The organism is Rhizobium sp. Leaf453 (assembly GCF_001425605.1).
Lineage (GTDB): Bacteria > Pseudomonadota > Alphaproteobacteria > Rhizobiales > Rhizobiaceae > Pararhizobium.
The window spans coordinates 114471-162067 of record NZ_LMRG01000008.1 but is presented as its reverse complement, the minus strand read 5'-3'; the positions used below and the strand labels follow the sequence as shown (position 1 = coordinate 162067).

41 protein-coding genes (1 of these 41 only partly in view) are annotated in these 47597 nt (G+C 61.0%); 25 read left to right on the top strand and 16 right to left on the bottom strand.

Going from position 1 to position 47597, the window contains the following annotated elements:
• Window positions 1-360 (top strand): TOBE domain-containing protein (locus tag ASG68_RS11810; protein ID WP_156384865.1); only part of this gene is annotated, 360 nt, incomplete at its 5' end.
• A 27-nt stretch (window positions 361-387) separates the two neighbouring features.
• Here ASG68_RS11810 and ASG68_RS11805 read toward each other — a convergent pair.
• Window positions 388-1278, bottom strand: coding sequence for a LysR family transcriptional regulator (locus tag ASG68_RS11805; RefSeq protein ID WP_062578312.1), 891 nt, complete (start codon window positions 1276-1278; stop codon window positions 388-390).
• A 105-nt stretch (window positions 1279-1383) separates the two neighbouring features.
• Between ASG68_RS11805 and ASG68_RS11800 the strand changes: the two genes are divergently transcribed.
• A complete protein-coding gene (locus ASG68_RS11800; RefSeq protein ID WP_062578310.1) occupies window positions 1384-2253 on the top strand; it encodes an SDR family oxidoreductase in 870 nt (289 codons plus the stop codon).
• Window positions 2254-2294: 41 nt separating this feature from the next.
• Complete coding sequence (locus tag ASG68_RS11795; protein ID WP_062578308.1) at window positions 2295-2768, top strand: AtaL-like protein; 474 nt, start codon at window positions 2295-2297, stop codon at window positions 2766-2768.
• A gap of 14 nt (window positions 2769-2782) precedes the next feature.
• Here ASG68_RS11795 and ASG68_RS11790 read toward each other — a convergent pair whose 3' ends face one another.
• The 5 genes from ASG68_RS11790 to ASG68_RS11770 form a co-directional block, all read right to left on the bottom strand.
• The gene (locus ASG68_RS11790; RefSeq protein ID WP_062578306.1) at window positions 2783-3577 is read right to left on the bottom strand and encodes a DeoR/GlpR family DNA-binding transcription regulator; all 795 of its coding nucleotides are present in this window, start codon (window positions 3575-3577) and stop codon (window positions 2783-2785) included.
• 92 nt (window positions 3578-3669) lie between these two features.
• Window positions 3670-4614, bottom strand: coding sequence for a sugar-binding transcriptional regulator (locus ASG68_RS11785; RefSeq protein ID WP_062578344.1), 945 nt, complete (start codon window positions 4612-4614; stop codon window positions 3670-3672).
• Window positions 4615-4720: 106 nt separating this feature from the next.
• Entirely contained in the window at window positions 4721-5656 is a 936-nt protein-coding gene (locus ASG68_RS11780) for a TIM barrel protein (RefSeq protein ID WP_062578304.1), read from the bottom strand.
• A 7-nt stretch (window positions 5657-5663) separates the two neighbouring features.
• A complete protein-coding gene (locus ASG68_RS11775; RefSeq protein WP_062578341.1) occupies window positions 5664-7175 on the bottom strand; it encodes a glycerol-3-phosphate dehydrogenase in 1512 nt (503 codons plus the stop codon).
• A 65-nt stretch (window positions 7176-7240) separates the two neighbouring features.
• Window positions 7241-8791 carry an FGGY-family carbohydrate kinase gene (locus tag ASG68_RS11770; RefSeq protein WP_062578302.1) on the bottom strand — a complete coding sequence of 517 codons (1551 nt, stop codon included), beginning with the start codon at window positions 8789-8791 and terminating at the stop codon, window positions 7241-7243.
• Between the two features lie 823 nt (window positions 8792-9614).
• On the opposite strand from ASG68_RS11770, the gene ASG68_RS11765 reads away from it, so the two are divergent.
• The 7 genes from ASG68_RS11765 to ASG68_RS11735 all read left to right on the top strand — a co-directional run bounded on the left by ASG68_RS11765 (window position 9615) and on the right by ASG68_RS11735 (window position 18208).
• Entirely contained in the window at window positions 9615-10256 is a 642-nt protein-coding gene (locus ASG68_RS11765) for a DUF2291 family protein (protein WP_413814009.1), read from the top strand.
• A complete protein-coding gene (locus ASG68_RS11760) occupies window positions 10253-11791 on the top strand; it encodes a sugar ABC transporter ATP-binding protein (protein ID WP_062578298.1) in 1539 nt (512 codons plus the stop codon). Before ASG68_RS11765 ends, ASG68_RS11760 begins: the two co-directional genes overlap by 4 nt.
• Before the next feature lie 10 nt (window positions 11792-11801).
• Window positions 11802-12842 carry an ABC transporter permease gene (locus tag ASG68_RS11755; RefSeq protein WP_062578296.1) on the top strand — a complete coding sequence of 347 codons (1041 nt, stop codon included), beginning with the start codon at window positions 11802-11804 and terminating at the stop codon, window positions 12840-12842.
• A 121-nt stretch (window positions 12843-12963) separates the two neighbouring features.
• Window positions 12964-13911, top strand: a complete 948-nt coding sequence (locus ASG68_RS11750; RefSeq protein WP_062578292.1) for a D-ribose ABC transporter substrate-binding protein — start codon at window positions 12964-12966, stop codon at window positions 13909-13911.
• Between the two features lie 151 nt (window positions 13912-14062).
• Entirely contained in the window at window positions 14063-14896 is an 834-nt protein-coding gene (locus ASG68_RS11745; protein WP_062578339.1) for a DeoR/GlpR family DNA-binding transcription regulator, read from the top strand.
• Between the two features lie 76 nt (window positions 14897-14972).
• Window positions 14973-16496, top strand: coding sequence for an FGGY-family carbohydrate kinase (locus ASG68_RS11740; RefSeq protein ID WP_062603992.1), 1524 nt, complete (start codon window positions 14973-14975; stop codon window positions 16494-16496).
• Between the two features lie 14 nt (window positions 16497-16510).
• Entirely contained in the window at window positions 16511-18208 is a 1698-nt protein-coding gene (locus ASG68_RS11735; protein WP_062578337.1) for a glycerol-3-phosphate dehydrogenase/oxidase, read from the top strand.
• Between the two features lie 147 nt (window positions 18209-18355).
• Here the strand turns inward: ASG68_RS11735 and fba are convergent, their stop codons facing one another.
• Together fba and ASG68_RS11725 are read right to left on the bottom strand one after the other, a co-directional pair.
• Entirely contained in the window at window positions 18356-19420 is a 1065-nt protein-coding gene (gene fba / locus ASG68_RS11730) for a class II fructose-bisphosphate aldolase (RefSeq protein WP_062578288.1), read from the bottom strand.
• 12 nt (window positions 19421-19432) lie between these two features.
• Complete coding sequence (locus ASG68_RS11725; RefSeq protein ID WP_062578287.1) at window positions 19433-20455, bottom strand: class 1 fructose-bisphosphatase; 1023 nt, start codon at window positions 20453-20455, stop codon at window positions 19433-19435.
• 486 nt (window positions 20456-20941) lie between these two features.
• On the opposite strand from ASG68_RS11725, the gene ASG68_RS11720 reads away from it, so the two are divergent.
• Entirely contained in the window at window positions 20942-23065 is a 2124-nt protein-coding gene (locus tag ASG68_RS11720) for a putative bifunctional diguanylate cyclase/phosphodiesterase (RefSeq protein WP_062578285.1), read from the top strand.
• Between the two features lie 49 nt (window positions 23066-23114).
• Here the strand turns inward: ASG68_RS11720 and ASG68_RS11715 are convergent, their stop codons facing one another.
• Window positions 23115-24317, bottom strand: coding sequence for an MFS transporter (locus ASG68_RS11715; RefSeq protein ID WP_062578283.1), 1203 nt, complete (start codon window positions 24315-24317; stop codon window positions 23115-23117).
• Between the two features lie 108 nt (window positions 24318-24425).
• Here ASG68_RS11715 and ASG68_RS11710 point away from each other — a divergent pair, with 108 nt between their 5' ends.
• Window positions 24426-25364 carry an AraC family transcriptional regulator gene (locus ASG68_RS11710; RefSeq protein WP_062578281.1) on the top strand — a complete coding sequence of 313 codons (939 nt, stop codon included), beginning with the start codon at window positions 24426-24428 and terminating at the stop codon, window positions 25362-25364.
• Here the strand turns inward: ASG68_RS11710 and ASG68_RS11705 are convergent.
• From ASG68_RS11705 to ASG68_RS11690, 4 genes are all read right to left on the bottom strand, one after another.
• The gene (locus ASG68_RS11705; RefSeq protein ID WP_062578279.1) at window positions 25342-26229 is read right to left on the bottom strand and encodes an aldose 1-epimerase; all 888 of its coding nucleotides are present in this window, start codon (window positions 26227-26229) and stop codon (window positions 25342-25344) included. The genes ASG68_RS11710 and ASG68_RS11705 overlap by 23 nt on opposite strands.
• A gap of 4 nt (window positions 26230-26233) precedes the next feature.
• Complete coding sequence (gene araH, locus ASG68_RS11700) at window positions 26234-27184, bottom strand: L-arabinose ABC transporter permease AraH (RefSeq protein ID WP_062578277.1); 951 nt, start codon at window positions 27182-27184, stop codon at window positions 26234-26236.
• A complete protein-coding gene (gene araG, locus ASG68_RS11695; RefSeq protein WP_062578275.1) occupies window positions 27181-28713 on the bottom strand; it encodes an L-arabinose ABC transporter ATP-binding protein AraG in 1533 nt (510 codons plus the stop codon). The genes araH and araG overlap by 4 nt, the downstream gene beginning before the upstream one ends.
• A 166-nt stretch (window positions 28714-28879) precedes the next feature.
• Window positions 28880-29863 (bottom strand): arabinose ABC transporter substrate-binding protein, encoded by a 984-nt coding sequence (locus ASG68_RS11690; protein ID WP_062578273.1) that lies wholly within the window; start codon window positions 29861-29863, stop codon window positions 28880-28882.
• A gap of 196 nt (window positions 29864-30059) precedes the next feature.
• On the opposite strand from ASG68_RS11690, the gene ASG68_RS11685 reads away from it, so the two are divergent.
• From ASG68_RS11685 to ASG68_RS11675, 3 genes are read left to right on the top strand one after another with little or no spacing between them, the layout of a single operon-like run.
• On the top strand, window positions 30060-30824 hold the full coding sequence (locus tag ASG68_RS11685) for a FadR/GntR family transcriptional regulator (protein WP_062578271.1): 765 nt from the start codon (window positions 30060-30062) through the stop codon (window positions 30822-30824).
• Window positions 30825-30869: 45 nt separating this feature from the next.
• Window positions 30870-32018: a galactonate dehydratase gene (gene dgoD, locus ASG68_RS11680; protein ID WP_062578268.1), complete on the top strand. Its 1149-nt coding sequence runs from the start codon at window positions 30870-30872 to the stop codon at window positions 32016-32018.
• Between the two features lie 11 nt (window positions 32019-32029).
• On the top strand, window positions 32030-32806 hold the full coding sequence (locus tag ASG68_RS11675) for an SDR family oxidoreductase (protein ID WP_062578267.1): 777 nt from the start codon (window positions 32030-32032) through the stop codon (window positions 32804-32806).
• Window positions 32807-32814: 8 nt separating this feature from the next.
• Here ASG68_RS11675 and ASG68_RS11670 read toward each other — a convergent pair whose 3' ends face one another.
• Entirely contained in the window at window positions 32815-33771 is a 957-nt protein-coding gene (locus ASG68_RS11670; RefSeq protein ID WP_162243613.1) for a LysR family transcriptional regulator, read from the bottom strand.
• Between the two features lie 241 nt (window positions 33772-34012).
• Here ASG68_RS11670 and ASG68_RS11665 point away from each other — a divergent pair, with 241 nt between their 5' ends.
• The 9 genes from ASG68_RS11665 (at window position 34013) to ASG68_RS11625 (ending at window position 45424) form a co-directional block, all read left to right on the top strand.
• A complete protein-coding gene (locus ASG68_RS11665) occupies window positions 34013-34999 on the top strand; it encodes a tripartite tricarboxylate transporter substrate binding protein (protein ID WP_062578262.1) in 987 nt (328 codons plus the stop codon).
• Window positions 35000-35096: 97 nt separating this feature from the next.
• A complete protein-coding gene (locus ASG68_RS11660; protein WP_062578259.1) occupies window positions 35097-35543 on the top strand; it encodes a tripartite tricarboxylate transporter TctB family protein in 447 nt (148 codons plus the stop codon).
• Between the two features lie 38 nt (window positions 35544-35581).
• Complete coding sequence (locus ASG68_RS11655; RefSeq protein ID WP_062578257.1) at window positions 35582-37099, top strand: tripartite tricarboxylate transporter permease; 1518 nt, start codon at window positions 35582-35584, stop codon at window positions 37097-37099.
• Between the two features lie 163 nt (window positions 37100-37262).
• Window positions 37263-38678, top strand: coding sequence for an NAD(P)H-dependent oxidoreductase (locus tag ASG68_RS11650; RefSeq protein WP_062578255.1), 1416 nt, complete (start codon window positions 37263-37265; stop codon window positions 38676-38678).
• A gap of 11 nt (window positions 38679-38689) precedes the next feature.
• Window positions 38690-39367 (top strand): aspartate/glutamate racemase family protein, encoded by a 678-nt coding sequence (locus ASG68_RS11645; protein WP_062578253.1) that lies wholly within the window; start codon window positions 38690-38692, stop codon window positions 39365-39367.
• Window positions 39358-40626 (top strand): 3-oxo-tetronate kinase, encoded by a 1269-nt coding sequence (gene otnK, locus ASG68_RS11640; protein ID WP_062578251.1) that lies wholly within the window; start codon window positions 39358-39360, stop codon window positions 40624-40626. Before ASG68_RS11645 ends, otnK begins: the two co-directional genes overlap by 10 nt.
• Window positions 40623-41267, top strand: a complete 645-nt coding sequence (gene otnC / locus ASG68_RS11635; protein WP_062578249.1) for a 3-oxo-tetronate 4-phosphate decarboxylase — start codon at window positions 40623-40625, stop codon at window positions 41265-41267. The genes otnK and otnC overlap by 4 nt, the downstream gene beginning before the upstream one ends.
• 322 nt (window positions 41268-41589) lie before the next feature.
• Window positions 41590-44934 carry a M10 family metallopeptidase C-terminal domain-containing protein gene (locus ASG68_RS11630; RefSeq protein ID WP_062578247.1) on the top strand — a complete coding sequence of 1115 codons (3345 nt, stop codon included), beginning with the start codon at window positions 41590-41592 and terminating at the stop codon, window positions 44932-44934.
• 94 nt (window positions 44935-45028) lie between these two features.
• Complete coding sequence (locus tag ASG68_RS11625; RefSeq protein ID WP_062578245.1) at window positions 45029-45424, top strand: hypothetical protein; 396 nt, start codon at window positions 45029-45031, stop codon at window positions 45422-45424.
• 1 nt (window position 45425) lies between these two features.
• On the opposite strand, the gene ASG68_RS11620 is transcribed toward ASG68_RS11625, so the two are convergent.
• Window positions 45426-45872 carry a MarR family winged helix-turn-helix transcriptional regulator gene (locus ASG68_RS11620; RefSeq protein WP_062578243.1) on the bottom strand — a complete coding sequence of 149 codons (447 nt, stop codon included), beginning with the start codon at window positions 45870-45872 and terminating at the stop codon, window positions 45426-45428.
• A 155-nt stretch (window positions 45873-46027) separates the two neighbouring features.
• Here ASG68_RS11620 and ASG68_RS11615 point away from each other — a divergent pair, with 155 nt between their 5' ends.
• The gene (locus tag ASG68_RS11615; RefSeq protein ID WP_062578242.1) at window positions 46028-46795 is read left to right on the top strand and encodes an alpha/beta fold hydrolase; all 768 of its coding nucleotides are present in this window, start codon (window positions 46028-46030) and stop codon (window positions 46793-46795) included.
• 107 nt (window positions 46796-46902) lie between these two features.
• On the opposite strand, the gene ASG68_RS11610 is transcribed toward ASG68_RS11615, so the two are convergent.
• Window positions 46903-47597, bottom strand: partial view of an IlvD/Edd family dehydratase gene (locus tag ASG68_RS11610; protein ID WP_062578240.1) — the end only. Its footprint extends 1090 nt past the window's final position; the window shows 695 of its 1785 coding nt (coding positions 1091-1785); its start codon lies off the right edge, out of view — the gene reads right to left on this strand; its stop codon occupies window positions 46903-46905.

Genomic DNA, 47597 nt, shown 5'->3' with positions numbered 1-47597 from the left:
GTCGGCTCGCCGCTCGATCTCTACCACCGGCCCGACAATATCTTCGTCGCCGGCTTCATCGGCTCGCCGCGCATGAACTTCGCCACCGGCGCCTTTGCCCAGCCCTACAATGCCCACACGATCGGCATTCGCCCCGAACACCTGAAACTGTCGACCACATCAGGCACCTGGAAGGGTGTCGTCGGCGTTGCCGAACATCTCGGCTCCGACACCTTCCTCCACATCCATGTCGACGGCATCGGCCTCGTCACCACCCGGACCGGCGGCGACTTCGCCGTCAACCACGGCGACACCGTCTTCCTCACCCCAGACGAAGGCAGAGTCCACAGGTTCGATCAGGCAGGTAAGGCAATCAGATGATGAGGCTCGCCCCCGGCACGGGCTTTTTCATCCGGTGATATAGGCGGCGAGTTCATCCGGCGTTCCCTGCGGGAAAGCCTCCTTGAGATAATCGAGGAAGGCCGAGACCCGGGCGCTCAGCAGGCGGCGAGACGGGTAAAGCGCCCATAGGCTGATCTCGGAGCCGGCGATGTCACCCCACGCGACCAGAGAACCATTGGCGAGGTCATGGCTGACCAGGGATACAGGCAGGCATCCCGCACCGACACCGGCGCGCACCGCATCGCGCACGGCGACCAGCGATGACAGGGCGAGAACAGGCTCGACGCGGATCGCGGACATGCCATCAGCCGCCGTCACCCGCCACGTTGGCGCACTGCTTGCGCCACGCACGACGCCGGGCGCAACCCTTCCTCCGTCAGGGCGAGCCAGGTCCGGGCTTGCCACGACGACCAAGCGATCGCGCAGAAAGGCGCGTCCGATCAGGGCTTCGTCCGGATCGGGATTGACGCGGATCACCAGGTCATAACCCTCCTCAATCATGTCGACGGCGCGGTCCTCGGTCGTAACCTCCAACCTGACCTCCGGATAGCGCAAAGCGAACCCGGCGGCGATCCGCCCCATGGCTGTCTGGGAAAAGAGCAGCGGCGCGCTGATGCGAAGCCGCCCCTTCGGTTTGTGGCCGCCCGAAGCGATGGCTGCGGCCGTCTCGTCGAGTTCGGACAGGAGCATTGCCGTCCGTTCGAACAGGGCGCGCCCCTCCTGCGTCAGCCGGATGGTCCGCGTTCCGCGTTCGAACAGGCGCAGGTCGAGACTGGCTTCAAGGTCCGCCACGCGGCGTGACAGGGTCGCCTTCGGACGGCCGGATACCCGCGCGGCTTTGCCGAAACCGCCATGCCGGGCAACGAGGTTGAAATCCGCAAGGGCGAGAAGATCCATGGGCGTTCCATCCACGAGACGATCTGTCCAAATTCATCGTCTATCGATGCAGGAGTGAACCACACATATTCGGGGTGTCAAGCAACCCAACCCGGAGAAAACACCATGACAATCCTCGTTACAGGCGCCACCGGTCGCGTCGGCCGCCATGTCGTCGATCAACTCGTCAAGCGCGATGCCGCCGTGCGCGTCCTTGTCCGCGATCCCTCAAAGACTGGGTTTCCGGCTGGTGTGGAGATCGTACAAGGCGAACTGCTGGATATCGATGTGCTGCGCAGAGCATTTGCCGGCGTCAAGACGCTTTTCCTGCTCAACGCAGTGGCCGGCGACGAATTCACCCAAGCGCTGATCACCCTGAACATCGCACGGGAACAGGGCGTCGATCGCGTCGTCTATCTGTCGGTGATCCACAGCGACCGCTTCGTCAACGTCCCGCATTTCGCGGTGAAGCTCGGCGCCGAACGGATGATCGAACAGATGGGCTTCAGTGCCACGATCCTGCGCCCGGCCTATTTCATCGACAACGAATTAATGATCAAGGACGTCATCCTCAACCACGATGTCTACCCCATGCCGATCGGCGGCAGGGGCATAGCGATGGTCGATGCCCGCGATATTGCCGAAGTCGCAGCCATCGAGCTGATCCGCCGGGACGGGGCGCCCGGCAAGCTGCCGATCGACATCATCAACCTCGTCGGTCCCGATACGCTGACCGGTTCGGATGTCGCGACGATCTGGTCCGATATTCTGGGACGTCCGGTTGCCTACGGCGGCGATGACCCGACCGGTTTCGAACAGAACCTCGCAACCGTCATGCCAAAATGGATGGCCTATGAGATGCGGCTGATGGCCGAACGTTTTGTCAGCGACGGCATGCTTCCGGAACCCGGAGACGTCGAACGCCTGACAGCGCTGCTGGGACGTTCGCTGCGCACCTACAGCAGCTTCGCAGCCGCAATTGCCGCCTCTGCCTGATGGCAGGGGCACCACTCCATCCGAATGAAGGGACCAAGACAATGATCTATTCAACAGCGACAGTTCCGGTCAATCCGGCCGGCGAAACCCCGCTCACTCGCGCACAGGCATGGGCGGGCCTGGAACTGAAGGCGCGGGACGCCCGCCAGTTTCTTCCGCCGGGTCTTTGCACGCGCTGCGATGTCGTCGAGGAAAGCCCGACGCATTTCGTGAGGGAAGCCACGATTGCCGGCGCGGGTCTGCGGGAGATCATCACCCTCGAACCCGAAAGAAAGGTCAGCTTCTTCCAGGCCAGCGGTCCACGGGAGGGCGCCATCATCAACGAACTGTTCGAGGATGAGGCCGGCGCGCTTCAGCTTCGCTTCTACTGCTATATCGGTCTTCGCGGAAAGCAGCCGGGCGGACCGGAAGAGCAGGCCGAACAGGCACAATTCGACGGCGAAAATGGGTATCGGGCAGCCCTGCTGTCGACACTCAAGCGCACCCGCGAACTGGTGGCACACGGAAAGCTCTGACTGCGGACGGTCGGTCAGTCCTGAGGAAGTGCTTGTCCATGAGAATCGGCGGCGGCAACCCGCACAACGGTCTTGCCATCGCCGAGTTCGACTGATGTTTCCTGCGGCAAGGGCTGATCGGAGATCACCGTGTCGAATTCGCAGAGATCGGCGAAGACGTGCAGGGCGGTATGGCCGAAGCGGCGGCTGTTGACGAGAAGACAACTCTGCCGGGACGAGGCAATCATCGCCCGCTTGGTGCGAACCACGGCCTCGTCCATATGATAGGCGAGCCGGCCGGAGACGGCCGGTGTCGAAACGAAGGCAATGTCGGCGCGCAGCCGCGACAGGGCTTCCTCTGTCACCATACCGACGAAAGCATTGAATTTCGGGGAATAGACCCCGCCGAGACCGATCAGCGTGACGCCGTTTTCGCCCTTGTTGCGCTCCATGATCGCGGCATTGTTGGTGATGATGGTGATCGGTCTTTTCCGGGCCAGGATATTTCCGAGCACCGCCGCCATCGAGCCGTCATTGATCATCACGGTCATGCCGGGCTCGACCAGTTCGGCGGCGGCTTCGGCGATCGAACGCTTGACGTCGCCTTCCTGCAGTTCACGGAAGCGGAAGTCGCTCTCGAACTGGGTGCCAGCGTCGATCGTCGCGCCACCCCGCACTTTTCGAAGCACGCCGGCCTGTTCGAGATCGTCGAGATCGCGATGGATCGTCATCTTCGACACTGCGAAACGCTGGGCGAGATCATCCAGATCGACCGCGCGGCTCTCGACCAGGAGATTGATGATGGCTTGTCTGCGTTCGTCCCGCTTCACCGCGATTCTCCGGGCCGATGATCGGCCGTGGGGAAGCTATAGCGTCAATTGCGGGAAATTATAACGTATCCGCTGTGATTTTGTGATTTCGGTCAGGAATCGTGTTGCAGCAGTTCACGTGCGGTCCGTTCGTCAGTGATCAGCCCGTGGAGCTTGTGGCTGTGAAGAACGGCGCGGATCGCCTCGGTCTTCATCGGTCCGCCGGCAATCGCGACGATCCGATCTGGCCCTTTGTCCGAGAAGGACGCTGCGAGTGTTCTGGCCGTAACAGATGTTTGCAGGATACGGCCCTTGCGGTCGAAGAAATGACCGAGCAGTTCGCCGACGCCACCAAGTGCCGCGATTTCTTCCAGTTCGCCGGGCTCCAGCATGCCCGACTGAACGAGATGTGCCTGGCTGTCGACGGTACCGATACCGACGAGCTTCAGGTCCGCACGCGTCGCAAGCTCGAAGATCTCGCTGACGCCGCGCTGCGACAGAAGCACCTCGCGGTCTTCCTCGGTATTGGCGAAGAACGGCACCGGCATCACATAGGCTTGGGTGCCGGTCTTCTCGGCCAGCCGGTGGATGACGTCATAGGGGTTGGCGGCATAGTTGCGTGTTAGTCCGCCGAGCAGCGAAACGAAACGGGTGCCGCTGGCATTGATGCGCGGCAATTGCCGGACGGCGGCCGCAAGTGTGCGGCCATGGCCGATCCCGACGACGCGGACATCGTCACGCTCGACCTCGCGGCGCAGGAAATCGGCGCCGGCATGGCCGAGCGTCGTCAGCGCCAGCCCGTCATCATCGACATCGGGCGCCACCTCGCAATAGTGCAGGCCATAGCGGGTGGCGAGCTCGACTTCGAATTTGGCGCAGTCGGCGATCTCGCCGTCGATCGTCACCTTCACCACACCATCGGCGACTGCCCGGGAAATCAGCCGGTGTGCCTTCACCGAAGGAATGCCGAGCCGTTTTGCCACGGCCGACTGGGTAAATCCGCCGATATAGTGCAGCCAGGCCGCCCGGATGGCGAGGGATTCTTCATTGTCGCTCATCGACGCCATCCTGTTGGGTTATCGGAATGCAATCGATAGCCGTCATCGCGGCATTTGTACAAGCCTTGGATTGCTGCGGGGCGTGCCGATGTCGGACTTCAGCCGATCAACCGATCTTGAGATCGGCCGCACCGGTATCGATATGCGGCGCCCAGAAGGCAACACTTTCGGCGATTTGCGGAATGACCTGCCGGTCGTTCGGCTCGCGTTCCTTGAAGGACAATTCCAGGCAAATCTCGTTATCAACAGCGCCGCCCTCGGCAAAGGCGTTGAGCAGCGGCTCGGGATGGATGCGGCCCTTGGCGTTGAACTCCGCGGTAAACGGGCGATGTCCGCCCTTGTCCATCAGGCTTTGCTTGATGTGGATGATTGGCGAGACCTTCGGCACGGCGCGCGCCCAGGCATAGGGCTCGAAATCATCGGGATTGCTGGAGGTCACGTCGCCATGATCGATATCGGCCATCATCCACATCGGCACGGCCATGTTCGCCGCGGTGAGGCGATCTTGGAGCTTGATGCATTCCCCAATGGTCTCGCCGAATTCGCGGCCGATGCTCATCGGCTCCCAGAAGACATAGTTGAGGCCGGCCTGCTTTGCATGCTCGGCCACTTCCGCCCAGCAGTCGATGGCAATCTTGATCAGTTCCTCACGTCGAGCCGGATCGTCGTAATCCTTGTAGGTGAAGATCGCGAACTGGGTGCCGACGGAGGTGCCGCCGAGATCGCTGATAATGTCGGCAAAGGTCTTGAACCAGTCGATATAATAACGCCGGACATCGGCGTCAGGATGGCCGAAATGGTTGAGGCGACCATAGGGGCCGGTCATGCCCGAGGTGACGCGCACGCCGGTCCGCTGCAGGGCGGCATCCATCTGGCGGGTCAGGCGGCGAATGGTCGGCGCGTTCCAGCTTGGATTGATGAATTCATGGGTCAGCTGCAGGTCGCGCAGCCTCAGATCGCGGGCGACGGTTTCGATCAGGTCATCCGGATCGGCGAAGCGGTTGACCAGCGGATTGGTGTTGAGCGAGAGCGTGAGCGGCATGGGATCCTCAGGCGGCTGCAAGGCGGGCGGTGTTGAACCAATCGGCAAAGGCCGCGCGTTCGGCTTCCGTCAGGTGAATATAGTGCTTGGTGCGGCGATAGAGAATATCCTCGGCTCTTTGTGCCCATTCCCCGGTGATGAGGTAACGTGCTTCCGCCTCGTAGAACTGGCCACCGAAATGCAGGCCCAGGCCTTCGAGGCTCGTGGCATTGCCGATGACGGTCTTCGTGCGGGTGCCATAGAGGCGGCCATAATGCTGCACCAGCTTGCGCGGCATCCACGGATAGGCGTCGCGTAGGCTGTTGGCGAAGGTTTCGTAGTCGGCATTCGGCATGTCGCCGCCCGGCAGCGGGGCCTTTTCCGTCCAGTCGCCGCCCATGTTCGGGAAGATGTGCTTGAGCCGATGCATGCCGCGCTCGGCAAGCTCGCGGAAGGTGGTGATCTTGCCGCCGAACACATTGAGCAGCGGCGCGCCGCCGGTCTCGTCGAGATCGAAGACATAGTCGCGCGTGACGGCGGAGGGGTTGCCCTTGCCGTCGTCGAACAGTGGCCGCACGCCGGAGAAGGAATGCAGCACGTCCTCGCGGCGCAGTTTTTCCTTGAAGTAGCGGTTCACCGCCTTCAGCAGGTAATCGATTTCCGTCTCATCGGCCGACACGTCCTCGGCGCGGCCCTCATAGCCGATATCCGTGGTGCCGATCAGCGCCTTGTCTCCCTCATAGGGGTTGATGAAGACGACGCGCTTGTCGTGGTTTTGGACGAGATAGGCATTCGAGCCCGCCCAGAATTTGGGCACGATGATGTGGCTGCCCTTGACGAGGCGCACGTTGCGCGAGGAATTCGCGCCGGCGACGCGGTTGATGACGTCGGAAACCCAAGGCCCGGCGCAGTTGACGAGACATTTTGGACGGAAATTGCGGGTCTCTCCGGTCGCGGTGTTCTTCGTCGTCACCAACCAACCGCCGTTTTCCCGCCGTGCCGAGATGGCGGGAGACCGGGTTAGGACCACCGCGCCTTTCTCGGCAGCGCCGATGGCGTTCAGCGTTACAAGGCGCGCGTCATCCACCCAGCAATCGGAATATTCGAAGCCACGAGTGTACTGGTCGAGGATCGGCGTGCCCTCGGGGTCGCGTTTCAGGTCCAGCGTGCGCGTGCCGGGCAGCTTCTTGCGACCGCCGAGATGATCGTAGAGGAAAAGGCCGAGGCGGACGAGCCAGGCGGGACGATCTTGCGGGCTGTGCGGCAGAACGAAACGCATCGGCCAGATGATATGGGGAGCGGCGTTGAGCAGTACTTCGCGCTCGATCAGCGCTTCACGCACCAGGCGAAACTCGTAATATTCGAGGTAGCGCAGGCCGCCGTGCACGAGCTTGCCGGAGCGCGAGGACGTACCCTCGGCCAGATCGTCCTTTTCACACAGCACGACCTTCAGGCCACGACCGGCCGCGTCGCGGGCAATGCCGGCGCCGTTTATGCCGCCGCCGATGACGAAGAGGTCACAGGTCTCGGATTCGCTCATGTCTTGCTCCTTCCATGCGCCGTCGATCACCATCTTAGACAGTGGCGGCGCGCTATCGCGTGAATTCAACGGGCCGCGAGAATGTCCCAGGCAGGCGTAATGCCGGCAAGGACATCGCGGTAAGCGGCGTAGAGGCGTGTCATGCGTTCGGTATTGTTGGCCTGCGGCTGTTCGGCCGGGCCGAGATGGGGAGTGACCCAATCTTCGATGCAATCATCCATGTTGCGATAGGCGCCGATCGCCACAGCCGCCATCATTGATGCACCGGCGGCGCCCGCTTCCTCGCGCATGCTCACACGAACCGATGCGCCGACAGCGGCTCCCAGGGTTTCGCGCAGAGCGGCGGAGCGGGCAGCCCCGCCACTGACGCGCAGTTCCGTCGGCAATGCGCCCATCGCGGAGTAACAATCGCGTGCGGCCATGCCGAGGCCTTCGACAACCGCACGAACGAGATCGGGATAGCGGTGGCGACTCGACAGGCCGGTGAAATTTGCCCGCGCCCGCGCGTTCACGAAGGGGCCGCGTTCGCCGGCTTCGGAGATATAGGGGTGGTAGAGAACATTGCCCGGTCTGCTGTTGGCAAACCAGCCGTCTACCCGGCCGATCATTTCGTTCAGCCCGACGGTTTCTCCGAATTCACCGAGCAAATCGGCGCCGAGCTGCAGCAACCAGTCGAGGTTGATCGTCGCGCCCATATTGGTCTGGACCTGAGTGACGATGCCGGGGAAGGGCAGGGTGATGACATAGCCGGTGCGCTCGGCATTGAGGATGACATCGGATACCGGTTTGGCCTGCATATGAACACCGGTGGAACCGATCGTCGAACAGGCGGCGTTGCGGCCTTCGCTTCGGACTCCGGCGCCAAGCGCCGTCATGATCATGTCGACATAACCGAGGCACACCGGTGTGCCCGCCCTGAGGCCACAGGCCTGCGCGGCTTCCGAAGTCAGGGGATGAGTGGTCTCGGTACCTTCGACGACATCCGGCAGCAGCGAGCGGCGATGCGAAAGACCGAGTGCTGCGAGAACCTCGTCGTCATAGCGCCGGGTGCGGAAATTGCCGAAGGTGAAGCTCACCTCCGACGGATCTGTCGCGCGCACGCCGGTGAGGTTTAGATAGAGCCAATCCTTGCAATGCATGGCGGTTTCGGCGCGATCGAGCAGGTCCGGGAAATGACGGTCCATATGGGCAAGCTGCGCGCCCTGCTGACAGGTGTTGAGGCCGGTGCCGGTGGCTTCGAAACGCGCCCGATCGGATTGCGAGCCGGACAGTTGCTCCACGGTGGGCGCCGCGCGGGCGTCGAGCCAGAGCCAGGCATCGGAGGTCGCCTGATTGCCGCTGCCAACAAGCCAGGTGCCGTCGCCTTGGGCTGTCACGGCGATCGCAGCAGTGCGGTCAGCCAGATGCTCGATCTTGTCGGAAAGGCCACGCAACGCGCGGGTACAGTCGAGCCAGGTCTGCGGCAGCGACTGAGTCACCGCGCCGTCGTCGCCCGTGTGATAGCTATTGCGTACCGAGGCGCTGGCGATTTGCCGGCCGGAAAGGGTAAACGCCACGGCTTTCATCACTGAAGTGCCTGCATCGATGCCGATGATCAGGTCAGCGCGCTCAGCCATGCCGAGACCTCGCGGCTGTCTCTACCGTTTCGATCAGATCGAAACCACCCATGCACTCCTCCCGAAACCTCTCCAGAGCCTGGTCTTTGTTCACGAGGCGCATGATGCCTTCGAATGAACTTAACACAATCCTCTCATGTCCTCAGGATAAACATATCATAAAGATACCATATGTCTCGCAAAATTTTACTGATACAGAATTTTTTTTCAGGTAATATCGATCTTGAAAATGAGTGCCTGGCTGTCGCGTTCATCGCCGCACGCTTGACGGCTGCATATCAACGAATGGCCGGACGTGGCTGAGTCGAGGCACGTAAAGGCGGATAAAAATTTCCATTTATTCTTTTAATTTCAGATATTTGTTGATTGTCATGTGGTGTCAACTTCGCGCGTCTCTGCGGGCGCCCCAGGGTTTTTCTGACCATCTTGCGCGTGTCAAGCAGGTGTGAAGTCATCGCCTTTGATTGTTTAGTTGCCATCATCCAAGTCATCGGAGTGAGAAAATAGTCAGCAAGATGCAGTTGACACTCTGTGATAATCTAACATATATAATGCGACATATAACACATAAATATCGCAACTGCGATGCGTGTGTTGCACTGCAGCGCTCGAGGATGAGGAGATCCTTCCGGCGCCGCTCCTGGGGAGGATGTCATGAAGCTTTTCGGATCAAGGGCTGCGCCACATCGTGTTGGCGCCTTTTCGCCTGTGCCTCATCTCCTGAAGCGGAGCGGATCTTTGTCCGCATCCCAACCTTGCCAGGCATGCGCCAGGCCCCTCCCAAAAAATCTGACCGCCACAGCCAGGGTCGCCTGATATGACTATGAACGCGAAATCGAAATCTCAGCCTGTGTGGAAATCCCGTTGGGCGGGCATTGCCGCCGTGGTCGTGTTGCTCGGCGCAATGGCGCTGGACACCAAAGTGGTGGGCATCGGCTCGGAGCATGATGTCCAGGAGCAGAAGTTCTCACCGGTCGCATTCGGTGCCGAACAGTTCCCGATCATCAAGCAGGATGTCGAGAAACGCGCCGTCGATGGCGTCGAGCTCTCCAAGGCGATCGCTGCCGACAAGAAAGCCGCTGGCGAAAAATACGGCGTCGCGACCTCGACTGGTCCGGTCATTCCAGTGTCCTTCACCGGCGTCGTCGGCGAGCGCAAGTCCAACTATAACATCGTCGCGGTCGAAGGACTGCCGCCGGAATTGACCGTCCGTGTCCAGACCGGACCGGCGCTCAACGGCACCGACCTGCGCGACGCCACCGGCAAGATCGAGTTTGGCCAGTTCACCAACCAGATCGAATACCAGGATGCCGGCTCGGCCATCAACAACGAGGTCAAAAAGGCCGTGCTCGGCGGCATCGACCCGAATGCGCTGAGCGGCAAGACAATCTCCGTCACCGGTGTCTTCAAGCTGGTCAATCCGAAGAGCTGGATCGTCATTCCCGTGAGGCTCGACGTCAAATGAGCGAATTCGGCACTGGTCATAAGGGCGAAGTCGTCCTTGCCGCCCGCAACGTGGCGAAATCGTATGGCAACGTCCATGCCCTGAAGGGCGTGAACTTCGATATTCATCGTGGTCAGGTGACGACGCTGTTCGGCGAGAACGGTGCTGGCAAGTCGACCCTGATGAAAATCCTGTCCGGTGTAATCCAGCCGACATCGGGCGAAATCATTCTTGATGGGCAGCCGATCTCTTTCGCGTCATCCTCCCAAGCACGCGACCACGGCATCTCCATCATCCATCAGGAGCTCAGTCTCGCGCCGAACATGAATGTCCGCGACAATATCTTCATGGGTCGCGAAATCATGACGGCGACAGGCGTCGACTTTGCCGAGGAAGAACGGCAGACGCGCCTGCTGATGCAAGATCTCGAGGAAGACATCGATCCGCTGACCCCGGTCGAGGAGCTTCGTCTCGGCCAACAGCAGATCGTCGAAATTGCTCGCGCCCTGTCGGTCAATTCGCGCATCCTGATCATGGACGAGCCGACCTCGGCGCTGTCGGCTTCGGAAGTCGAAGTCCTGTTCAAGGTTATCCGCGACCTCAACAGCCGTGGCGTCTCGATCGTCTATATCTCGCATCACCTGGAAGAAGCCCTGCAGATCACCAATCATGCGGTGGTCCTGCGCGACGGCGCAATGACCGCCTATGCCGAGCGCAAGGAAATCGACCTTGAATGGATCGTCCGTCACATGGTGGGCGACAATTTCGATCTCGGCTCGCCGCCGACCGGTTACGACAAGGGCGCTGTGGCCCTTTCGATCGAAGGTATCACCGTGCCGGATGCGGCCGGCGCGGGATACTTGGTCGTCGATGGACTGTCGCTCTCGGTGCGGGAAGGCGAAATCGTCTGCATCTATGGACTGATGGGTGCCGGGCGCACCGAGCTTCTGGAATCTGTCGCTGGCCGGCTACGCTCGACCGCCGGCAGAGTGATGCTGAAGGGCAGGGACGTGACCGGCCAGTCGATCGCCCAATGCATTCGCGATGGCTTGGTCCTGGTGCCGGAAGACCGGCAGCGTGACGGCCTCGTCCAAACCATGACGGTCGGCAGGAACCTGTCCCTGGCGAGCCTCGGAGCTTTCACTCGTGGGCTGTTCACATCGTTTTCCCGCGAGGCCGGTCTCGTCACTGAATCCATTCGCAAGGTCCACATCAAGACCGATGGCGGTGGTGCGGCGATCGGTTCATTGTCCGGCGGCAATCAGCAAAAGGTCGTGATCGGCAAGATGCTGGCGACGGAACCTGACGTGATCCTGCTCGACGAACCGAGCCGCGGCATCGACATCGGCGCCAAGGCAGAGGTGTTCAAGCTTCTTGCCGAGCGTGCCAAACAGGGTCTCGCGGTGATCTACACCACGTCGGAAGTCGGCGAATGTCTCAGCATTGCCCATCGCATCATCGTCATGCGGCGCGGTCGCATTTCGGCGGAATTCGGTCCCGACGTGACCAAAGAACAGATTATGGCCGCCTCTGGCGAGGCTGTGGTTGCCCACTAGGAGCACGAACATGTCAGTCACAACTACCATTGACAACAAGTCCGCTGCCAGTGCGGGCAAGCGCAAGAAAAGCATTATCGAACTTCTGTTCGAAGGGCGCGCCTTCTTCGCATTGATCGCGATCATCGTCGTCTTCTCGCTGATGTCGCCCAACTATTTCACCGTCAGCAACTTTCTGATCATGGCCTCGCATGTCGCCATCTACGGGCTGCTGGCGATCGGCATGCTGCTGGTCATTCTCAATGGCGGCATCGACCTTTCTGTCGGTTCGATCCTGGCGCTGGCCGGGTGCGTGGCCGGCTTCATGATGAAGGGCGTGACGCTCAATTACTTCGGCGTGATCGTCTATCCCCCGGTCTGGGCAGTCGCGGTCCTGACCTGCGTGTTGGGTGGCGTTGTCGGCGCGGTCAACGGCGTTCTGATCGCCTATCTTCGTGTCCCGGCCTTCGTCGCGACGCTCGGCGTGCTCTATGTCGCCCGCGGCATCGCCCTTTTGATGACCAACGGTCTGACCTACAACAATCTCGGCGGCCGCCCGGAACTCGGCAATACCGGTTTCGACTGGCTGGGTTTCAACCGTCTGGCCGGCGTGCCGATCGGTGTCCTGGTCCTGCTCGCCTTCGCCGTCGTCTCCCATATCCTGCTGTCGCGCACCGCCTTTGGTCGCTGGCTTTATTCGTCCGGTGGCAATGAGCGTGCCGCTGAGCTTTCGGGGGTTCCGGTCAAGCGCGTCAAGATTACGGTCTATGTGCTCTCCGGCATCTGTGCTGCCGTCGCCGGGCTGGTGCTCTCCTCGCAGCTGACCTCAGCAGGCCCGACCGCCGGCACCACCTATGAACTGACGGCAATTGCAGCCGTCGTCATCGGCGGCGCGGCTCTGACGGGCGGCCGGGGTACGGTGATCGGCACCATGCTGGGCGCCTTCGTCATCGGCTTCCTTTCGGATGGCCTCGTCATCATCGGCGTGTCTGCCTACTGGCAGACGGTTTTCACCGGCGCCGTCATCGTTACCGCGGTTCTTCTGAACAGCGTCAAATACGGTCGCCGCTGAGAACAGCGACGACTGACCACCCACTGACCGTTGCCGGGAGAGGCGGACCACCCGAGTGGCCCGACAACGGAAAGTATTGCCGAAAATCGGCGTAACCGGACTCAACAAAGGGAGTGAGACCATGTTTAAAAAAGGTATGCGTGTACTCTTTGCAGCAACTGCGGTCATGCCGCTGCTGTTCAGCTCTGCCTGGGCCGATGGCCTGATCACCGTCATCGTCAACGATCCGTCAAACCCCTACTGGTTCACGGAAGGCGAAGTCGCCAAGAAGACAGCCGAAGGCCTTGGCTACACCGCCAATGTCGGCGCACACAAGGGTGATACCAACACCGAAAGCAACCTGATCGACACCGCGATCACCAACAAGTCGGTCGCGATCATCCTTGACCCGGCCAATGCTGACGGTTCGGTCGGCGCGGTGAAGAAGGCCGTTGCCGCCGGGATCCCGGTCATCCTGGTCAATGCTGAAATCAACCAGGAAGGCCTTGCCAAAGCGCAGCTCGTTTCGAACAACGCCCAGGGCGCTGCCATCGGTGCGCAGCAGTGGGTCGAAGCTGTCGGCGACAAGGGCAAGTATGTCGAACTCTTCGGCGCTCCCTCCGACAACAATGCCGCGACGCGTTCGAACGGCTACGAAACCGTGCTGACGCAGTATCCGGACTTGGAAAAGTCCGCCAAGGAAGTGGCTGACTGGGATCGTACCAAGGGTCACGACAAGATGCAATCGATGCTGCAGGCAAATCCTGACATCATCGGCGTCATCAGCGGCAACGATGAAATGGCTCTCGGCGCCATCGCTGCCCTGAAGGAAGCCGGCAAGCTCGAGCAGGTCAAGGTCGGCGGCTTCGACGGTTCGCCGGACGCTGTCGCCGCCATCAAGGCCGGCGAACTGCAGTACACCGTCCTCCAGCCGGTTGCCGTGTTCTCCGAAGCTGCCGTCAAGCAGGCTGACAACGTGATCAAGAACGGCTCCACCGGTGTCGCCACCGAAAAGCAGCTGTTCGATTGCCTGCTGATCACCAAGGACAATGTCGACAAGTACACTGCTCCGTTTGTCCTGAGCGAATAAGGGTGGTATCGGGAGGCGCTCGCAAGGGCGCTTCCCTTTCCGATTCCGGCCTCGCGCCTATCGCGGGGAATTTCTGACCGCGCTTGGCATTTTCCTTGCCGCCCGATACGAGATACGAACCTCTATCCTCGAAGTCATGGCAGGGCTCCCCGTGAACAAGAAAGTCGACGTCAAGGATTTGCTTTCGGAAGAGTTGCCGAGTGACTCGAGGCATGCCCGCCAACTGGTCAGACGTCAGTTGATCGCGGAGGCCGTGATCGCCGAAGGCTCGCTCCGCATCGAGGACCTGACGGAACGCTTTGGCATCAGCCTGATGACCGCGCATCGCGATGTCGATGAACTCGTCAGCCGTGGCCTGTTTCGCAAGACGCGCGGTATCGTGTCCGCCGCGCCGACAAGCCTGATCGAATCCAGCGATGCCTATCGCGCCACACGCCAAGCCAGCGAAAAGAAGGCGATTGCTCGCACCGCGATGAACTTCGTCGAGCCGGGGCAGGCGATCTTTCTCGATGACGCGACCACCGTCCATGAAATGGCCTCGCTGCTGCCGGCCAAGGTGCCGCTGACGGTGATCACCAATTCGCTCGTGCTGATCAACGAGCTCAAGGATATCAGCGATCTCAACCTGATCGGTCTCGGCGGCCAGTTCTACCACTGGTGCAACGCCTTCATGGGGCACATCACGGTGAGCGAGATCCGCAAGTTGCGGGCCGACACCGTCTTCATGTCGCTGTCGGCGATCGTCGATGACGTCGTATTCCACCAGTCGCCGGAAACAGTGGAGACTAAGCGGGCCATGTTCGAAAGTGCCGCCAAGCGCGTGCTACTGGCCGACCACACGAAATTCGAGCGGCGCGCGCTGCATCACTTCGCAACGCTCAACGAGTTCGACGTCGTCATCGTCGATGAAGATACGCCGATTTCCCATCTGTCGCGCATGCGATCGAAGGGCATCAATGTCGTGGTGGCGGACGCGGAACGGTAAGGGCGGGCCAGTCCCTTCGCGGACTTTTCCCGGCTGCCCATGCGTTTCGCCACTCGAATGGAGAATGGAGAAACGCATGCCCTGCATCATGGGGATAGACAGCGGCCTGACTGTCACGAAGGCCGTGATTTTCGATGAGACCGGAACGGCGCTTGCCATTGCGCGCCGGCGCGTTCCGCAACTGATTCCCGAGCCGCAGCATGTCGAGCGCGATATGGACGGGCTGTGGGCGGCAACGGCGGACGCGATCCGCGAAGCCGTGGCCGCTTGCGGCCGCCCGGCGTCAGACATTGTTGCTATCGCCGCGACGGCACATGGTGACGGCATCTACCTGCTCGATGATGACAGGCGTCCGCTTGGCCCTGCGATCGTGTCGCTCGATACCCGGGCGGCGGAACTGGCCGACGACTGGAACCGGGGCGAGGTGGGAGACCGCGCGCTGGACCTGACCGGCCAGAAGCCACACGCCTCCGCACCATCGGCTCTTCTTGCCTGGATCCGCGACCACCAGCCGGAACGTTACGCCCGGATCGCCCATTTCATCGCCGCCAAGGATTGGCTGCGCTTCTGTCTCTGCGGCACTATCGGCACCGACCGCACCGAGGCCAGCACCTCTTTCACCGATGTGCAGACACAGGATTATTCCAGCGACGCCTTCGCGCTGTTTGGCCTGCAGGCACTGTCCGGCAGGCAACCGCCCATGGCCGGCTCGACCGAGATCGTCGGTGGCGTGACGGCGGAGACCGCGCGGCTGACCGGTCTTGTCCAGGGAACGCCCGTCGTCGCCGGCCTGCATGATGTCACGGCATCCGCGCTCGGTATGGGCGGCTATGGCGAAGGTGTGATCGCCGTCATCGCCGGCACCTATTCGATCAACGAGACGGTATCGCATGTGCCGAAGGTGGATGCGCGCTGGTTCTGCCGCAACGGTATCCTGCCTGGCGAGTGGAACAACATGTCGATCTCTCCGGCTTCCACCGCCAATTACGACTGGTTCATCGACCAGTTCTGCGCCGCCGACGCGGCAAAGGCGGAAGCCGCTGGCGAGAGTATCCATGCCATCCTCGGCAAGGAATTCGAGGCGGCGCGCAACCGTCCATCCAGCGTCTTCTTCCATCCCTATCTGTTCGGTTCGCCCTTTGGCGGTGCTTCGAGCGCAGGCTTTTCGGGTATGAATGCCTGGCACGATCGCGGTGATCTGGTGCGGGCGGTGCTGGAGGGCATCGCCTTCAACCACCGCATCCATATCGATGCCTTGCGCGATGGATTTGCACCGAAGACGGCTCGGCTAACGGGCGGAATTTCCCGCAATCCGGCCATGGCCGGCCTGTTCGCCGATATCCTCGGCATGCCGGTCACGGCGACCCGGACCGAAGAGGCCGCCGCTTGGGGTGCTGCACTTTGCGCCGGGGCCTGCGTCGGTCTGTTTTCGTCTCCGACCGCCGACCCGCGCGATCTCGCCTTAATCGAGACGCTCTATCAGCCGGATGCCGAGCGCAGCCATGCCTATGAAGAGAAATACCAACTGTTCCTCGACCTTGCCGAAGCGATGAAGCCACTTTGGCCGAGGCTGCGACGCCTTGGTGGTTCGGGACAGTGAACAGGATGCATGCCATGACTGATGCGAATGAAAACCAGATGCGAGCCGGCGCGGGCACTGTCGAAAAATTCGACGTGATCATCCTCGGCGCCGGGATCAACGGGGCGGGGCTGTTTCGCGATCTCTGCCTGCAGGATGTCAAATGCCTGATCGTCGATAAGGCCGATTTCGGGTCCGGCACCAGCGCCGCGCCTTCGCGACTGATCCACGGTGGGATCAAGTATCTCGAAACCGGCGAGCTTGGCCTCGTCGCCCAGTCGACGCTGGAGCGCAATCTGCTGCTGCGCAACGCGCCGCATTGCGTCGAGCCGCTGCCAACCTTCATTCCGTCCTTCTCGCTGATGAAGGGTGCATTCGCCGCAATCCGTACATTGTTCGGCTCGACCACCGCGCCACGCAGCCGGGGCGCGATCCTGATCAAGATCGGCCTCGCGCTGTACGATCTCTACGGCGCCCGTCACCGGGTGATGCCGAAGCACCAGTTCATGTTCCGCAAAAGGGCTCTTGCCGAAATGCCCGAGGTGACGCCGCGCATTGTCGCCGGCGGCATCTACTATGATGCCAAGATCAGTCGGCCGGAGCGGCTCGTCTGGGAACTGGTCAGGGACGGCCTAGACGCCAGCCCGGGTTCCCGCGCGGCCAATTTCACATCTTTGCTCGGCCAGCAGGACGGTGTTCTGACCTTCCGCGATCCACAGGGTGCGGAATGGCAAGCGAGCGGTGGCGTAGCTGTCAATGCAGCCGGCCCATGGATCGATCACGTCAATGCGACGCTTGGTGCAGAAAGCAAGCTGATCGGCGGCACCAAGGGCTCGCATATCCTGCTCAGCCATCCCGAACTCGTGAAGAGCCTCAAGGGGCGAATGATCTACTTCGAGGCCGATGATGGCCGCATCTGCCTTGTCTACGAATATCTGGGCCTGGCACTGGTGGGCTCGACCGACATCAAGGCGGCCGATCCGGAAAATGTGCGCTGCGAGGATGACGAGATCGATTATTTCATCGCCAGCCTGCGTTCACTGCTTCCGCGGCTGCGTTTCGACCGCGATCAGATCGTCTATGCCTATAGCGGTATCCGGCCGCTTCCGGCGTCCGATGCCAGCCAGCCGGGCCTGATCAGCCGCGACCATTCCGCCCCGGTCATCGAGCCGGTGGAGAGCCGGCCGTTCGCGATCATTTCTCTCGTCGGCGGCAAGTGGACGACATTTCGCGGTTTCGCCGAGGAGGTCGCCGACACGATCCTGGCCCGGATCGGCAAGGCGCGGGCCAAGAGCACCCAGATGTTGGCGATCGGCGGCGGGCGCGATTTCCCGATCGATGACGCAACCCGCAAGACCTGGATTGCCGGCCGCGCCACAAGCACCGGTCTTGCTCCACAACGCATCGCCGTGCTGCTCGCTCGCTACGGCACGACGGCTGATCCGGTTATGAATCATATTTGCGATGGGGCAGGGGATGCCGAACTCACACATGTGCCTGGCTACAGTGTTGCCGAGATCGACTGGATCGCCCGAACGGAAATGGTCGAGCATCTGGCCGATATCGTCATGCGCCGCACGACGCTGGCAATCGAGGGACGGCTGAGCGCCGAGGCGCTGGACGAAATTTCACGCGTGGCAGCGGCGGAATTGGGATGGAGCGAGGAGAAGAGGACGGAGGAGGTCGCTGCAGTGTCAGCGCACCTGCAGCGCTTCAACCGCGTTCATTTGTAAATGCTGGCACCACACACTCCGTCATCCTCGGGCTCGACCCGGGGTCTGCTGGACTATTGGTAAGCCTCTGAAAAATAGAAGAAAATTAAACCGGATGAGATCCTCGGGTCGAGCCCGAGGATGACGGAGTGTGGGGTATTCGGCGTTTTATGCAGCCACCGGATCAAGCGCTCCGGACTTGTATCGCGCAGCCATCTGCGACAGCGTGAGTGGCACAATCGCATCCGCATACCCCGCCGTGCCGAACTGCTCGAAGCGCTCACGGCAGAGCTTGCTCAGAGCCGTCATAGCGGGCTTCATGTATTTGCGGACGTCGAACTCCGCAGGATCCTCGGTCAACACGCGGCGAACTTGGCCGGTCATCGCCATACGGCAGTCCGTGTCGATGTTGATCTTGCGCACGCCATGCTTGATGCCACGCTGGATTTCCTCGACCGGAACGCCCCAGGTCGGCTTGATTGCGCCGCCATGCCTGTTGATGATCTCCTGCAGTTCCTCCGGCACGGAGGATGAGCCGTGCATGACGAGATGGGTGTTCGGCAGCTTCCGGTGAATGGCCTCGATAACATTCATCGCCAGCACGTCGCCATCCGGCTTGCGGGTGAATTTGTAGGCGCCATGGCTTGTGCCCATGGCGACAGCGAGCGCATCGACCCTGGTTTCGCGAACGAATTTTACGGCTTCCTCGGGATCAGTCAGCAACTGGTCGTGGCTGAGTTGCCCCTCAGCGCCATGACCGTCTTCCGCTTCGCCCATGCCGGTTTCGAGCGAGCCAAGTACGCCGAGTTCGCCCTCCACGGAAATGCCGCCGAAATGGGCCATGGTGGTGACCTGCCGGGTGACGCCGACATTGTATTCCCAGTCGGCCGGCGTCTTGCCGTCGGCCTTGAGTGAGCCGTCCATCATCACCGAGGTAAAGCCGGCCTGGATCGCCGTCATGCAATTGGCTGGCTCGTTGCCGTGGTCGAGATGAACGCAGACGGGAATATGCGGATAGATTTCCACCACCGCGTCCATCATGTGGCGCAGCATGATGTCATGGGCATAGCTGCGCGCGCCGCGCGAGGCTTGCATGATCACCGGCGACCGGGTCTGGTCCGCCGCCTCCATGATGGCTAATGCCTGTTCCATGTTGCTGATGTTGAAGGCCGGCACGCCGTAGCCGTGTTCGGCAGCATGGTCGAGCAGTTGCCGGAGTGTGATTCTTGCCATGTGATTATCCCCTCAGTTGGTGTTCTGGATGTAGCTGGCGATCATCTCGACCTCAGTGGATGAACCGAAGACGAGCGGGATGCGTCCATGGTGGCTGGACGGCCGTTGATCGAGGATCGGCAGGATGCCATCCGTCGCCTTGCCGCCGGCGGCCGCGCAGAGAAAGGCGATGGGATTGGCCTCGTAGACATGGCGAAGCCGCCCGAATTCGTATCCCGGTCGCTTGTCGCCGACATAGAAGAACAGCCCGCCGTGCTGCATGATCCGATGCAGTTCACCGACGGCGGCGCCAAGCCAGCGCATGTTGAAGTTCCGTGATCTCGGCCCATCCCTGCCCTGCAGACAATCATCAACATAGCGCCGCATTCCCGGTTTCAGATGTCGGTATACAGAAGCGTTGAAGGCGAGATCGGATGTCTCCGCCGGCAGCGACACATTTTCCCGCAAGATCAGGAATCGGCCGGTTTCCGGATCCATCGTCGCCAGCACGAAGCCTTCGCCGACCGAAAAACCGAGATCGACGGAATTGCCGTAGGAGACATAGCCGGCTGCCGCCTGTGCCTTGCCGGGTTGCAGGAACGTATCGCCATCGTTTGCGACCGGCAGAATGGAAAACAGCGTGCCAAGCGGTGCGCCAAGACCGACATTGCCGGACCCGTCGAGCGGATCGATCGCCACGGCAAAGGGTCCGCCATTGTCGTTCGTTTCCGGCTTGTCTGCCTCCTCGGAGAGAATCTCGGCCGCACCGGCCTCCAAAAGGAGATCGACAAACAGACGGTGCGAGCCGACATCGATAGATTTTTGCCGGTCTCCATCCGTGTTGGCGCCGACAAGCCTGCCGGGATCGCCCGGAAGCCTGCCGGCCGCGATGCGTGCGGCGAGAATGGCTGAACCCTCAAGGATGGAACGTATCAGCGCGGTGATCGACAGGAGGCCATCATCGCGACCTGCCCAGGCAGCGAGATAATCTTCGACACTCTGTTGCGAGAGGGTGGGTGCGTCGCCCTCGAGAACCAGGGAAGCTGCGGGGCTCATGTCACGCACCTCTTCTGGACAGCACTGCGTTCGAAATGCAAGCCGCCGTCTTTGATGTGAAGTTTTCCAGAGATTTGCGATGGCGTGCGCCGGCTTGGAACTTTCGGTCTGCGGAATCGTGTTCCCGACTGGCATTGGCTCGCGGTGCGTCGATATCACTGACGTGTTGGTGCAATCCCCATTTTCCAAATTGCATTTCGTCCTCCCTTTGTTATGAGAGGCTAATTAACATAATCACATTATTATCACAACAAAAAATGTTATAATAACAAAACGCCCTGAATAACCGAACTTTTGGGTGCTGTGGAAGCTGTGATCACAGGTTGATCCGAGACCACGTTCTGAAGTCCAGGAAGTTGGTTCGTCCAGACGTTTCAGCCAGCAATGATCCTGAGGCAGCACCCGCTTCATTCTGCATCTCGTGTGCAGCGCTTTTTAACGATCGCTTGATAATGTGATGCTGTAACGGGATTTTTCGGCCTCTCCATGTTTGCTTCATTATCGATCCAGCAGCGTCTCTCAGCCTTCGCGGCATCGTTCACGCTCATTGTTTTCGCGCTTTCGGTCGCGACGATCAGCGGCTTGCATGCGATCGACGAAAATCTCGAAACACTTGAGGGACGCCTGTTGCGATCCTCTCAGATCCTCGCGCAAATCGCCCATCACACTGCGGATTTCCGACTTGCCGAGATCGACCTGGCCTTGGCATCGGATGATGGAGAGCGAGCGCTGGCAGCATCTGCCGTCCAGAAAAATCGGTCCGAGATCGCTGCACTGGGGGCCGATTTCATCGCGGTCGAAGGTCAGGATGAGGCGGCTCTTGCGCCCTTCCAATCGGCTTGGCGTATGCTTTTGTTGAGGCACGATGACTGGGTCAGGCAACTCGGCAAGCCGAGACACGATTCCACGATCGAGCTGCCCGACGATATGAAGGCGCTTCATATCCGGGTGGATGATGAAATCGAGACCCTATACGGCGCCACATTCCAGCAGGTTCATGGGCATGCCGAAGGGGTCGATGCACTCATTCACAAGACGATTGACTGGACAACGGGCCTTTCGATCGGTGGAATACTGCTCGCCGGTCTCCTGATCTATCGGGCGCGAGTGATGATCACACGCCCGTTGAGGGCCATGACGCAGACCCTGACGAAATTGTCGCGGGGAGACCGCGAGGTCGTTTTACCGGCGCTCAACCGCGACGACGAGATCGGCGACATGGCGAAAGCCTTCGAGGTCTTCCGCGCGAATGCACTGGCACTGGAGGCGGCCCATGCCGCGACACGTCTGGCCCAGGAGGAGGCGCAGATGCTCGCGCGCCACGACGCCCTGACGGGCCTGCCCAACCGCCGGGTGTTTACAAATGCATTGGAAGACGCCGTCGCGCGAACACAGGCAGGATCACAGCCCTGCTCCGTCCTGATGATCGATCTCGATCGGTTCAAGCCGATCAATGACACGCTTGGACATGCGGTCGGTGACCTCGTGCTCTGCGAGGTTGCGACACGCCTCAAGAGCGTGCTCGGCCGCGGCGATCTCGCCGCCCGTCTCGGGGGAGACGAATTTGCCGTTATTCTGAAAGATGACCAGCAGGACCATGACGCCTATGCGCAAGATGTGGCACAGAAGGCCTTGGCATTGCTGGAGCAACCGATTTCCGTCAACGGCACCTCCGTCGAGATTTCCGCGACGATCGGTATCGCCTCCTGTCCGTCCGCCGCCGCCGAGCCCGAAGCTCTGTTACGCGCAGCCGATCTTGCTCTCTATCAGGGAAAGCGGGATGGTCGGAGCAGACTCTGCTGGTTCGAGCCGCAGATGGAGGAGATCTTGCGCCTCTCCGCCGATCTGGAGAAGGATCTGCGAGCGGCCATCGAGAACGAAGAGATCAAGCCATTCTACCAGCCGCTCGTCAGCATGAAGGACGGCCATATCTATGGCTTCGAAATGCTGGCACGCTGGCACGACAAGCTTCGCGGCGATATCTCGCCTGAGATATTCGTCCCCCTGGCGGAACAGATGGGGCTGATCTCGGCAATGACTTGGCCGCTCCTTCGGCAGGCGTGCCGGGATGCACGGGACTGGCCGACGCATATGACCTTGTCGATCAACCTTTCAGCCGTTCAACTGAAGGACGCCGATCTACCCGTACAGATACTGGCTGTACTGTCCGGTGAAGGTTTTTCTCCCCGCCGTCTGGAGGTGGAGATCACGGAGACCGCACTGGTCGCCGACTTTGAGATGGCTCGGGGCATTCTGGAGGCGCTGCGTGCGGCGGGCGTCAAGACGGCGCTCGATGATTTCGGCGCGGGATATTCCAACCTCTACATGCTGCGGGAATTGAATTTCGACAAGATCAAGATCAAGATCGATCGTTCTTTCGTCATGGCGATGCAACGGGATCGGGAAAGCGAAGGCATCGTCTCGGCGGTCATCTCGCTGGCGCGAAACCTCGGCTTGCCGGCCGTCGCGGAGGGCGTGGAGACCAAGGAGATCGTCAAGATGCTCGCCGATCTCGGCTGCGAACTGGGGCAGGGTTACCTTTATGGAAAGCCGACACCCGCCGCGTTGGCGAAGGCTTTGGCAATCGCGAATATCCAGAAGGCAATCTGAGGCAGGCCTGTTAGGCCTGCCCCGGACCAAGGCAAAGAGCCTGGGTGTTTCAGGCTTCCGCCGGGTCCGCGAGCCGCGTGCGACCAGCAAAGCCGATCAGGGCTGCGCCAAGGAGGGCAGACAATCCGGCAAAGGCGAGAACGCCAGCCGGACCGTGAGGGCCGACGATCAGGCCGCCGAACACCGCGCCGCTTGAGATGGCGACCTGGAAGGTGGTGAGCGTCAACGCGCCTGCGCTCTCGGGCTCGTCAGATGCGGCCTGGGTCACGAAGCTTTGGACGCTGACCGGAAGAGCGCCGAACGCGAAGCCCCAGAAAGTGGTCGCTACGGTGGCGATCACCGGCGAGGCGCCTGCGAAGCTCAGGACAAAGGCAGCGATGGCGATGCCGGCGGCAGCAAGCGTGATCGACAAGGCCGTGTTGCGCTCGGAAACGAAGCCGCCGAAGAAGTTTCCGAAGAAGCCGCCGATCCCGAAAGCCAGCAGTGTGCCCGATACGCCTTCCACGCCGAAATGCGGCACATCCTCAAGGAACGGCCGGATGAAGGTAAAGCCAGCGAAATGCCCGGCCACGACAAGCAGGATCGTCAAGAGCCCGATGCGGATGACCGGCCGGCGAAGCACGGTCGCCATCGTGCCGAGGTTGGAACTGCCGGTAGACGGCATGGCTGGAAGCGTCAGGGCCTGGGCAAGAAGGGCCACAACGCCGAGAACCCCGGTGATGACAAAGGCCGATCGCCAGCCCATCAATTCACCCACCCAGGCACCGACCGGTGCCGCGCAGACAGTCGCTGCCGAAACACCGCCCATGATGATGGCCATCGCGCGAGGCATCAGTCGTTCAGGCACCAGTCGCATGGCCAATGCAAGCGACATGGCCCAGAAACCACCAAGACCGATGCCGAGCAGGGCGCGCGACAAAAGCAACATGGACATTCCACTGGACAGCGCAGCGAGTGCGCTCGACAGGATCAGAAGCGCGGTCAACCCCAGAAGCGTATAGCGCCGGTCGAAGCGGCTGGTCGCGACCACCACGGCAGGGCCGGCAATGGCACCGACGACTGCGGTCATGGTGACGGATTGTCCGGCCGCGCCGATGCTGACGCCAAGGTCGTGCGACATCGGCGTCAGCAGGCTTGCCGGCAGAAATTCTGCCGTGACCAGTCCGAAGACTCCGAGAGAAAGAGAAATCACGCCGGCCCAGAACGGCCGTGCGTCATCGTCGAGAAAGCCGGTTGGTTGTTTGTCATTCATCTGCTGACTCCATCATTTTGGATAGAAAGGCTAGACGGAGCGCCCTGGTGTTTCTATGCTGAAAAATCCATAAGACATGACGATTCGTCCAAATGATCGGATTTCCAGATGAACGATCCACTGACCGAGATGTTGCGCGGCTTGAGGCTGGACGGTGTCGAATATGGTCGCTGTCAGCCGTCTGCACCATGGGCGACATCCTATCCGGCGCAGGCCGAGGCGCGGTTTCATTTTCTGGCGGCCGGACATGCCTTCCTGCAATCGCCTTCCGGTGAGTGGATGGAAATGCATCCCGGCGACGCCGTCCTCCTGCCGCGCGGCGATGCGCATGTCCTGGCCAGCCAGCCGGGTGTTCCGCCAATCTCCGTGGACTGCATGACCCGCAAGCGCCTCTGCGATGGCATCATCGATCTGCAATGTCCCTGCCCGGACAGCAGAAACCTGCTATTCTTCGCCGTGATGCGTTTCAACGTCGACAAACGGCATCCGCTGCTGGAATTGATGCCGGATGTCATGCGGACGGGCGATTTGGCGGGGAGCGAGCCGACGATCCCGCTTCTGCTCGATGCGATGACGCGGGAGGCAGAGATGAACCGCGTCGGGGCTGGCGGCATCCTTTCACGCCTCGCCGATGTTCTCACCGCAACGATCATAAGGACCTGGGTCGAACATGGCTGCGGCGATTCAACGGGCTGGCTGGCCGCCGTGCGCAATCCTGATGTTGGCCGCGTGCTTGCCGCCATTCATCTCGATCCTGCCTATGACTGGAGTGTCGGCGAACTCGCGCGCCACATGGGAGCGTCCCGGTCCGCCTTCGCTGAGAGGTTCGCCACAGTGGTCGGCGAGACGCCGGCCCGCTATGTCGCCAAAATGCGCATGCACCAAGCCCATCAGTGGCTTCGGGAGGGGCAGCGGGTGGCCACGATTGCCGAGCGTCTCGGCTACGAATCCGAGGCATCTTTCAGCCGGGCCTTCAAGCGTGTCATCGGCGCATCGCCCAGCCGTTCTCGCGACAGCCGGACGGTCAACGGGAGTGGGCTGGCTTAACAAGGCGCAACGTCATCCGGCCGCCTAGTTGTTGACCCGGATCGAGCGTGACAAGCCCTTCGAAACGCTCCATTGCGTGGGCATTCGGGAGGTGGCTCATCGGCTCGAGGCAGAAAAACTCGCCGTCTTCCGATGGCGAATAAAGAACGAAATGGCCGAAAATTGCGTCGGCCTCCAGCGACAAAGCCATCCCGATTTCCGGCCATTCGATCCGTGCCTTTCCGTCCCAGCCGGCGAAGGCGTTGTTCAGCCACCGCCCGGGCAGTGTCGTGCCGTTGGGGAAGTCGAGATCGGTCGGCAGTGGACCGGCTTCTCCCGGAAGGTGGTTTTCGCGCTCGGACCAATAGCGTTTCACATTGGCAAACAGCCGTGTCGCCGGGGTCCGCGGAAAGTAGGGGTGGAAGCCGAGCCCATAGGGCAGTCGCCGTGTCGCCTTGTTGGTGATCGTCAGCGACAGGCTCAAGCTGTCGTTGCAAATATCGATGGCCTGGATGGCCTCATAGGCAAAAGGGGAACCTTCGTTCAGGTCGTGGACGTAGCGGAAGACAATTCCGTCCGGCGCCTGTTTCAGGATTTCCCATCCCTGCAGCCATCCGTCCCCATGCAGAACAAGCGGATCGGCGGTGTTTGGCTGCAGGACATGGTCCTGCCCCTCGAAATGAAACCGGTTGTTTTCGATGCGATTGCCGAAGGGAATGAGCGGAAAGCAGGCTTCCGCGCCAAACACCTGCGATGCGAGACCCGGCGATGCCACCGGTTTCAGGAAGGGCATGCCATGCCAGTTCGCGGACAGGATGGATCCGCCGAGCGGGCTCACATCGATCACGAGCCCGCCTTTTTCGAGGCGGATGACATCTCCTGTCATGACGTCAGCTACGCCGGCCGGCCGCCGCCGAGCGCAGGTTGTCGAGCAGCACGGCAAGCAACAGGATCAGGCCGCGCACGACATACTGGTAAAAGGCCTGGATATTCAGCAGGTTCATGACGTTTTCTGCGATGCCCATGATCAGCACGCCGACGATGACGCCCGTCATGGCGGCCCGACCGCCGGCCAGCGATACGCCACCCAGAACGCAGGCCGAGATGACCGAGAGTTCAAGTCCCGTAGCGGCATTCGGCTGACCCGAGGTGATGCGCGAGGCAAGCAGCACACCGGCGACGGCACAGACGAGACCCTGCAGCGCGAAGATCCAGATACGCATGTTGGAGACGTTGACGCCGGCAAGGCGAGAGGCCTCCGGATTGCCGCCGATCGCCAGCGTGTTCTTGCCGAAGACGGTGCGGTTCAAGACGAAGCCGAAGATGATGAAGAAGATGGCCATCACCCAGATCGGCGTCGGGATGCCGAGGAATTTCGACAGGGCAAGCTGGTAGAAGCCGGGGTCGTTGATGCCGACAGCGCGGCCATCCGAGGCGATCAGCGCAAGGCCGCGCACGATCTGCATGGTGGCGAGCGTGGTGATCAGTGCATTGATGCGGAAGCGGGCGATGACCACGCCGTTGACGAGGCCGACGCCACCGCCGCAGAGAAGGGCTGCGATCAGACCGACGATGATCGAGCCCGAGGCATTCGAAGTCATGACCGCGACCATGCCGGAAAAGGCAACCGTCGAGCCGACCGAAAGGTCGAAATCGCGTGATGCAAGGCAGAACATCATCGTGCAGGCAACGATGCCGATGGTGACGACGGACTGCAACAGGCCCAGCATGTTACGCTCGGTCAGGAAGTTCGGAACCGTCAGCGCCACGATGGCAAAGGCGATGGCGAATATCACGACGAGGCCTTGCTCGCCGAGGAGGAGTTTTTTGAGAGACGTCATCGCGACTGGACCTGTTGGTTGGGAAGTTCGCCTGCGGAGGAAACATCGGGAAGGGCGGCGGCGAGGATACGGCGTTCGTCGAAATCGGCGCGCTGGATATCGGCGGCCACCCGTCCCTGGCACATGACCATGATGCGGTCGGTGATGCCCATCACCTCCGGCAGTTCGCTGGAAATGACGACGATCGCCATGCCCTGACCGGCGAGTTCATAGAGGATTTCATAGATTTCCGACTTGGCGCCGACATCGATGCCACGGGTCGGCTCGTCGATGATCAGGACCTTCACGCCCTGTTCGGAAAGCCAGCGGCCGAGAATGACCTTCTGCTGGTTGCCGCCGGAGAGATTGACGATTTCCTGCTTGCGGGACGGGGTGCGCACGCGCAGCTTGGCAATGAAGCGATCGGCAAGCTCGGCTTCCTTCTTCGGCTGCAGAATGCCGAAGGGCGAGAAATGGCGGCGCGAGGAGATCGCCATGTTCTCCTCGATATTGCGGCCCTGAATGATGCCATCGAATTTTCGGTCTTCCGGGCAGAGCACGATGCCGGCGCGAATGGCATGCGGCGGGCTGTCGGCAGCGACTGTCTGGCCATCGACACTGACGTTGCCCTGTGAGCGGCTGTCCGCGCCATAAACGAGGCGGGTCATCTCGCTGCGGCCGGCGCCGATGAGGCCGAAGAAACCGAGAATTTCGCCCTGCCGCACGGAAAAACTGATCGGACTCGGCAGCTTGCGACCGGCCAGGTCCTTGACCTCAAGCCGCACTGCAGCCTGTTCGCGCGGGCGAAAACCCCAGATATTGGCGATTTCACGACCGACCATTTCGGCGATGATCTGCTCGCGGGTGGTCTTGGCGATTTCCGGATGGTGCGCGGCAAGCTTGCCGTCACGCAGCACGGTCAGGCTGTCGCAGAGCCGGAAAATTTCGTCGAGGCGGTGAGAAACGTACAGGATGACCTTGCCCTGCGCCCGCAGCCGGTCGATCAGTGCAAACAGGATTTCGCTTTCGCGCGAAGAGAGCGATGAGGTCGGTTCGTCGAGCGCGATAACGCGAGCATCAGCCATGACGGCTTTGGCGATCTCGACCATTTGACGCTCGCCGATGGAAAGGGAGGCGACCTTGGCGGCGGGATCGATATCAATGCCGATCTCGGCCAGCTTTTCTTTCACCACGCGGATGAGCTGGCCACGATCGATGACACCGGCCTTGCCGGGAAAGCGGCCAAGCCAAAGGTTTTCGGCGACGGTCAGTTCGGGAACGAGCTGGAGCTCCTGGTGGATAACGATGACACCTGCGTCGAAGGCATCCCGCACCGATCGGTAATGCTGCGCCTTGCCATCGATCAGGATGTCGCCGGCATCGGCGGACTGGTCACCGGAAAGCACGCGGATGAGCGTCGATTTGCCCGCACCGTTTTCGCCCATGAGGCCGTGGACGGTACCCTTCCTCACCGAGAAGGAAACATCGGCAAGCGCCTGCACGCCGGGATATCCCTTGGATATCGCTTTGAATTCGAGAAAGTCCTGCATAGCTCCACCCCGCAAGGGAACCCGGCGACTGGAGTCTGTCAGGTTCATATTGAACCAGACAGACTCCAGATTTCTTTGTTTTCGTTTGTCTTTTCGGGAAAACCGGTTTCCACTTTTCCCTGACAAACTCTAGTGCCGCCAGGCGAATTGATCCCCGGAAGGATGATTATTCGATACCGAGGTCCTTGCGAACCGTCTCATAGTTGTCGCGCAGGGCGACCTGACCGGCGGTCAGTATCAGCTTTTCCGGCTCCTTGCCGTTGGCAACCCAGTCATACATGTTGAGCGCGGTTTCATAACCATGGCGCTTCGGCGAGATGATCACGGTGCCGAAGAAGCCGGTGGCAGCTGGCTTCTTGAACTCGTTAATGGCCGAATCCGCACCGCCGATGCCGACGCCGATCATGCTGTCGGCGGCGATGCCGACGGTTTCGGTTGCGCGAACAGCGCCCAGAACCGCTTCGTCATTGAGGCCAACGGCTACCCAGTGCTTGATGCCAGCGTTCTTGTTGAGAACGACGGTTGCAGCGTTCAGGGCGGCTTCTGTGTCGGTCTTGGCCTGCGGAGCGTCGAAAATGTTGGCTTCCGGGAAACCGGCGGCCTTCAGTACCGAGAGCGCGCCTTCGACACGGTCGACGGCGGTCGGCAGCTGGTCGTAGGAAACGCGGATCGCGCCGACATCCTTCATGTCCCAGCCGCGCTTCTTGATCTCGTCGACGATCGTCTGGCCGACGGCTTCGCCGATCTTGGTGGCGGAAATACCCATATGCGGCACGTCTTCGATTGGGCTGCCATCGGCATTCACGAGGCGGTCGTCGACGGTCATGACCTTGAGGTCGTTGGCGGCAGCCTTAGCGACGATGCCGGGGCCAAGCTTGACGTCCGGCGTGCAGATGATGAAGCCCTGCGCGCCCTGTGCGCCGAGGTTGTCGATGGCCGACTGGACCTTTTCGCCGTCTTCGGCGCCGATCTTGACGAGGGTGAAGCCCTTCTCCTTGGCGGCGACTTCGGCGAACTTCCATTCGTCCTGGAACCACGGCTCTTCGGCCTGCTTCACGACGAAGCCGATCTTGATGTCTTCAGCGAAGGCGGAGGTTGCGGCGAATACGGCGACGGTGCCAGCCAAAAGGGCTGCCTTGATAAAACCCATTGTCTCTCTCCCAAAAGTAACTGCGTTTGCAGTCATGCCTATTTATCGGCTTTCATCATATTGGTCAATTGTCTTTGTATGATGAATTGTGTATCTGTGTCTGACATTGGTAAGGGTCTGATATGAATCTGACCGTCGCCATCGGAAGCGAAACGGTTTATGGATCGCTGCAGACGCATCGGGAGTGGGATGGAGAATGGCAGAACACGGTGAGCGCGTGGATGCATTGCAGGACGGCGGGCCAGTGCGTCGGCCGCGTGTGCAGAAGAACGTGACGCGCACGATTGCCACGGACATCTTTGCCGATGTCTTCCCTGCAGGCGCTTTCCTGCCGACGGAAAACGAGCTGTGCCTTCGCTATGGCGTCAGCCGCACGGTCATCCGCGAATCCCTGAAAATCCTCGAATCCAAAGGGCTCGTGCGTGGGCGTTCGCGTGTCGGCACGGTCGTCTGCGCCAAGGAAGAATGGAATATCCTCGACCAGCAGGTGCTGGAATGGATCGGGCCACGCATCTTCGAACTCGACCTCTTGTCATGCGTGCTCGATGCGCGCAGAGCCATCGAGCCTTTTGCTGCCGAGTTTGCCGCAGAACGGGCAACGGCCCAGGAAGTCGGCGAGATCGAGCGCGCCTGGGAGATGATGCGCGATGCCGAAGGCGATCTTGAGGCCTTTACCCAGGCCGACGTTGCCTTCCACGCGGCACTTTTGAAGGCGAGCCACAATCAGGTTTTCATGCAACTCGCCAGCATCATTCGCGCAGCGCTGGAATTCTCTCTTCATGCCTCGAACGAGGTGGTGGAGAGGCGCGACGAGGCTGTCGAAGTCCATCGCCAACTGGTTGAAGCCCTGCGCATGCGCGACAAGGCGGCGGCTCGTGACTGTTCCAACCGCATGCTCAACGTTGCCGCCCGCGACATTGCTATTGCCGCGCAAAAACATCCCGCGCCGGCAGGCGAATGATCCGGCTACAATCCCGGCACTCTCTTTTCGAACACGAGTTCCATCATGAAAATCACCAAGCTGACCACTTATATTGTCCCGCCGCGCTGGATGTTCCTGAAGATCGAGACCGATGAGGGCATCGTCGGCTGGGGCGAGCCGGTCGTCGAAGGGCGTGCGCTGACGGTTCAGGCCGCCGTGCACGAGCTTGAGGACTATCTGATCGGCAAAGACCCGTTCCTGATCGAGGATCACTGGCAGGTCATGTACCGCGCCGGCTTCTATCGCGGCGGCGCCATCCACATGTCGGCGCTGGCCGGCATCGACCAGGCGCTCTGGGACATCAAGGGCAAGGCGCTGGGCCAGCCGATCCACTCGCTGCTGGGCGGGCAGGTGCGTGACCGGATCAAGGTCTACAGCTGGATCGGCGGCGACCGTCCGAGCGATGTCGCCAACAATGCCCGTGATGTCGTCGCGCGCGGCTTCAAGGCCATCAAGCTCAATGGTTGCGAGGAACTGCAGATCGTCGATACCAACGAGAAGCTGGATAAGGCCATCGAGACCATTGGCCTCATTCGCGATGCGATCGGTCCGCATATCGGCATCGGCGTCGATTTCCATGGCCGCGTGCATCGGCCGATGGCAAAGGTTCTGGCCAAGGAACTTGAGCAGTTCAAGCTGATGTTCATCGAGGAGCCGGTGCTTTCGGAAAACCGCGAAGCCCTGAAGGAAATCGCCAATCATTGCTCGACGCCGATTGCGCTCGGTGAACGGCTCTACTCACGCTGGGATTTCAAGTCGGTTCTGGCGGACGGTTATGTCGATATCCTGCAGCCGGACCTCTCCCATGCCGGCGGCATCACCGAATGCCGCAAGATCGCGGCGATGGCGGAAGCCTATGACGTGGCGCTTGCGCCCCATTGCCCGCTCGGGCCGATCGCGCTTGCCGCCTGCCTGCAGGTCGATGCCGTCAGCTACAACGCTTTCATCCAGGAGCAGAGCCTCGGCATCCACTATAACAAGGGCAATGACATCCTCGACTATATCTCCAACAAGGAAGTGTTCCGCTACGAGGATGGCTTCGTCTCCATCCCGCAGGGACCCGGTCTCGGCATCGAAGTGAACGAGGCCTATGTCATCGAGCGGGCCAAGGAAGGCCACCGCTGGCGCAATCCCGTCTGGCGTCATGAAGATGGCAGCGTCGCCGAGTGGTGAGGGCAGGAGGCATGGCTGGACGGCTTGAGGGAAAGCGTATTGTCATTACCGGTGCCGCACAGGGCATCGGCCTCGCGATGGCAGAGGCCTTTTTGGCGGAAGGGGCGGCGGTGTTTCTCATCGATCGCGATGCCGATTTGCTTTCGGCCCAGGCGGAGCACCTGCAGGCGACCGGTGGTCGCGTTGGTCATGCCTCGGCCGACATCACGGATGCCGCCGCAATCGACGCAGCCATCGCTCGGGCGGCCGGGGAGATCGGCCAGCCGAACGCTCTCGTCAATAATGCCGGCGTCAACGTCTTCTCCGAAGCGCTGAAGCTGTCCGATGCCGATTGGGAGCGATGCTTCGACATCAACCTGAAAGGTGCCTGGAATTGCTGCAGGGCGGTCCTGCCAAGCATGATCGAGGCGGGCAGCGGTGCCATCCTCAATATCGCCTCGACCCACGCCTTCACGATCATTCCCCACACCTTTCCCTATCCGGTCACCAAGCATGCACTGCTGGGCATGACCAAGGCGCTGGGTCTTGAATATGCGGGGCAGGGGGTGCGGGTGAATGCGCTGGCGCCGGGCTATGTGCGGACGCAGAAGGTTATCGACTACTGGAACAGCTTTCCCGACCCCGTCACTGCCGAAGCGGAAACGATGAAGCTGCATCCCGGCCGGCGCATTGCCGAACCGGCCGAAATCGCCAAGGCGGCGCTCTTCATGATCTCGGACGAATGCACGTTCATGAACGCGACATGCCTGACGGTCGACGGCGGGGTCAGCGTCCTGCATCATCCGTGATGCCGAGATCACGGGTCAGCGACCCAATCCTCTGAGGAATACGCGCTGGTCCGGCGGATTTCGACGATGATCTTGTCGGCAAGATAGCGTGCGGCCGGTGAAAGGGTGCGGTTTTTCAACCGGATGAGAGACATGGCGCGGCGTATAGTCGGCTCTGTCAGCGGGATGGCTCGGGCGTGCAGCAGAGGCTGTTTCTGCACGCGGGTGCTCGGTTGTATGGCGACGCCGAGACCGGCCTCGGCCATGGCGATGATCGTCTCTGCCTGGATGAATTGATAGCGATTGGTCGTCTCCAGACCGTTCTCCTGCAAGACGCGGTCGACGATTTTCCGCATGGCTGTCTGGGGTGCCTGGAGCAGGATCGGGAAATTCGAAATTTCACGCCATGTGATGCTGTCGCGACGCTCCGCAACGAAGCGGGGATGGACGACAGCATGAAGCGGCTCGACGAGAATCGGCGTGAAGTCGAATGCGATGTCTTCGGCATGCGGACCGAGCGCGAAGTCCACCTCCTGTTTTCTCACCGCTTCGTAGAGATCTGTTGAGGTCAATTCGCGGATCGTGACCGCGATTTCGGGAAATTGGCGCACGAACCCGGTTAGGATCGGCGGCAGGTAAATCGAGGCCAGGTGCGAGGAACTGGCCAGCGAAAGCTGCCCGCGCTTGAGATCGGCGGCTTCGCGGATTTCGCGCAAGCCATGCAGGATTTCGAAATGCGCCTTGCGCAGGCTGTCGCGCAGTTTGGCGCCTTCCTCGGTCAGTTTCACGCTGCGCGTGGTGCGCTCGAAAAGCTTGACCTGCAACTGATCCTCAAGCTGCCGAACCTGAATGCTGACGGCCGAATGGGCGCGGTTCAGCTTTTCCCCAGCAAGCCGAAAACTTCCCTCGCTCGCGACCGCGAGGAAGGTCTGGAACAGGCGCAGATTGATGTCGTTGATCAGTTCCATCGGCAATCTATTGGTCATCCAGAGAGACCAATTGGTATCATTAATATACTTGCTTCGCCACCCCTCGCGGGCCAATCTTCCCTGGCGGCAATCGGGAAGAGGTTGCTGGCATCGATGGGAGGTTGGATCGAACGCGAAATGCAGGCCTTGCTGCGACACAGGAATGTCGGGCGGTTGCATCCGTAAATCGATCACGCGACGATGGCGGACACCTGGCAGGGATCGTCCGCAAGTCGACAGAGATTTGGGAGGAAGATTGATGGAAAGACATGACACCCGCAAGGGAGTGAAACGCCGGCTGTTGCTGGCCTGTGGCGCGGCGCTGCTGGCCATGCAGCCGATGCTGGCATCGGTGGCGCAAGCCGATGATTATCCCAGCAAGACCATGAACTATATCGTCGCCTTCGGCGTCGGTGGCGGTAGCGACATCATCGCCCGCACGATGGTCAAGGTTATCGACGAGAAGAAGCTGATTCCGGTGAAGATGCTGGTCGAAAATCGCCCTGGCGGCTCCGGCGCGATCGGCTATTCGTTCATCAACGGCCAGAAGGGCGATCCCTACTATCTCGGCGGTGTTGGCGTCAGCTTCTTCACCACACCGCTGCTCGGCAAGATGCCGCTGAGCTACCGCGATTTCACACCGCTCGCGGCTATCGCCCGCTCGCCCTACATTCTCGCAGTTACCGCCGATTCCGAGATCAAGACGATCGACGATATCAAGAAGGCAACCGGCCTCACCATCGGCACGGCGGGTGCGGTCTCCGATCCGGCGCTTCTGGCGCATATGCTCAACAAGGAAACCGGTGCCTCGATCAAGGTCGTTCCCTATGATGGGGAAGGCGAAGTGATGGCGGCCGTGCTCGGCAAGCATCTCGATCTGCTGTTCGGCAATCCCAACGAAATCCTCGAACAGGTCAATGCCGGCACCATGCGGGCGATCGCGGTGACCTCCGGCGAGCGCATGAGTTCGCTGCCTGATGTTCCGAGTTTCAAGGAGCTTGGGTACGATATCGTCCATACCCAGTTGCGCGGCATCATCATGCCGAAGGATGTTCCGACTGAGGCCGTTACCTATTGGGAAGCTATTCTGAAGCAGGTAGCCGAAAGCCCGGAATGGCGTGCGCAATATGTAGACCGCTTCAACGAGATCCCGATCTTCCTCGACAGCAAGGCATTCGAAGCGGAAGTTATCGCGACGTCATCACGTTACGAAACCCTGATGCGCGAACTCGGCCTCATCAAGTAATTGGCCTGACCGTGTGACACCGTGACCCCCGCGACCGGCGGGGGTCTCCTATCGCGGCCAGCCGGTGCCCATGCGCCGCTGTCCCAGGAGAAATGCAGTGATACCTCTACGCAGCTTCGACATCGGCCTTTCGGCCCTTCTGACCCTTCTCGGCATCTACATTGTCTGGCAGGGCCTGGACTACGGTTATCAGGATGGCGCTGTGCCGGCAGCCGGCTTCTTTCCCTTCTGGATCGGCGCTGGACTGGCATTGTTTTCCGCACTCAACCTGATCCGCAATCTCAGGCATTCGCGGCTGCTCGGCGCGGTCGATCAGGCGGAGATCGTCCGGGTTGGATTGGTCAGTCTTGCGCTCGGCGGCTTCGTCGTTCTCTCCGGCTTCATCGGCATGATTGCTGCCTCGGTGCTGCTGATGATCGCCATTGGCATGGTCTTCGGCGCCCGCGATATCCGTTCGCTTCTGGCCGTCGGCGGCATCGCCCTGGGCATGGCCGGTATCCTCTATCTCGTCTTCGGCGTCGTGCTGGCCATTCCTCTGCTTTGACCTTCGGGCCACTTTGACCTTCGGAAAGAAACGTCCTCATGTTTGATTCATGGCAATTGCTGGCTGATGGATTGGTCGCTGCGTCGCAACCGACTGTTCTCGCGGCAATCATGGTCGGTGCGATCATCGGCCTCTTCATCGGCGCGCTGCCCGGCCTCGGACCGACCGCCGGTGTCGCGATCCTCCTGCCGGTCGCCGTCAGCTTCGACGGAACCTCGGCCATCGCCGCCCTCGGTGCCGTCTATTACGGCGCCCAATACGGTGGCGCTGTCACCGCCATCCTGCTCGGCATTCCCGGCGACGCGTCTGCGACCATGACCGTCATCGACGGCCACAAGCTGGCGCGCAACGGCAAGGCGGGCGCGGCGCTTGGCCTCAGCATCGCGGCCTCCTTCATCGGTGGTTTGATCGGACTGTTGCTCTTGACCGCATTCGCCACCACCATCGCCAAGGCCGCGATCGCCTTCGGTCCTATCGAAATGACGGCGCTGATGGTCTTCTCGCTATCGCTGGTCAGCGTGCTCGGCGGAAAAGACCTCAACAAGGCGATGATGTCGCTGTTTCTCGGGCTGTTCATCGGCACGATCGGCCTGGACCCGATGATCGGCCTGCCGCGCTTCGATTTCGGCGAAGTGCGCCTGTTCGACGGTATCGAATTTTCGATCATCGCCGTTGGCCTTTTTGGTCTGGCCGAGATGTATGCCACGCCGCCGTCGATCGGCAAGTCTGAGGAAGGCAGCCGCTTCCGCTTTCGTGAATTGTTTCCGGATGTACGCGCCACCCTGCAATGCTGGCGGGAACTGGGCTCCGGTTCGCTCATCGGCTTCTTCATCGGCATCCTGCCCGGCGCAGGTGCCACGGCCGCGACGATGATTGCCTATGCCTTCGCCAAGCGCACGTCGAAACACCCGGAACGCTTCGGCAATGGCGCACTTGAAGGCGTCGCAGCACCCGAAGCCGCCAACAACAGCGCCGCCTATGGCAACATGATCCCGATGTTCGCGCTCGGCATTCCCGGCTCCGGCACCACGGCGGTTCTGATGGGCGGCCTCCTGATGATCGGCCTGCAGCCGGGTCCGATGCTCTTCCAGACGCAATCGGAATTCGTCTGGACGATCTTCGGCAGCTTCTACATCGGCAATCTGGCGCTGGTGGCGATCACCATCCTGCTGACCCCGATCCTTGCCACTTGCGCCTTTGTCCGGCCCAGCTTCCTGTTTCCCGCCGTGATCGCCATCATCGGCTTCGGTATCTTCGGCATCAACAATTCGATGTTCGAGGTGGTGCTGGTCATCGGCTTCGGCATTCTCGGCTATCTGATGATGAAGCTGGATTATCCGCCGGTGCCGCTGGTTCTCGGCATGATCCTCGGGCCGATCCTCGAGCGTGGTATTCGCCGCACCCTCGTTGCCTCCGATGGTGATCTCTCGGTCTTCGTGCAGAGCCCGATCGCGCTGGCGATCATCGCCATCACCATCGTCCTCCTCGTCTCTCCCTGGCTGGTTTCGCGGCGGGCGAAACGCCGGAACGACCTGGCGAATACGATCGCCAAATAAGATGTCCCGGGCGGCGCGATAGATCCGCCCGGCTTTCCCTCCGACCCCGATCAACGGCGCTCAAAAATGAACCTGAGCGCCGGGCGGGAAAATGCGTGCCTTTTTCAGGCCGGTTCACTCAGCTGCGCGAAGCGCGAGCGATTGAAATAAGGAAATTTTGTCAATGGTTTATCATCATCTCTATTCCCGCTTCGCCAAGGTGGATGAGGTCAATGTCGGCATTATCGGCGCAGGCAATTACGGCACTGCGATTGTCACCCAGTCCCCCTATACGCCGCGCCTGAACGTCGTCGCCGTCGCCGACATCTCGCTCGACGCTGCCCGCGGTGCCTATGAAAAGGCAGGTTTCGACATGGCGAAGACGAGTTGCGCGGAGACGGCGGAGGAAGCGCAGCTACACATCGCCGAGGGTCGCTCTATCTACACCGACCGGCCCGAAATCATCGGCCGCATTGGCGCCGTGCAGGTGGTCTGCGAAAGCAGCGGCTCGCCGGAAGCCAGCGTCAAATACGCATTGCAGGCGATCAAGGCCGGAAAGCATGTCGCCATGGTCACCAAGGATTGCGACGTTGCCGTTGGGCCAATGCTGAAGCGGCTGGCGAAGGACGCAGGCGTCATCTACACGCCCGTCGATGGCGACCAGCACGGACTGCTGATCCAGTTCTACGAATGGGCGAAATCGGTCGGCCTGACAGTTCTGTCCGGCGGCAAGGCGACCGACGGTGAATTCGTTTTCGACGAAGCGGCCGGCACGGTGACGATCAAGACCGACAAGAAAATCCACGCGCCCTATGTCGAGACCATCCATGTCACCGGCGAAGAGCGCAAGTGGCTGGCCATGATCCCCGAGGGGCAGGTCAAAGAGTATGTAGCTCGCCGCAAGGATATTCTCGCGCGCCTGCCACAGCCGGGGGCCTATGACCTCTGCGAGATCACCGTTGCCGCCAACTACACCGGCATGACGCCAGCGGTGGATACGCTCGTGCACGCACCGCTGCGCATCACCGAGATCCCGATCGTCTACTGCGAGACCGCCAATGGCGGCCTGTTCGAGCGCGGCGATACGATCGATCTCGCCACATGCCTGCGGCGCCCCGACGAATCCGGTCTTGGCGGCGGCGTGTTCCTCGTCGTGCGCTGCGACAACGCCTATTCCAACCACATCCTGACCACCAAGGGCCAGATTCCGAACTATGACGACACAGCGGCCGTGATTTACCGGCCCTACCATCTCTGCGGCGTCGAGACCGCGACATCGCTGCTGATGGCGGGGCTGCTCGGGATCGACACCGGCTCCGACGATTACCGGCCGCGCTACGATCTCGCCAAGGTCGCGGCGCGCGATATCAAGGCGGGCGAAGTCTTCGGCAACGACCACAATCCGATGATGAAGGCGCGGATCATTCCCGCCGTCCCGGTTGCCACGGGCAATCCGGCCTGTGCCCATCTCCTGACCGCCAACCGCGCAAAGGTGGATATCCCGGCCGGCACGCTGATCACCTATGACATGGTGGAAGAACCGCAGGGATCGAAGCTCTGGGAGATCCGCCGTCTCCAGGACCGAATGTTCCTGTCCTGAAGGAGTGTGGTATGACCTCGCCCCGCATCTTCCTCTTCCACGCCACGCTGGTCGCGATGGAGCCCATCCGGGTCGCCATGCAAAACCTCTGGCCGGAAGCGGAGGCCGTCAACATTCTTGATGAGAGTCTTTCCCTGGACCGCGAACGTCAGCCGGGTGCGGTCTCTGAGGATATCACCCGCCGCTTCGTGGCGCTGGGCCGGCAGGCGGTCGCTGGCGGCGCGGACGGAATCCTGATCACCTGCTCGGCCTTCGGTCCGGCGATCCGACAACTGGCAGAAGAGATATCGATCCCGGTGCTGATGCCCAATGAAGCCATGTTCCGAGCCGCCCTTTCGCTGGGGTCGAGGATCGGAATGGTCGCGACCTTCGCTCCGGCGATCGGTACCATGGAAAATGAGTTTCGGGCGTTCGCGTCTGAGGCGGGCAGCGCGGCAACGCTTGAAACAGTGCTGGCGGATGGCGCGATCGAAAGCTTGCGTCGTGGGGATGCGGTAGACCATAATCGGAGGGTTGCCGAAGCTGCGGCAGGCATCTCCGGTCTCGATGCGCTTCTGCTGGCGCATTTTTCCACGTCGAGAGCGGCGGATACCGTGCGCAGGGCAGTCGATATCCCCGTCCTGACGGCGCCGGAATCCGCGGTCCTGCGGATGCGATCCATGATTGAAGGAACAACACAATGCTTATAGGCGTGATCGCCGACGACTTCACCGGCGCAAGCGATATCGCCAATACCCTGACCAAGGGCCTGCCCGGCGAGGGTGGTCTTCTGACGGCGCAATATATGGGCGTGCCACGAGGTGCCGCCCAGTCCGATGTCGAAGCCGGCGTCGTTGCGCTGAAGAGCCGTTCGATCCCGGCCGATGACGCTGTCGTGCAGTCGCTCGAGGCGCTGAAATGGCTGCTGGCCCAAGGGTGCCGCCAGATCGTCTTCAAATATTGCTCGACCTTCGATTCCACGCCGGACGGCAATATCGGTCCGGTCGCCGAAGCCCTGGCGAAAAGACTCGGGGTGAAGGGCGTCGTGGTTTGCCCTGCCTTTCCGGGGGCGGGACGAACCATCTATCAGGGCCATCTGTTCGTGCGTGACAGGCTGCTCAGCGAGTCCGGCATGGAAAAACATCCGCTGACGCCGATGACCGACCCGGACATTCGCCGCTGGCTTACCCGCCAGACGACGGAGCCCGTGGGACTCGCTGCGATGGAAACAGTGGGGCAGGGATCGGACGCGCTTCGTGAGGCTTTGGCCCAGGCTGGGGAAAGGGGTGAAACGCTCGTCGTGACCGACGCCATCTCGAACAGCGATCTCGAGGTCATCGGCGCGGCCTGCGCTGACGCTCCGCTGATTACCGGCGGTTCCGGTGTCGCGCTGGCGCTGCCCGCGAATTTCATCCGGCGCGGCGAGGCACGAGGGACCGAAAACAGCTTCGCCGGTATCGAAGGCGCCGAGGCAATCCTGGCGGGAAGCTGCTCCGGGGCAACCCGGCGGCAGATCGAGGTGCATGCCAAGACACATCCGACCCTGGCCATCGACGTCGACGCAGTGATGTCCGGTGCGCTTACCGGTGAACAGGTTCTGTCCTTCATCGAGGAAAACAGCGGCCGCGCGCCGCTGGCCTATTCCTCCGGCGATCCGGTGGCGGTCGCCGCGGCGCAGGAAAAATATGGCCGCGAGGCCGTCGCGGCGCGTCTCGATACGCTCTTCGGCGAGACCGCGCGGGTGCTGGTTGATCGCGGTACACGCAGGCTTGTCATCGCTGGTGGAGAGACCTCCGGTGCGGTGGTGCAGGCCTTGGGGCTTGGCGCGCTTCGTGTCGGGCCGGAAATCGATCCGGGCGTGCCGATCCTCACCAATGCCGAGGGAACCCTTGCACTTGCCTTGAAATCCGGCAATTTCGGCTCGGAGAATTTTCTTGCAAAGGCGCTTGATGCGATGGCTGGACGATGACCCCGATCAGAGAAGATGAGGCAAGGGCTGAGATTGTTCGTTATGGAGCGCTTCTTTACGAACGCCGGCTGGCCCATGGTAGCGCCGGCAATCTCTCCGTCAGGTTGGACGACGGCTCGATCCTGGTGACGCCGACCAATTGCAGTCTCGGTGCACTGACCCCGGAACAGATTTCGAAAGTGTCGCCGGATGGCATTCTGCTTTCCGGTGACCCGCCCTCGAAGGAATCCTTCTTCCATCTCGCCGTCTATGCCGAACGACCGCAGGCCGGTGCTATCGTGCATCTGCACTCCACTCACGCCGTTGCCGTCTCTTGCCTGTGCCACGACGATACGAGCAATGTCCTGCCGCCAATGACAGCCTATCATGTCATGCGCGTGGGGAAGTTGCCGCTGTTGCCTTATTACCGCCCGGGAGACCGCAGGCTCGCCGATGCCGTGCGGGAAGCGGCAAAAAACCACCATGCCGTTCTGCTCGCCAATCACGGGCCGATCGTCTCGGCAAAATCGCTTGGCGAGGCCGTGTCGATCTACGAGGAACTGGAGGAAACCGCAAAGCTCTTCTTCCTCGTGGGGAACCGGCCGGTGTCCTTGCTGACCTGTGACGAGGTGACGGAGTTGGAAGCGGCGTTCAGGAATTAGGACCGATTCGCATACGGTTCCCGGTTATGGAGCAGCTTGTTCAAGCTGCTTTTTTCCGTTTTTTGAACTTGCTGCAGTATTCCTGAAAACAGCTTATTTCAGAGAAGGTTAGATCACGAAGGGACAGTCGGATCTTTTCGAACCTCCCGGCAGGATTTTCTCCCCCTGTCTTTCTAGGGGTGACAAAGGGACGATTTTGACTAGATTGCTCGGCGGGGTAACCGGGGCTCACAGGCGAAGCGAGGAGCAATGCCTGTGAAAAATTGGGGTGCAGAACGGCGCAAGCTGGAACTGAACACAACAGTCAGAGAGGAGCCTCACGATGCCGAAGCCACGTCAAATTCTTGACCAATGGTGGATCAACGATCAGACCCCCGACAATCCCTATGGAAAGAGCGAGGACTATGATGCCTTTCTCGATTATCTCGGGGCATTGCCTCGCAGCCTGACGCCGGAAATCGCGGCCGAACCGTTGAGGATCAACGTTTCCGAACTCAACGATCATCCCGAATACAAGGCCGCCGCGATCGGCGCCTTGGAAATGTGGGCCTCTGTCACCCCTCTGAAATTCGAAATCGTCGACAACGCGCCGTTCGACCCCGATACCGACTGGATGGAGGTCGTCAGCCCGGAACTGGGCGAAGAGGATGATGGCAGTGCCTATTCTGCCAACCGCTATGTCAGCATCGGTCAGCGCTTCCACGATACCGAGCCGAACAAGACCGATATCGGCGGTTATGTCTTCGATTCCTTCATTCACGAATTCGGCCACGAGTTCGGCCTCAACCATCCCGGGCTCTACAATTACAGCGGCCCCGGCGGCGTGCAGATCAACTATCTGAACAACGCGACCTGGACCTATGATCGCCAGCAATACAGCGTCATGTCCTATTTCGACGGAATCGATGTCGGCGAGACCAGCCGTTGGTCGGCCTCGACACCGCTCATGGCCGATATCGAGGCGGTCATTCGCCGCTTCTTCTCGACGGTCGATGACCAGGGCGTACGCACCTACCAGCATATCGACCTCAATACGGGCGACAATGTCTACGGCTTCGGTGCCACGCAAGACGGCTATAAGCTGACGAAATCGGGCATGCAGCACGATATCGGCTTTGCGATCCATGATACCGGCGGTACGGACACGCTCGATTTTTCCGGCTCCACGGCGGGTACGATCCTCGATCTGCGCGCCGGACAGTTCTCCAGCGTCAACGGTCACAGCAACAACGTGTCGATCTTCGCCGGACACAATGCCGACGGGACGGACTACTATGTCGAGAACGGCATCGGCAGCCGGCATGATGATATCCTGATCGGCAATGACGGAAACAACGTGCTCGACGGGCGTGATGGTGCGGACCGGATGGCCGGCAATGGCGGTGACGATGTCTATTTCGTCGATTCCATCGACGACATCGTCCGCGAGACCGCCAATGGCGGCGACGATACCGTCGTCATCCTGGCCAAGGGCCTGCGCATCAAGCATATCGCCAATGTCGAGCACATCATCTACGCCAACAAGTCGTCGCTGACGCCGGGCGATGATGGTGGCAGCGAACCGCAGCCCGATATCGGCGACAACACGATGACCAGCATCATCTTCGGCGACAACGGCAACAACACGCTCGATGGCGGTGCCGGTGACGACACGATCTTCGGCCAGGGCGGCGATGACCTGATCATCGGCGGCCGCGATTCGCTTGCCAGCCGTGACATCAACAACACGATCGATGTCGAGGATCTGGAGGATCAGACCGAAAGCGACGATGGTAACGACACGCTCTACGGCGGTCGCGGCAATGACACCATTCTGGGCGGTCAGGGCAATGACATCCTCGACGGAGGCGCTGGCGACGATACGCTGAGCGGTCAGGACGGCATCGATATCTTCCGCGGCGGGTCGGGCGTCGATACCGTCGACTACAGCAAGGAAAGTCCGTTCCAGCTTCTCGTCAATCTCGCCACCAACACGGCCAGCGGCGGCACGGCGTCGGGCGATACGTTCTACAGCATCGAGAACCTGATCGGTTCCGATGACCGTATTGACCGCTTCATCGGCACCGATGCCGCAAACCACTTCTGGGGCCAGGGCGGCGGCGATTACTTCAACGGCGGCGGCGGCAATGACATCCTCGACGGCGGCAACGACGGCGACATCATCTATGGTGAGGCCGGCAATGACACGATCATCGGCGGCGCCGGTCAGGACTATCTCGATGGCGGTTCCGGCATCGACACGGTCGTCTATTCCGGCAGTTCCGATGGCGTCACGATCGATCTGGCGAACGGTACCGCCACAGGCGGTGACGGCGATGGTCCGGTGCAGATCGTCGGGCGTGGCACTGCAATCCGGCATGACATCCTTGCCGGTTTTGAAAATGCCGTCGGCTCGTCGCATGATGACCACCTCATCGGTGACGCCCGATCGAATGACCTCTCCGGCGGCGATGGCAATGATATCCTGACAGGCGGTCGCGGTTCCGATCGGCTGAACGGCGGGGCAGGTAATGACACGGCGGATTACGCCGACGCGACCGGCGGCCTCAAGCTTTCGCTTGCCGGGCGCGGCTCGGGTGGCGACCGGTATATCTCGATCGAAAACCTCGCCGGTTCGGGCTTCAACGACCGTCTGTCCGGGAACAACGCCGCCAATGTGCTGACAGGGCAGGGCGGAAACGACAAGATCGATGGCGGTGGCGGCGACGATACCCTGCTCGGCGATTTCGGCTATCAGGGTGATGCACCGCCGCGTCCCGGCATCGGTACCGGCTATGCCACGCTCGGTCCCGACGCGACGAATAATTCGATGGCGACGGCCTTCGATATTTCCAACAACTTCTCCCTGACATCAGATCCGGACATCTTCGATTCCACGACGGCCCTTCACACGACCGTCAACGCCACAGGGAATGGCCAGGGCGGATACTACAGCATCGATTTGGCGGCCGGCACCGTCATTTCCATCGACATCGACCACATTGCTGATCCGGATGTTCATGACAGCTGGGTGAGGTTGCTCGATAGCGACGGCAATATCGTCGCCCAGAATGACGATGGCGGTGGCGATCCTGGTTCCACGAGCAACCGGGATTCGAGCACGGTTTTCGTCGTCCAGGAGACTGGCACCTACTATATCCTGGAAGGCGCCTGGTCACCCGATGCGCCGGGCGACGGCTGGTCGGAAGCGGTGCCTGATGGTTCCACCTACGAGCTGAACGTATCGGTGGAGTTTCCGCCTGAGCCCATCCAGCCGGGTGTCGCAGGGGCCGATATCATCGACGGCGGCCGTGGCAGCGACTTGCTGGACGGCGGACTGGCCGCCGACACGCTGACCGGCGGGACAGGGGAAGACAGCTTCCGTTTCTCGACGGACCTCGGCAGCGGCAATGTCGACCGTATCACGGACTTCAAGGTGGCCGACGACACGATCCTCCTGGACAACCTCATCTTCGAGGCCCTGGGTGATGACGGGGCGCTCGCGCTCGGTGCATTCTACAAGAGTGCGGCGGGTGTTGCCCATGATGCCGACGATCGCATCATCTACGACACCGACAGCGGCGCTCTATCCTATGACGAGGACGGCGGCGGAAGCATTGCAGCGATCCAGTTCGCCCAGTTGGGAAAGAACCTGCAACTTTCCGCGTCCGACTTCATTATCATCTGACATGACAAAGTTGGGGCGCCTTCGGGCGCCCCAATTCCGACTTCAGGACGGGAGCATGGGTCCGAAAATTCCAGATCGATCGTGGAGTGATATCATGACAGGCGAGACAAAGCGTCGGTTGGTGCTGATGGCAGCCGGAACTGCCGCTATTGCTGCGGTTGCCGGTCCCATCGGTGCACAATCGGCTGAAATCCGCGGCACGATCACATTCGACGGTGGCTCCGCCATTCCGGAGGGCCAGCTTGAGATCTATCTCGAAGAACCTGGTGCCAAGACCAAGGCTCGCGCCGCGCAGACACGCATCGCCAGCAAGGGCGGCTCGAAGACGATCGCCTTTGCACTGACGCCGCCTGATTCATCCACCGGATCAAAACCATTGCGGATCATCGCGCGCCTGGAGCGTGCGGATGGCTGGTTGCTCGCGCGCGGCAGCACGCGATATCGGTCGGGCTCATCGGTGACGGTGGCGCTCCAGACGGTCATGTACTGACTTATTTCGTCCTCGCCCGGAGCCTGTTGCGCAGTCCGTCGATCGTTGTGCGGAGAGCATCGACTGTCTCCGCCTCCAGCGCAGCTGCCTCGGCGATGCATTGCATGACATCCCCGTTCTGATTTTCCAAGGCACGGCCCTTTTCTGTGAGGTGCAGAAGAACTTCGCGTTCGTCCTGCGGGTTGCGCGTTCTGGTGATCAGCCCCGCCGTGTTCAGACGCTTGAGCAATGGCGTCAGCGTGCTGGAATCCAGAAAGAGCGTCTTGCCCAGTTCCTTGACGTTCTGTCCGTCGCGGCTCCAGAGCGACACCATCACCAGATATTGCGGATAGGTGAGGCCAAGCGTCTCCAGCAAGGGTCTGTAAAGCTGGGTAAACGCATGGCTCGCGGAATAGAAGGAAAAGCAGAGCATTCCTGCAACCCCGGCATTGTCGTCTGGCTTCGTCATGTCAATCTCCTTTCGATCAAAATAATTTGTGCGCGATCTGTTTGCAAGCGATTGACGAGGCGATCTTGTTCGCATATGTATTGTGCACAAACTAATCGCCTACAAAATAAAAATCAGACGCAGTTCCGGACACTCAACCCAAAAAGGATATCGCCATGTTCAAGTTTGCCGCCACCGTTGCTTTCGCCGCCGCCCTGCTGTCGGGGAGCGCGATCGCCCAGCCCGCGAAGCCCACTGTCGTCCTGGTCCATGGAGCCTTCGCCGACTCCTCCAGCTGGAACGGCGTCACGAAGATCCTCCAGAAGGATGGATACACTGTCGTCGCCGCTGCCAACCCGCTGCGCAGCGTTTCGAACGATGCCGCCTACGTTTCCGATGTTGTGTCGAGCATCAAGGGACCGGTCGTCCTCGTCGGTCATTCCTATGGTGGCCAGGTGATCTCGACCGCCGCGAACGGCAAGGACAACGTCAAGTCGCTGGTCTATGTCGCAGCCTTCGCTCCCGAAGCCGGTGAGGCCGTGGCCGAACTGGCCGGTAAGTTCCCGGGCGGCACGCTCGGTCAGGCCTTGGCTGCCCCGGTCAAGCTTGCCGGTGGCGGTGTCGATCTCTCCATCGACCAGGCGAAGTTTCACGAGCAGTTCGCGCATGACGTCTCGGTGGAGGATGCGGCCTTGATGGCCGCTGGCCAGCGCCCAATCACCGAAGCAGCCCTGACCGAAAAGTCCGGCGCTCCCGCCTGGAAGAACCTGCCGTCCTATTTCATCTACGGTGATGGCGACAAGAACATCCCGGCCAAGGCGCTCGGCTTCATGGCCGAACGGGCAGGCTCGAAGCATACCGTCGTGATCAAGGGAGCTTCCCATGTCGTGATGGTGTCGCAGCCCAAGGCCGTGGCCGACCTGATTGAAGAAGCCGCGCAGTAAGCCGGAAAACTTGGATGACGCAGGCCATCACTCCGGATGAGTGATGGCCCTGTTATATTCGTCATGCGGCGCTGACGAAGTTGCCGCGCGGCGCCCTTCCGCCAGGCTCAGTGGTTGTGACGCGGCGGCGTATTCGCGATCTGGCGGAACGTGTCCGCGTCCTTGATGGTCGCGCCGTCGGCCAGTTGCGTCACCGTCCGGCGGTAGAGCATCTGCCATGGCGTGGCGTCGGCGGGAACGGCCGGTATGCCATCGTTTTTCCGGCGCGCAATTTCCGTGTCATCGACCAGCATGTCGCACTGGCCGGCGTTGAAATCGATGCGGATGGTATCGCCGGTCCGGACATAGGCCAAACCGCCGCCGGCAGCGCTTTCCGGCGAGGCATTGAGGATTGACGGGCTGTCGGCGGTTCCTGATTGGCGGCCATCGCCGATTGTCGGAAGGCTCATGATCCCACGCTTCAGCAGGTGGTCCGGTGGCTGCATGTTGACGACCTCGGCCGATCCGGGCCAGCCGAGCGGCCCGGCACCCCGGATCACCAGGATTGTGCGCTCGTCGATGGCAAGCGACGGATCGTTGATCCGCTTGTGATAGTCCTCGGATCCATCGAACACGACTGCCTTGCCTTCGAACACGCCTTCATGCCCGGGGTCGCTCAGGTAGCGGCGGCGAAAATCCTCCGATACGACGCTCATCTTCATGATGGCGAAGTCGAACAGGTTGCCCTTGAGCACAAGGAAGCCTGCGCGTTCGCGCATCGGCTCCGCATAGGGCCTGATCACCTCGCGGTCATCGGCTTCCC

Bases quoted from the DNA above. Each gene is read 5' to 3' on its own strand.
- ASG68_RS11685 (WP_062578271.1), top strand. From the start codon at position 30,060: ATGGCAGAACACGGTGAGCGCGTGGATGCATTGCAGGACGGCGGGCCA.
- araH (WP_062578277.1), bottom strand. From the start codon at position 27,184: ATGACGTCTCTCAAAAAACTCCTCCTCGGCGAGCAAGGCCTCGTCGTG.
- ASG68_RS11805 (WP_062578312.1), bottom strand. From the start codon at position 1,278: ATGGATCTTCTCGCCCTTGCGGATTTCAACCTCGTTGCCCGGCATGGC.
- ASG68_RS11705 (WP_062578279.1), bottom strand. From the start codon at position 26,229: ATGACAGGAGATGTCATCCGCCTCGAAAAAGGCGGGCTCGTGATCGAT.
- ASG68_RS11775 (WP_062578341.1), bottom strand. From the start codon at position 7,175: ATGAGCGAATCCGAGACCTGTGACCTCTTCGTCATCGGCGGCGGCATA.
- ASG68_RS11750 (WP_062578292.1), top strand. From the start codon at position 12,964: ATGTTTAAAAAAGGTATGCGTGTACTCTTTGCAGCAACTGCGGTCATG.
- ASG68_RS11720 (WP_062578285.1), top strand. From the start codon at position 20,942: ATGTTTGCTTCATTATCGATCCAGCAGCGTCTCTCAGCCTTCGCGGCA.
- ASG68_RS11615 (WP_062578242.1), top strand. From the start codon at position 46,028: ATGTTCAAGTTTGCCGCCACCGTTGCTTTCGCCGCCGCCCTGCTGTCG.
- ASG68_RS11760 (WP_062578298.1), top strand. From the start codon at position 10,253: ATGAGCGAATTCGGCACTGGTCATAAGGGCGAAGTCGTCCTTGCCGCC.
- ASG68_RS11770 (WP_062578302.1), bottom strand. From the start codon at position 8,791: ATGGCTGAGCGCGCTGACCTGATCATCGGCATCGATGCAGGCACTTCA.
- ASG68_RS11765 (WP_413814009.1), top strand. From the start codon at position 9,615: ATGAACGCGAAATCGAAATCTCAGCCTGTGTGGAAATCCCGTTGGGCG.
- ASG68_RS11735 (WP_062578337.1), top strand. From the start codon at position 16,511: ATGACTGATGCGAATGAAAACCAGATGCGAGCCGGCGCGGGCACTGTC.
- dgoD (WP_062578268.1), top strand. From the start codon at position 30,870: ATGAAAATCACCAAGCTGACCACTTATATTGTCCCGCCGCGCTGGATG.
- ASG68_RS11665 (WP_062578262.1), top strand. From the start codon at position 34,013: ATGGAAAGACATGACACCCGCAAGGGAGTGAAACGCCGGCTGTTGCTG.
- fba (WP_062578288.1), bottom strand. From the start codon at position 19,420: ATGGCAAGAATCACACTCCGGCAACTGCTCGACCATGCTGCCGAACAC.
- araG (WP_062578275.1), bottom strand. From the start codon at position 28,713: ATGCAGGACTTTCTCGAATTCAAAGCGATATCCAAGGGATATCCCGGC.
- ASG68_RS11650 (WP_062578255.1), top strand. From the start codon at position 37,263: ATGGTTTATCATCATCTCTATTCCCGCTTCGCCAAGGTGGATGAGGTC.
- ASG68_RS11800 (WP_062578310.1), top strand. From the start codon at position 1,384: ATGACAATCCTCGTTACAGGCGCCACCGGTCGCGTCGGCCGCCATGTC.
- ASG68_RS11785 (WP_062578344.1), bottom strand. From the start codon at position 4,614: ATGAGCGACAATGAAGAATCCCTCGCCATCCGGGCGGCCTGGCTGCAC.
- otnC (WP_062578249.1), top strand. From the start codon at position 40,623: ATGACCCCGATCAGAGAAGATGAGGCAAGGGCTGAGATTGTTCGTTAT.
- ASG68_RS11655 (WP_062578257.1), top strand. From the start codon at position 35,582: ATGTTTGATTCATGGCAATTGCTGGCTGATGGATTGGTCGCTGCGTCG.
- ASG68_RS11690 (WP_062578273.1), bottom strand. From the start codon at position 29,863: ATGGGTTTTATCAAGGCAGCCCTTTTGGCTGGCACCGTCGCCGTATTC.
- ASG68_RS11675 (WP_062578267.1), top strand. From the start codon at position 32,030: ATGGCTGGACGGCTTGAGGGAAAGCGTATTGTCATTACCGGTGCCGCA.
- ASG68_RS11670 (WP_162243613.1), bottom strand. From the start codon at position 33,771: ATGACCAATAGATTGCCGATGGAACTGATCAACGACATCAATCTGCGC.
- ASG68_RS11725 (WP_062578287.1), bottom strand. From the start codon at position 20,455: ATGAGCCCCGCAGCTTCCCTGGTTCTCGAGGGCGACGCACCCACCCTC.
- ASG68_RS11755 (WP_062578296.1), top strand. From the start codon at position 11,802: ATGTCAGTCACAACTACCATTGACAACAAGTCCGCTGCCAGTGCGGGC.
- ASG68_RS11715 (WP_062578283.1), bottom strand. From the start codon at position 24,317: ATGAATGACAAACAACCAACCGGCTTTCTCGACGATGACGCACGGCCG.
- ASG68_RS11630 (WP_062578247.1), top strand. From the start codon at position 41,590: ATGCCGAAGCCACGTCAAATTCTTGACCAATGGTGGATCAACGATCAG.
- ASG68_RS11795 (WP_062578308.1), top strand. From the start codon at position 2,295: ATGATCTATTCAACAGCGACAGTTCCGGTCAATCCGGCCGGCGAAACC.
- ASG68_RS11620 (WP_062578243.1), bottom strand. From the start codon at position 45,872: ATGACGAAGCCAGACGACAATGCCGGGGTTGCAGGAATGCTCTGCTTT.
- otnK (WP_062578251.1), top strand. From the start codon at position 39,358: ATGCTTATAGGCGTGATCGCCGACGACTTCACCGGCGCAAGCGATATC.
- ASG68_RS11645 (WP_062578253.1), top strand. From the start codon at position 38,690: ATGACCTCGCCCCGCATCTTCCTCTTCCACGCCACGCTGGTCGCGATG.
- ASG68_RS11740 (WP_062603992.1), top strand. From the start codon at position 14,973: ATGCCCTGCATCATGGGGATAGACAGCGGCCTGACTGTCACGAAGGCC.
- ASG68_RS11780 (WP_062578304.1), bottom strand. From the start codon at position 5,656: ATGCCGCTCACGCTCTCGCTCAACACCAATCCGCTGGTCAACCGCTTC.
- ASG68_RS11710 (WP_062578281.1), top strand. From the start codon at position 24,426: ATGAACGATCCACTGACCGAGATGTTGCGCGGCTTGAGGCTGGACGGT.
- ASG68_RS11625 (WP_062578245.1), top strand. From the start codon at position 45,029: ATGACAGGCGAGACAAAGCGTCGGTTGGTGCTGATGGCAGCCGGAACT.